The following is a 57,671-nucleotide window of genomic DNA, read 5'->3' on the forward strand; positions in this document are numbered from 1 at the left end:
ATCGTACGCTTGGAGATTTTCGAACGTGTACTTCCAGTTTGTTGCTTCACTTACTTCTTTCGTATCTACCACTTTACCGTTTTGTAGTAAATCGACTTTGATTGAACTTGGGCGATCTTTCGCGTCGTTGTCTTTCCACGTCTTCGTTCCTTCTACTTTTGTTTGGCCTACTTTTGTATTTGTAATGTCATAACCTTTTACTTCTGTTTGGTACCCGTCTACTGGTTGTTCTTTCACTTCATACTTGTATGCTACTCCATTTGCATCGTACGCTTGGAGATTTCCGAACGTGTACTTCCAGTTTGTTGCTTCACTTACTTCTTTCGTATCTACCACTTTACCGTTTTGTAGTAAATCGACTTTGATTGAACTTGGGCGATCTTTCGCATTGTTGTCATTCCAAGTTTTTGTTCCTGTAATAGATGTAGTTTTCACTTTATTCGAAATCGGCAACTTAATTCCGTTTACATCACCTGGTTTAACTTCAAAATCTACTTTTGCCTGAGGATCAAAATCAATATAGTTTGGAGCTGAAACTTCTTGCACATAATATTTTCCTGGTTGTAAATTAGTGATTTCAATCATACCTTGTCCATCTGTTGTATATACATCTCCAACTTGTTCACCCGACTCTTTATACAACTTAAACGAAACGTTTGGTATTACTTTTTCTTCATTTCCTTCAATATGTTTAATAATTCTTAGCGTTCCTTTTGGAACCTTGTTACCTTCTGCGCCACCGCCAGCTGTCATATTTTCGACTTGGTAACTACCCGACTCAGAAACTGGGTCTTTGTATAGAATTTGGTAATCAATTTTATAATCATTCTTAAAATATTCTTGTTTCTTTCCGCTTTCCGTTATAGTAGTTGTATAACCAATCGTAAATGCGGTAGCATGTGCTTTATCCTTATAAATCACAACTTTAAATGAGTTATCACTATTAAACGTAATAGTTCCATAACGTTTAGTTACAAATTCTTGCAGTGATAAGGATGAACGGCCTGTGTAATTATCAATAATTATATAGAAACTACCTTTATTAAGTGTTTGACCTTCTTGTAAGCTATCAGTCACAACAATATCACGACTTAAATATTCTTTGTTTAAGTTTATATTCAAGAACCAACGCACTTCATTGTCCTTACCTGAGAGCATATCACCAGTTTTATAAAAAAACGGTTTCTTTCCAGGATCTGTACCACCACCACCACCGTTTGGACCAGTAATGATTACAGTTTGCTTATCTAAATTTGTACCAAAATTGGTTTCAACCTCTTTCTTTTGATCCTTTCCTACATTAGTAGCTTGCACTTTAAAGTTTAGATACCCTTTAATATTTTGATAGTTATTCACTTTATCATTAAATGTGCATACCACAGTACCTGCAGTAACTGTACAAGTACCATAATCATCTAAATTAAACGTTGTATCTAATCCTTTTAATTCCGGAGGCAGTGTTAATGTTAGTGTGTCTCCAGGTTTCAGCCTAACTCCATTTTTTTCACTGAAGTTTATAGTTACTTTAGTCACTTCTCCGCTCTGTAGATCTGTTTTACCTATCTTAAAACTATCCACAAGTCCTGCTGTATTTAACTCTTGTGCATTTGCTATTATAGGCATCAAACTCTGACCTATAGTAAATATAAAAATCATTATAATTGAGAAAATCGAAGTGATTCTTTTTAAATACATGCTTTATGTTAGCCTCCTTATAAATTACAATACAGATAAATCTTGGAGTAAATAAACTACAACAAAGATTCTATGATTCAATGTCATTGCGCTATTTTACTTACATATTTTCGATAGCCATTATCATCTTTTTCTCTTTCTTTACTCCTTCTATTGCTTAGAAACTTGAAATTTAACTTTTATATAAATTCATCTAATTTTCTCCAATACATCTAAACGGTGAAATTTCTGATCTGTACGATTTAACAAAGACAAATAAGCGAATGAACGAACAATAGAACAAATTCAAAGTCAGGAAAAGACAATTTTAAAAGCCTTCATGACAATCATTCGTCTTATTATGCAAGGGTATTATGTCATAGAGGTTGCAAAACTTCTTCACATTCATCACAAAATGATTGCTAGGTACGTAAAAAAATTTAGTGCGGGCAATATGGACGAGCTATTTCACAACAAATATGCATCTAGTCGGCTTCCATACTTATTCTCCTGAAGATGAACAGGAAATGCAGCGTATGACACAAGCCGAAAAAAATCACAGCTTTAAAACGTGCTAGTATACTCGTATTCTAAAGAATGTTATTGAAGATAAGTTTTCTGTGACCATGAATCGAGGTGAAATCAGTCATATGTTAAAACGTCTTATGTTTAGATACACAACCGACCTACACACTGAAACAAACTGACAAGAAAAACAAGAAGTATTTCAACCTCAGCGTTATAATAAGTATTATTTGTCTATGTGGATGAAAGTCATATTCTCCAAATCTGAATATAGTAGAACAAATTTTGGGGTAATAAAAACAGAGTGTAATTGCCAACCGAGTTCATACGCATCGTACAGAAATACGAAAGTCGGTCTTTTCATTTTTGGAGTATATAAATGAGTGTCGAGAAAATGTGCTTCGCCTAATGGGTTCCATGGCTATGTCGAGGAATTAAACTAAACTTATATATACGTTTCATCTACTTGATAAGAATCGTTAGTTTTTTTAAAAAGACTATAAATCCAAATGTCTAGATATTGACATATCCATATAACAGATGGTAATATTGAATTAGAGAGATTTATATTCTTTCATTATTCTTATCAAATCACGAAAAATTAAATTGTACCGCATGTACTATATAAATTCATTTTGAGTTTTCAACACATAAGTCGCTGCTATGCAGAACAAAGCATGACCTGCACCCTGCGTTTTCTCTCTTCGTTTTCACCCTTGCATGTGGCAGAAAAAGGTCTTGATCGCCCTCTATGCATGGCCAAATGCTCTCGCCTACCTAAAAAAAACGAGGGTTTTTATGTCATTTTTTAATTTATATTTTAGACATGTAACCCCTAGTTTCTTGACTAGGTTGGAAGTTTTCAAGGTTACTTACTAATAGTTTAGACTCTTGGTTAGATGAAGTGTTATTTTAAATATTTGGTGTAGCTATAGCAACATTGTTTACAACAATTGAACCATTTCCTAATCATATCCCCTCTCAAACAAGAAATCGTTCCCACAATCTATTATTCTAAAATCATTACAAAAAAGCAACAATCAAGTACTATTTCCCATTTTTTCCTTATCAATATAACACATTTTGACAAATATATTTAGAGCAGAAAACTGAAAACGATTTCTTAAAGATGACTTTTCCATCGTTTTTCTGCTTAAGCTTTCCCAAGTTCTTATTTCTTTAATATCTGATCAGTCTATAGACTGATCAGATATTTTTATGTCAACTTGTAAATCACTTCTAAATAAAATAGGTACTTTCCCTGTTATTCCTTACATCTTCTCTGGTGCAGATACCCCAACTAATGCTAATGCATTTTGAAGTGTAATGCGTACTGCACGCATTAAATCGTAACGAGCTTTACTTAATTCTAAATTATCTTGGTTTAATACTTTTTCTGCATTGTAGAAGCTATGAAGCGCTGCTGCTAAGTCAAATGCATAGCTTGTAATGCGGTGCGGCAGACGTTTTTGCGCTGCTTCTGCAACTGCTGCTGGGAATTCACCAAGTTTCTTTAATAAGTCTACTTCTTTCTCAGAAGCAACTAGTTTGTAGTTCACATCGCCGCCTGCAGTTAATCCAAGCTCTTCACCTTGGCGAAGGATACTGCATACGCGTGCATGTGCATATTGTGCATAGTATACAGGGTTTTCATTTGATTTTGATACGGCTAAGTCCATATCAAAGTCTAAATGAGAGTCACCGCTGCGCATCGCAAAGAAGTAACGCATTGCGTCCACGCCCACTTCTTCCATAAGCTCACGAAGTGTAACAGCTTTACCTGTACGTTTACTCATTTTTACTTTTTCACCGTTTTGGTATAGTTGTACCATTTGGATGATTTCTACTTCTAATGTATCTTTGTCGTATCCAAGCGCTTGAATTGCTGCTTTCATACGAGGAATGTAACCGTGGTGGTCAGCACCCCAGATGTTAATTAATTTATCAAAACCACGCTCTAATTTATCGCGGTGATACGCAATATCTGGTGTTAAGTATGTGTAAGAACCATCGTTTTTAATTAATACACGGTCTTTATCGTCGCCGTAAGTTGTAGAGCGGAACCATGTTGCGCCCCCTTCTTCAAACACTTCACCGCGCTCTTTTAATACTGCAAGAGCTTCGTCAATTTTACCGTTTTTATATAATGATGTTTCAGAATACCAAACGTCAAAGTTAACGTGGAAGCTTGCTAAGTCTTTTTGAAGCTTTTCTAATTCATATTTTAAACCGTACTGACGATAGAACTCATAGCTTTCCTCTGCATCTGCATGCACGTAACGATCGCCGAATTCTTCTGCAAGTCGCTTACCAATACCGATAATATCAGCACCGTGGTAACCGTCTTCTGGCATTTCTTTTTCTAAACCTAACGCTTGCATGTAACGTGCTTCAACAGAAAGCGCTAAGTTATGAATTTGGTTACCCGCATCGTTAATGTAATACTCACGAGATACATGGTAACCTGCTTTTGCTAATACGTTACATAACGTATCACCAACCGCTGCGCCGCGTGCATGTCCTAAGTGAAGGTCACCTGTTGGGTTTGCAGATACAAACTCAACTTGTACTTTTTCACCTTTACCTGCGTTTGTTTCACCATAAGCTTCACCAGCTGTGATAATTGTTGGAATTAAATCTGTTAAATAGCTGTTATCCATGTAAAAGTTAATAAAACCAGGGCCAGCAATTTCGATTTTTTCAATAGAAGCTTTTGCTTTATCAAAGTTTGCAATTAATTCTTCTGCAATCATACGAGGTGCTTTTTTCGCTACACGTGCCAGTTGCATCGCCATGTTTGTCGAGAAATCACCGTGTGTTTTATCTTTTGGTGTTTCTAATACAACGTTTGTAATTTGTTCTTCTGTCGCTAATTCTGCTTTTACTACAGCAGCTTTAACTTCCTCTTTAATGAGTTCTTTTACTTGTTCTAAAGAGTTCATTATTTTGCCTCCTTAAGATTAATGGTAATTGTATATCGGCCTGCTTCTTGTTCACTTAGAAGCAATGCATACGTTAGAAAGAGTTGTCCCTTTTTCTTTTCTTCCGACCATTTAAAAAGGACGTTATCCGTTTTCGTTTGCAACGCAAACGTTCCAAGTTCACTCGTATACGTTCCTGTTGTCCACTCACCTTTTTTATGAGTTTGGCGCATCGAAACAGCACCCGAACGCATAATAAGAACTTGATCATCTTGGATTTTAATAATTGTCTTCACTTCGCCTTGTTCGTTCGGCTCTTGAAACGTTACATATGTACTTTGACCTTTTACATAGTATAGACCATTTGCATCAAAAGCAATAGTTTCCTTTCGAACTCCCTCACGAACTTCCGTTACAAATTGAACTTGTACTGGTAAGCCTGCAAGTTGCTTCTCCACGTCCTGCACACCTTTCAAAATGTTATAGATATTAAATAAAGTTTATAATAAATCACTTTTCCTATCATATCAAAAAAGTGCAGTTTCTGTCTGCTGAAATATTAGGAAACCTAACAAAAGCTGTATTTCAAAAAACAATTTATAACCATTATCCTTGTAAAACATTAAACCCCAAGTTTATTATAAACTTGGAGTTTTCGTTATTTCTTCAGCTTTTCTAGCACTTTCACTGGTACTTCATTCTCCCGCGCTTCTGCCCAACCTTTTGCTTGGCTACCTTTTGCATAGATTTTCAAATATTCTCCACGTCGCAGCTCACGATTTATCATCTTTTTCACAACTTGCTTATTTCCTTCTCTATCATAAGCAGTAAAGGCATACAAATACTGATCCCCTTTTTTCTCACCTTGATTTGTGACAGCATAACATTCCTTTACTTCCTTACTTGAAAAAAAGTTATCTACAAAGGCTTGCACACCTTCTGTTTTTGATTGTAAATAAAAGGATCCCGCCCCGCATAAAATAACAAATACCGTTACAACTTTTAACATCATACGCATACAGCTTTTCACCTCTTACATAATACTTCCTTATATTATCTTCAGTATAAAATGTACAAAAGATAGTCTCTATCGATTTTCCTTACACTTTCCTTACATCATTGTAAGGAAAGTTAACTATATAAATCGAAATTTTAAAAACGACATAAAACCATTCTTTTTCAGTGGGCAAGAGCATCTGGCCATGCATAGGATCGGTCAGGTCCTTTTTCTGCCACATGCGAAGTTTAAACAAAGGGAGAGAGCAAGTGCAGGATCCTTTTTTTCTACATAGCAGCAATCCATATGTCGAAAAATCAAAATGGATTTATATAAAAACAACACAAAAAAGGCTATTTCGAATTCATTCGAAATAGCCTTTTTAGAAAGCTTACTTTTCATCTAATTTTAGTAACTAGAATACTCGGTAGCTTCGCTTTTATCCCGCATTAACGGGCAGTAAGCCCCCCCTCAAGATTGAAAGGAAAGCGAAGAAGATAGGTAGGGGATAACTGCCCGTAAAAGCCCGATTGGTTCAACTAACCATCAGAGGGGGATGAAGCCCCCCTCTGATGGAAGTTTCACTTTATTTCTGCACCCATCCAAGTAACATTTCGCGCACAAATTTACTTGCTGCGATTGGTGTTTGATCACTGTGATCATATACAGGAGCTACTTCTACTAAGTCTGCTCCAACTACGTTTATATTTGAATTTGCAATTGCAACAATGGAATCTAATAGTTCTTTTGATGTAATACCGCCAGCTTCTAACGTTCCTGTACCAGGAGCATGAGCTGGGTCTAATACGTCAATGTCAATTGTGACATAGACTGGGCGTCCTGCAAGTGTTGGCAATACTTTCTTTAGTGGTTCTAATACATCAAATTTGTATAGGTTCATACCAACTTCTTTTGCCCACTCGAATTCTTCTTTCATACCAGAACGAATTCCGAAAGAATATACGTTTTCTGGGCCAATTAAATCACACACTTTACGAATTGGTGTAGAGTGAGATAAAGGCTCACCTTCATAAGATTCACGTAAATCTGTATGAGCATCCATATGGATGATCGCTAAATCTGGGTGTTTTTTGGCCATCGCCTTAAAAATTGGCCAAGACACTAAGTGCTCACCACCAAGACCTAGCGGAAACTTACCAGCATCTAATAGTTTTGTTACATATTCTTCTATCATGTCTAAGCTACGCTGTGCATTACCGAAAGGAAGCGGAATATCACCCGCATCAAAATATTTAACTTCCTCTAGTTCACGATCTAAATATGGACTATATTCTTCTAATCCAATTGATACTTCACGAATACGTGCTGGGCCGAAACGAGAACCTGGACGATAACTTACTGTCCAATCCATTGGCATCCCGTAAATAACTGCTTCAGCATCTTCAAAACTTGGATGACTTTTAATAAATACTTTACCTGAATAAGCTTCATCAAAACGCATATTCTTTTCCTCCTATCTGGAACTTAAGGTATCCCAACCTTTCATTTTGTCTCAAATTTGGAGCCATTTGCTCCTCTTTATCGATTTACCATATTCTTCTCCGTTCAATGTTTCGAGAAGAAATTTGCTTACTTTCCTTATTATGTAGCTCCGCCTCCTAAACCCTCCCGTCTAAGAACCTTCCCCACGAGAAGGAAAAAAGCTCCTTCTGTGGGAAAGAACCTTAGCCGTCAGACCTGAACAGTCGGCTCCGCTTTTCTTACTTAATTAAATCCCCAACAAATTTCGGTAATGCAAACGCTGCTTTGTGAAGTTCTTTTGTGTAATATTTCGTTTCGATTTCGTGGAAACGCTCTTCACTTACTTCTAATGGATCATGCTTCTTAGATCCAATTGTGAATGTCCAAAGTCCGCTTGGATATGTTGGAATGTTTGCTGTGTATAAACGTGTAATTGGAAAAATTTCTTTTACGTCTTTAAACACGGTTGAAATTAATTCTGGTGTGAACCAAGGATTGTCCGTTTGCGCTACGAAAATACCATCTTCTTTTAACGCTTTAGAGATTCCAGCATAGAATCCTTTTGTAAACAAGTTTACAGCTGGACCTACTGGCTCTGTAGAATCAACCATAATTACATCATACTCATTTTCACTTTCAGCAATGTGCAGAAAGCCATCGCCCACTTTTACATCTACGCGCGGGTTTTCTAATTCACCAGCAATTTCTGGTAAGTACTTTTTAGAGTACTCGATTACTTTTCCATCGATTTCAACAAGTGTCGCTTTTTTCACGCTTGGGTGTTTTAATACTTCACGAATAACACCGCCATCACCGCCGCCAACAACTAGAACGTTTTCAGGGTTTGGATGTGTAAATAATGGTACGTGCGCCACCATTTCGTGATATACGAACTCATCCTTTTGTGTTGTCATAACCATGCCATCTAAAATAAGCATATTACCGAATTCTTCAGTTTCAACCATATCAAGCTTTTGAAATTCTGTTTGCTCCGTATGTAAAGTGCGGTTAATACGTGCTGTAATTCCAAAATGCTTTGTTTGTTTTTCCGTGAACCATAGTTCCATTGTGCGATCACGCCTTTCGTTGCAAATTATAAGGTAGACACCATTAATGTCCCCTAACAAAAATAAAACAAAACCTATAAAATGTATAGTTAAAAATATAACAATACCGTAAATATATTTGAAACAAATTGTTTTTGTTCGTATATTTGGTCAATTATGTATAAAACAGTAAGAAAACCCCTTCCTAGGAAAGGGTTTTTCTCTCATTTTCTCGAATCGGTAGACAAATCATCACACATCCAACTAGTGCAACAATTCCTCCTACTAAAAACGGACTTTGCGGTGAAATTACGTGACCGAGAATTCCAGATAAAATCGGTGCAATTGCTCCGCCTAACCAACGAACAAAGTTATATACACCAGATGTGATAGATCTTTCATAAGGCGAGATATCCATTACGTAACTTGTAAATAATGCATTATTAAGACCAGATGCTAGTCCTGATAAAACGATAAGTGCAATTTGTAACCACATTACTTGTACGAAGAATAATAAGATTAAAAAGCCAGCAAACACAAGCAGGCTATAACGCAGTAACATTTTCGGTTCATATTTCTCTTCTAATCGATGAGCAAGTTTAGCAGAACCATACGCTAATGCAAGACCCCACCCGCAAAAGACGAACCCAAGCTGAATAGCAGATAAATGTAAAATAAGCGGTGAATACGCCAAAACAACAAAGAAAGCATAGTAATATAACATCCCGGAAATGGCACCTTGTATGAAAGGTTTATATTTCACTAAGTTAAGTAATTCTTTCAATCCAGCTGACTGACGTTTCGCTTTGCGCTCTGGTTCTTTTACAAAAAAGAAAACGAGAATAAATGCTAAACCAATTAAAACACTTGTCGCAAAAAACGGATAACGCCAAGAATACCCACCTAATAAACCACCTAACAACGGCCCTCCCGCCATACCTAAACCAATCGCTGCCTCATACAATCCAACGGCTTCATGCACTTCTTTGCTGAGCGCAATTAATAATGTCATCGCCGTTGCAAAAAACATCGCATTCCCTAAGCCCCAGCCAGCACGAAAAATAGATAACTGCGCAATTGTTTGTGATAACCCGCAAATACACGCAAATACGGTTACAATCGCAAGACCGATTGTCATCATACGCTTATCACCAAACCTTGCTGCAAGAAGCCCAGCTGGCAGCATCATAATGGCCATCGTTAAAATATAAGCTGTAAATAACATTTCTACTTGCCAATGCGTTGCACCAATTTTCTCTGCAATGATTGGCAAAATGGGATCGACTACTCCAATGCCCGAAAAGGCAAGAAACGTAGCGACTACTGTAATAAGTCTTCCCATTCGTTGTTTACTCTCCATATGAATCATTCTCCTCTTTCTAAAAACTTCGCTGCTCTTTCCAAGCTATGTTCTAATTCTTCTTTCACACGCTTCATTTGTAACATTTTCTTGTCTAGCGTCTCGATTTGACCTGTCAGCATATTTGCTATTTCTTGAATGACTTCCCGATCGTGCGGATTATCGCTATTTCTTCTTTGCTCCATACGTTCTTTAAGTGATAAGAAATACTGCATTTCTTGAAGCGTAATACCTAACACCTCTTTCGCTTCTACAATTTTTTTAATTCTCTCCACATCTTCGTCTGTATATAAGCGAATATTTCCTTCGCTGCGCTCTGGCGGATGAATTAAACCAACTTCCTCATAATAACGAAGAGTCCGCTTTGTTAAACCAGTTTGTTTTGTAACTTCCTCAATTTTATACACGTCTATTCCTCCTCCCTAACATTATTACATTTTACGTTAACGTTAACTTTTGTGCAACTATTACACCTTTGTAAATTTTTCCTACAAATGTTGTCTTTTGAATCGCTCAGTTTCATAATTGAATTAAAACAAATGAGAAGGGGAAATCATTATATATGAAACAACCACTTATTTTTGCGCATCGCGGTGTGAGAAGTACCCACCCCGAAAATACAATGATTGCTTTTCAAGAAGCAGAGCGCGTTGGTGCTCACGGCATTGAGCTTGATGTACATGTATCAAAAGATGGAGAAATTGTTGTTATTCACGATGAAACTGTGGACCGAACAACAAACGGAACGGGTCTTGTCTGTGAACAAACCGCTGAGCAATTACAAGCACTTGATGCTGGTAGTTACAAGGATTCTTCTTTTCATGAAGCAAAAATTCCAACGCTCCGTGAAGTGCTGATTTGGCTTTCTACAACAACACTGCAATTAAATATTGAATTAAAAACAGATGTCATTCGTTACCCTGGTATAGAAGAAAAAGTCGTAGATCTTGTTCGTGAATTTCATCTTTCGAATCGAATTGCATTTTCTTCATTTAACCATGAATCCGTTGCGCTACTTGCAGATTTAGCACCGGAAATTCCCCGTGCAATTTTATACGATGAACCACTTGCGGATCCAATTGCCGAAGCAAAGAAAAGACAGGCTAATGGCCTCCATCCAAACTTTGAATTACTTACAAAAGAATTTGTACAAACAGCCCAGCAACAAGGATTCATATTCCGCCCTTATACAATTAATGAATATGAGGACTTACAAAAGATGATAAATTACGGCGTTGATGTCATCATTACCGACTGGCCAACACGTGCCTTTGAGCTTCTTTCTTAATAAGAAGCTCTTTTTTATATAAATACAAATGAAAAAACGACATGAAAATACTTCCTTTTGAGGTGGGCGAGAGCATCTGGCCAGGCATAGGAGCGGTCAGATCCTTTTCCTGCCACTTACAAGGTTAAAACAAAGGGAGAAAGTAAGTAGCGGTCATGTTTTATTCTGCATAGCAGCGCCTTATATTTCGAAAAATCAAAATGGATTTATATAGTTTAAAAACACCCAAAAACCTCAATACTAGTAAAAGTATGTTATGAGGGGTGACAAAAGAAATGGAAGTTACGGCAAATGAAAAACAAGCGAAATATATGCGCCTTTTCCTTACTGCACTGCTATCATGTGTCCTTTTCTTTGTTTTTACTATTTTCATTTTGTTACTCGTTGCAAAAATTTTAGGACCACCACCTGTTGCGGTTCCACAAACAACTATCTTTTATGCAAATGACGACTCGGTTATGGGGCAAAGTCACGGGGCGCAGGAACGCTATAACGTATCACTCGATCATATTTCACCCTACGTAAGGGAGGCAACACTTTCTATTGAAGATCAGCGCTTTTATAAACATCATGGCTTTGATTTAAAGCGCATAGGCGGGGCAGTGATTGCCGACATTAAAGCGATGGGAAAAGTGCAGGGTGCAAGTACAATTACGCAGCAATATGCACGTAATTTATATTTGGATCACGATAAAACATGGAAACGAAAGCTGTTAGAAGCAATGTACACCATTCGCCTCGAAGTGAATTACAATAAAAATGATATTTTACAAGGGTATTTAAACACAATTTACTATGGACACGGTGCCTATGGAATCGAGGCAGCGGCACGTCTCTACTTTAATAAAAATGCGAAAGATTTAAATTTAGCAGAAGCAAGTATGCTTGCAGGTATTCCAAAGGGACCAAGTTTGTATTCTCCCTATTTGCATAAAAGCCGAGCGCAAGAAAGACAAGCTCTCATTTTAAATGAAATGGTAGAACAAGGATATATCACAAAAAAAGAAGCGGCAGTGGCAAAACAAGAACAACTTAGCTTCGCTCCACTTGAAAAAGAAGAAGTAGCAGAAATAGCACCTTATTTTCAAGATGCCGTGCAAGCTTCTCTCATCAATGATGCTGGTCTCGATGAGCAAACGGTATCTCGCGGCGGCCTGCGTGTATACACGACGCTAGATCCGAAGCTACAAACAATTGCTGAAAGTACAGTAAACGAAACCATTCCAAGTACAACAGATATAGAAACAGCTATTGTATCGATGAATCCAAAAACGGGTGAAGTCATGTCCCTTGTCGGCGGACGTGATTATAAAAAAAGCCAATTCAACCGGGCAACGCAGGCATATCGACAACCAGGTTCGACGTTTAAACCTTTTTTATATTACGCCGCTCTTGAGCAAGGCTTTACACCAGCAACGCGCCTAAAAAGTGAACATACTGTGTTCACTTTAGGTGACGGTGTTTCAAAATATAATCCGACTAATTATAAAAACTATTACGCCGATGACTTCATTACAATGATGCAAGCAATAGCTGTTTCCGACAATGTATACGCTGTAAAAACACATCTTTTCTTAGGAGAAGAATCACTCGTAAAAACGGCGAAGCAATTTGGGATTACAAGTTCATTAAAAGATGTCCCATCGCTCGCGCTCGGAACATCTCCTGTAAAGCCTCTTGAAATGGTAAACGCTTATAGCATGCTTGCTAACGGCGGCAAACAAGTAAAGCCAACATTTATTCGGCGCGTTGTCGATCATGACGGCAACATTTTGTATGATGCTCATTTAGAAAATAAACAAATTCTTGATGAGAACAATGCTTTTGTAATGGAAGAAATGATGACGGGCATGTTTAATAAAAAGCTAAGCAGCTACGCCTCCGTCACGGGGCAAAACCTTATTCCAAAGTTATCCCGCACGTACGCTGGAAAGTCCGGTTCAACCGAGACAGATAGCTGGATGATTGGCTTTACACCAGAGCTCGTAACAAGTGTCTGGGTCGGCTATGATAAACAAAAAACAATCTCTAATCCAGCTGAGCAAGTCTATGCGAAAAATATGTGGGCAGCGATTATGGAGCAAGGGTTAGAAGAAACCCCAAAACAAGACTTTAAAAAACCAGCCAATGTGGTCGCATTAAACATTAACCCTGAAAACGGGAAAATCGCCACGAAAGGGTGCCCTGTTTCTGTCAAAATGTATTTTGTAAAAGGGACCGAACCAACGGAATACTGCATGGATCATATTGATGAGAAGGATGAATTTCAGGCAGTGCTAAAAGAGAAAGAAAAAAATAAACCAAGCTGGTGGAAGAAGTATTTTCCGTGGTAAAGAAAATCGAATCAATAAGGGAGCGTATGCTATCGCTCCCTTTACTTTCTTTCTATTCATCATTATCATTTACGATTGCCAATACTTGATGGTCTGTCCATCTTCCATTTATCTTTACATTTTCCCTTGCAATTCCCTCTTTATGAAACCCTGATTTCTCTAAGACTTTTATTGATCCTATATTATGCGGCATAACGCCCGCCTCAATCCGATGAAGCTTTAACTCATCAAATGCGTAAGACACGACGAGCTTAACAGCCTCTGTCATATATCCTTTCCCATTATGGTGTTTGCCTAAGTTATATCCAATAAAACAGCTTTGCAAAGGGCCGCGTAGTACCCCAGACAATGTAACAGACCCGATTAATTCTCCTGTTTCATTTAGATAAATGCCAAATGAATACTGCTCATCAAGCTCCTGCTTTTCATTCCCTTTTCTAATACGCTCCTTTTGACCCTCTAACGTATAAAAATCATCCTCTCGTAATGCTGTATACAGTTGAAAAAAATCTCGGTTTTTCGATTCCAAATGCATCACATTCTTCTAAACTTTTTACAAAAATAGACTTCCCGCGCATTCTCATTTATCCATCTCCCCCTTTCATTCCCCATTTGCATACATATTTCTGACAAATATCGGCATTTCCTGCTCTCTTCAATTAAAAACATGTTTTCAAACAAACCCCAAAAGGCACATAACACCTTTTGAAATCAGTTCTTTTTCCGTTATCGACCGTTCTTTGCAATATATCGGCGCTTTTCACGATATATCGACCAATTTTTAGAATATATCGGCGCTTCGACACGATTTAAAGATTCCTCGACGACATTCGACGCAAAAGTAATCGATTCGCTGAGCTGAATCATATCGAAAAGTGAAAGGAGCTGACTTTTAGTCAGCTCCTTATATATAAGAATAAGAGGCTACCTAAAAGTTTCCCTTTTGAGCAGCCTCACCTATTACTCTCCTAACAATTCACTACATAATTTCTCACTAGAAGAATTCCATAGCTCTTCATTATGCTCTTTTAAGAATGTTCCAAGCACTTTTTTAGAAGGTTCATCCATATGATCAACCATAATGTGACGCTTTAATGATTTATCCATTTTATTTACGTGCTCTGGAAGTGATTTATAACCGCGGCGAATTTCACGGTCTACGGTCATTTCACATGCAGTTACACCTGCATAATACGCGCCGTTTGCTGTGCGCTCAATTGTTACCCAAACGAGCCAGTACGGTTTTGCATTTGGTACTTCTTCTTTATTGATTAAAAATTTAATACCTTTTTCAACGGCACTGCGGGCATGCATTGCTCCAATATCTACAACTGCCGTTCCTTCTGTTACATCAATAATAACAGGAGAAATATTTTCAAGACTTAATGCGCCGACTCCAAAGCCGCCGTGTCCATCTGTAGAGTCATTTTTAATAATATTAAAACCAATTTGTTTCTTTTTCTCTGCCATAGAAAAGCCTCCCCTTCTAATACAATCCAAATAATGGTCCAATTATAGTATGCAGCATACCTAAAACTTGTGGAATGACAACTTGAAATATTGGTTGAATCGTATAGCGATCTAACGGTGTAATGACAAGAATCAATAAAAGGATTGCACCGTATTTTTCATATTGCGTCATTTTCGCACGTATATTAGTTGGCGCTAAGTCTTCCAAAACACGGTAGCCATCTAATGGCGGGATTGGTATCAAGTTAAAAACAAACAGAACGATATTAATCCCGATAAAAATTTGAAAGAACTGGAATAGCGTCTCTCCTACTGCTACTGGGACTGCTTCAATCACTCCAAATTTTAGTAAGCTATACCAGGCAGCAAGTCCGAAAGCACCCAATAATAAATTACTGATTGGCCCCGCAATCGAAACGCAAACCCCCGCAAGGCGCGGACGTTTAAAGTTATATGGGTTTACCGGCACAGGGCGCGCCCATCCAAAACCGATAAACAAGAATGCGATTGCACCAATCGGATCGATATGAGAAAGGGGCGATATTGTTAAACGCCCTTGATTCTTCGCCGTTAAATCTCCAAATTTATAAGCAACATATGCATGTGCAAACTCATGTACAGAGAGTGCGATTGCAACTGCAAGAGCTAACAACGGTAACTCGTGCAATGGGTATCTAAAGAAATTATCCATACTTCATCTCCTTCTTAATAATCCAAATAAAAAATCTTTTATTTTCTAATTGCGCTCTTCAAGAATCCGTTATAATAGTACTGTAATCTACATAAAAGGAGCGATACATATGCCATACGTAACAGTGAAAATGTTAGAAGGTCGCACAGAAGAGCAAAAGAAAGCCCTTGCTGAAAAAGTAACAGCTGCAGTAAGCGAAACTACTGGTGCACCAGAAGAAAAAATCGTTGTATTCATTGAAGAAATGTCTAAAAATCATTACGCAATTGGCGGAAAGCGCTTAAGCGACCAATAGTAATCATTCATATAAGAGAAGCAGCTGTGCTGCTTCTCTTACTCTTTTCCTTCTAATAAACGAATAATTTTTTCTTTTATTTTCCCTTTTCGTCCATCTTCATACAGTAAATCATGCGGATAGAATAGCTTTTGATCTGTTCTCTTTTTACCTGTAATTGCTTCCACAATGTCCGACTCACGAGACAATTCACGCAGTTCTCCATTTGGCATAAGCAGTAAAATCGGCAAGCGTTCTTCCTCTTCACCTGCACGGTAAAAGTCATACGGCAGATCCGACGTAGAATCTACTACTAAATAATATTCTGGATCAAGCCCAATCTTCTTAAATAAACTATTTAATTCTACCCAATTGTTTAACCCATGCTTTTCCGTAAAATCAACACATTTGAACAAGTTACGGTTCATAAAACGGCGGCATAAATCACTTAAAATAGCATCCTCTTCTTCCTGCCATACTTGGAAGTAGTAATACATGACATTCTCGTCTAACTTTAAATAATCCTCTACCGTTACTTCTCCTTCAAATAAAGAATAGAAATGAACGGGATAATATTTAAATGTATAATACTGTTCATGCAACGCCTTCGCCCGGTGCAAAATTTTCGTTAAAATCACTTCAGCACTGCGCGTGACTGGGTGAAAATATACTTGCCAGTACATTTGATAGCGGCTCATAATATAATGCTCAACAGCATGCATTCCGCTATATTTAATCACAACTTGATTATTAAATGGACGCATTACCCGTAATATCCGTTCCATATCAAAGTTTCCATATTTTACACCTGTGAAATACGCATCTCGTAATAAATAGTCCATGCGATCCGCGTCAATTTGGCTAGAAATCATACTGATCGCTAATTTATTAGTAGAAGTTTTCGCAATGACATCCGCTACCTTTTGCGGAAACTCACGATCAACGCGGCTTAACACCTCTTGAATCTCTGTATCGCCGACAATAATTGCTTGTGTAAATTTTTCATGGTTCAATTCAAAGACTTTTTCAAATGAATGGGAAAAAGGACCGTGCCCTACATCATGCAAAAGTGCTGCACATAAGCACAACAAACGATCTTCAGCATTCCAATCCGGCCTTCCATCAAACACATCATCAATCATGCGGCGAATAATTTCATAGACACCTAGTGAATGAGTAAAGCGACTATGCTCCGCACCGTGAAATGTAAAAAATGTCGTCCCTAGCTGCTTAATGCGACGCAGACGTTGAAACTCTTTTGTTCCGATTAAATCCCAAATTACGCGATCGCGTACATGCACATACTTATGCACTGGGTCTTTAAACACTTTCGTTTCATTTAATTTATCACTTACATATGCCATTACAATTCACCGCCCTCCATTATACGTTCTTACCCCTATTATAAACGAAAGGCGAAACAGAAAGAAATGAAAGACTGTATATTACTGCATGAAAATAAAATCACCTTCCAAAAACGAAGGTGATTTTCTCTATCATTATTATTTCCCTAAAATAAACATAGATAGTTCGTCTAATAACATCTCTTTACCAAGTGGGAAATATCCTTTATTTAAATCTTCATTTTTAATCATATACACGCGGTTGTTTTTTACAGCATTCATATTTTTCCAAATTGTTTCTTCTTGAAATTCTTTTAGACGCTGGGCACCGTCACCTGTTGTGAATACAAATAAGAAGTCTGGATTGTAATCAATTAATGCTTCTTTTTGTAATTGTACTAACGACTTGTCTGTTGGTGTACCGCTAACTGCTGGTAATTTTAAATCTTTAAATAAAATACTGCCGTAACCGTAGTCACCGTATACACGGAATGCATTCGGATATGCAGCCATTACCATGAATTTTGCATCGCCAGTTTTTGCAATGATTTTATCATGTAAATTACTTGCTTTTTCATCGTATTTCTTTAGCCATGCAGCTGTTTCTTGTTCTTTACCGAAGGTTTTCCCTACTTCTTCAAACTTCGGGCGCCATTGATCTAATGGCGCACTTAACATGACCGTTGGTGCAATTTTAGATAACTGATCATAAATTTTTTCTTGACGGTTGTTCACTAAAATTAAATCTGGTTTGGCAGCAGCTACTGCTTCAATGTTAATTTTATCTCCCCAAGCAGAACCAACTGGTTGTACGCCTTTTAATTTATCTGCAATATGCGCATCAATTTTTTCTTGCGTCGTATTTGCCGTAATAACCGGCTTCATACCTAAAATGAACAACTCTTCTGTTGACCCACTTAAGTCCGCAATTTTCTTTGGATTTGCAGGAATTTTAATTTCTCCTTTTGCATGTTTTACAACACGCTCTTCACTTTTTGCGTCTGCTTTCTTTTCTTCTTTCTTATCAGAAGAACATGCAGCAAATAATACAGAAGTAATCGCTAATACGAAAACTAATAAAGTAACTTTGAATTTCTTCATATTTCCCTCTCCTTATCTCGTTGTAATAAAGTGAAACTTTAATCAGTGGGGGTTTTCTTCATCCCCCACTGATTATCAGCCCTCACCAATCGGGCTTTTACAGGCAGTATACCTTAGGCCCTATCGTCAGCAATTTACCGCCCACTAGAACAACCTTACACCTGCTTACGCACTTGTCATTAAATCGTAAGTAAGACAAATTGGTTTGCCATTAACAGGACACGGAACGATTTGTGCTTCAATTTCAAACACTTCGCGAAGTGTTTCAGATGTCATGACTTCATCTGGCGTTCCTTGTTTCATTAAATCTCCATCTTTTAACGCAATCATATGATCAGAGAAACGAGAAGCGTGATTTAGATCATGAATAACCATCACGATTGTTCTTCCTTCTTCTTCATTCAACTTTTTTAATAAGTTCAGCACTTCAAGTTGATGTGCCATATCAAGGTATGTTGTTGGCTCATCTAGTACAAGTAAATCCGTTCCCTGCGCTAATGCCATTGCGATCCAAACGCGTTGACGTTGTCCTCCTGACAGCGCCTCTGCTGGACGATTAGCAAATTCCTTCATACCAGTCACATCAAGCGCCCAGCGAATGTAACGATAGTCTTCTTCCGATAACGTACCGAACCCTTTTTGATGTGGGAAACGCCCATATGAAACAAGTTCAAATACGGTAAGACCTGTTGGCACTTCTGCTGTTTGCGGCAAAATTGCCATCCTTTTCGCAATTTCCTTCGTCGGCTGTTTCTCAATCGCTTTTCCGTCCAAATAAACTGTACCCCGTTTCGCTTTTAAAATACGCGATGCTGTTTTCAGAAGCGTAGATTTCCCGCATCCATTTGGACCAATGATGGTCGTAATTTTCCCTTCAGGTATTTCAACAGACAACCCATCAATAATTAAATTTTCACTATATCCAACAGATATTGACTCAACTGATAAAGATGGCATACAGATCGTCTCCCTTATCTTGTTTTTATCCCGCTATTTGCGGGCAGTTTATCTCCCACCTCAAAATTCGGCAAAAGCATTGTCTAGCTCTAGCGGCTAGAATCAGTGGGGGCTGAAGCCCCCGCTGATTAAAGTTTCACTTTATAAGTAAATAAATGAAATACGGCGCGCCAATTACTGAAATAACAAGACCGACCGGTATTTCTGATGTTGTAAGTAAGCTGCGCGAAAGAAGATCAGAAAACAAGAGCAATAATGTTCCGAGTAACGCAGCCGTCGGCAGCATAATTTGATATTTTCCGCCTACTAAGCGGCGGGCAAGATGCGGTGCCATTAATCCAATAAAACTGATTCCCCCCGCAACTGCAACAGATGCACCAGCTAAGCAAACAGCGATAAATAATAGCTTACGGCGTTCTTTCTCAACGTTCAGACCGAGACCCGTTGCCGCCTCATCTCCTAAATTCATTACATTTAAAACATGTGCTTTCATAAAAGCAATTGGTAAGAAAATAAGCATCCATGGCAGCGCACTTAATACGAACTTCCAATCTGTCCCCCATAGGCTCCCCGATAACCAAATCGTAGCAAAACGAAAATCATTCGCTGTCATTTTCATCGAGAATACTAAGCTCACAGCACTGAACCCAGCTGCTACCGCAATCCCAACGAGAACTAAACGAACCGGCGAAACACCGTCTTTCCAAGCAAGTGCATAAATAATAACCGCCGCTAATATTGCACCAACTAAAGCAAAGAACGGTAGAATGAATACAGATAAAAACGAAGTCATCGTTACTTTTCCAAAGAAAAAATAAACAAAGATTACAACTGACAATCCCGATCCAGCATTAATACCAATAATCCCTGGGTCGGCAAGTGGATTTCGTGATAATCCTTGCATAATTGCACCGGATACCGCTAAAGCGGATCCTACTAAAAAAGCAACAATCATTCGCGGCATCCGAAAATCAAATAAAATCGTTGTTTGATCTTCTGTTCCAAGCCCAACGAGCGTTTTCAACACTTCAACTGGCGAAATTTTGAATGTACCTGTATGTAAGCTAATGAAAAATACGATGCAAATGAACATACCAATACTGGATAAAATTAAGATGTTTTTTCTCGTTAACATTCCTTGCCTCACATTTTCCCTCTCCCTTCTTTACGTGCTAAGTAGAGGAAGAATGGTACACCAAGTATCGCTGTTACAGCGCCAATTGGCGTTTCAAACGGCGGATTAATAATACGTGAGATCATATCAGCACACTCAATAAGTAATCCACCTAAAACAGCAGAACATGGGATGATCCAGCGATAATCTGATCCCACAAGAAAACGTGTTAAATGTGGAATAACAAGACCAACAAACCCAACAGACCCAGCTATAGAAACAGCGCTACCTGTTAGTACAAGTACAAGCATTGTTCCAATAAACTTAATGAGCTTCGTATTTTGTCCAAGACCAATGGCAATTTCTTCACCAAAACTTAAAATCGTAATATACCCTGCGACCATAATCGCAATCATAAGACAAACAAGACCAACTGGAAGTAACATGTTTAAACTCGTCCATTTCACACCAGCAACGCCGCCTGCATGCCACATACTAACTTCTTGCGCTAGATTAAAATACAAGGCAATCCCAGATGAAATTGCGCCGAGTAAGGCACTAATTGCTGCTCCAGATAACGCTAACTTAATTGGTGTTAGTCCGCCTGGAGATGCTGCACCAATTCCGTATACAATACTTGCACCAAATGCTGCTCCGATAAAAGAAGCAATTACAAACATTAAATATGGCGAGTTTGGGAAGAATGCAAACATGATTGCAATGCCAAATACCGCTCCATCTGTAATCCCCATAAGTGACGGAGACGCAAGTGGATTTCTCGTCATCCCTTGCATAATTGCACCAGATACTGCTAAAAATGCCCCTACAGCCGCTCCCCCAATTGCCCTTGGAAGGCGCAATTCTTGAATTACACTATGATATGTAGTAGATGCATCAAACTGAAATACAGCTTGCCATACTGTTTTCAAACTAATATCAGCAGCACCAAATGAAATAGCAGCAGCCATACTGAAAGCTAATAAAGCAGTTCCAACGATTAAAATGATCAAAGCAATAAGCGGACGGCTTTTTACCTCTTTTGTGTCTACCAATTCTTCTTCGTAAACCTTTCTCATACTCACTTCCATCTACAACATCCTAACTTTCAATATGTATAACACGAAAATGAAATTCATTCTCATTTATGAACAAAAAAAGAAAACCAAGAGCATCACTTGATTTTGATAATGATTTTCAATATCATTGATTTTTATTCTACAAATTCAAACTAAAATTTGTCAACTGTTAATTTTGTTATATAAAACTTTTTTACATTTCACAAAACAAAAAAAGATACGACATCGTATCTTTTTACTTGTTTAACTTTGCTTCAATTTTTTCAATTAACTCATCTTCATTTGGGGCTGCAACTGGACGATTATTTACAAATGCAAATGATTTTTTACGACCAGGACCGCAATATGATTGACAACCGATTTTAATATCTGCACATTCATCTATTTTCTTTAAACGCGGTACTAACGTCTTAATATTCGTTGCCTGACAATCATCACACACACGAAATTCGTTTCCCATTTTATATAACACTTCCTCTATTTGAAACTTTTCTCAAGTACATATAACAATAAACACTAAATGGTATTTTACCTTTCTTTTCGATGTGATGCAAGTTTTCTTCCTGTAAGAAACAAATGGTATACAAACATATTTCCGCTCAAAATCTACCATAATTTTAACAGCTTTGTATAAAAGCGATTCATTTTGTCCATTCTAAAAATAAGATATTGATAAAAAGAAAGGGAGATGAATCTATGAAAGTAAGACAAGATGCTTGGACTGAAGAAGATGATTTACTTCTTGCTGAAACTGTTTTACGTCACGTTCGCGAAGGAAGTACACAATTAAATGCCTTTGAAGAAGTTGGTGATAAATTAAATCGCACCTCAGCGGCTTGCGGGTTTCGCTGGAATGCTGTCGTACGCTATAGTTACGATCACGCATTACAACTTGCGAAAAAACATCGTAAAGATAAAATGCGTGCAAATGGGGGCGAGCAAGCGAAAAAACGCCTTTTATATACACCGCCAATTTCATCTACTGTAACAGTGGATGAAAATACTAGTATTGATATTGAACAACCTGTTCAACCTGTTCAGCCTATACAAACTACGCAAGCAATACCAACAAATTCTTCCATTGCTATGCATGATGTTATCCATTTTCTACAATCTCTCGGAACTTCTAATGTAAAAGTATCCGCACTCGAAAGAGAGAATGAGAGATTGAAACAAGACATTGCTGAATATATGCGAAAAAATGCTGAACTAGAAAAGAAAGTTGAAAAATTAGAACAGCAATCAACAACCGTTCAAGAAGATTACGAGACGCTCATGAAAATTATGAACCGTGCACGTAAACTGGCATTAATGGACGATGAAGAACGTACACAAACATCATTTCGCATGGATCGAAACGGAAATTTAGAAAAAATTGCAGAGTAAAAAGAGAGGCTGACCCAAAAGGCACATAAACGCCTTTTGGGTCAGCCTTTTTTCCGTCATCGACCATTCTTTGCAATATATCGGCGCTTTTCACAATATATCGACCACTTTTTAAAATATATCGGCGCTTCGACACAATATAAAGACCTCTCGATGATATTCGACATACAAATCACCGCTAACTAATACAAAAAGTGACCCCCTCTCTGTTTTAAACATCGTACGTGGCAGAAAAAGGCCCTGACCACTTTACGCATGGCCAGTCCCTCTCAACCTCCTAAAGAAAAGGGGCCTTTATGTCCGTTTTCAACTTATATTTATAATCACTCTTTTTTGCTATAATAAATATTGTCATTTTATAGATAAGGGGTTAGTTACATGACCGATTCTCGTTCGATTTTATCTCAACCAGAATGGCGCATTGTTGACCAATCAAGCTTAGGTCCACAATTTCATGCGCTGCAGTCTTTCGCAATGGATGATACGTTATGTACCACAGTCGGAAATGGTACCTCCGCTGCAACAATGCGCTCTTGGGTTCATCACAATACAATTGTTCTTGGCATTCAAGATACACGATTACCTTATTTAAAGCAGGGAACTGAATTTTTGAAAAGAAAAGACTTCCATGTTATCGTCCGTAATTCAGGCGGACTTGCTGTTGTATTAGATGAGGGGGTTCTAAACGTCTCACTTCTTTTCCAGGAAACAGATAAAGGTATCGATATCGATCTTGGCTATGATACAATGTGGCATTTAATTAAAGAAATGCTGAAAGATTATCCTGTTAATATCGAGGCTAAAGAAATCGTTGGTTCTTACTGTCCTGGCAGCTATGACTTAAGTATTAACGATAAAAAATTTGCTGGTATTTCGCAGCGCCGTATTCGCGGCGGTGTCGCAGTACAAATTTATTTATGCGCTACCGAAAGTGGCTCTGCACGTGCGGCGCTTGTTCGTGATTTTTACAACCTAGCAATTCAAGGTGAAGAAACTAGATTTACGTACCCTGAAATTGTCCCAAGTACAATGGCTTCACTATCTGAACTACTTGGTGAAACAATTACCGTTCAAGACTTAATGATGCGCCTTTTACAAACATTACAGCGCTTTGCGCCGCAATTAATGCCGTCGCAGCTGACAGTAGATGAAATACCGCTATATGAGCATCACTTACAGCGTATGATTGATCGCAATAATAAAGCACTTGTATTAGAAAAGTAAAAAAGCCCCGCGTTTGCGGGGCCTTTTTTTCATAATTATAGCGCTTGCGCTGCTGTAATTAAAGCAAGCTTGTACACTTCTTCTTCGTTGCAACCGCGAGATAAATCATTTACCGGCATGTTTAAGCCTTGTAAGATTGGTCCCACTGCTTCGAAGTTACCTAAGCGTTGTGCAATTTTGTAGCCAATATTACCAGCTTCTAAGCTTGGGAATACGAATACGTTAGCGTCACCTTTAATAACAGAACCTGGTGCTTTCTTTTCTGCTACAGATGGTACGAATGCAGCGTCAAATTGGAACTCACCGTCTAATGTTAATTCAGGAGCCATTTCTTTCGCGATGCGAGTTGCTTCTACAACTTTCTCTGTTTCTGGAGATTTCGCAGAACCTTTTGTAGAGAAGCTTAACATTGCAACGCGTGGATCGATGCCGAATAATCCAGCGGTTTTTGCACTTTCAATACCAATTTCAGCTAAATCTTGGCTGTTTGGTGCAATGTTGATTGCGCAATCAGCAAATACATACTTCTCATCACCACGTACCATGATAAATACGCCAGAAGTTTTTGTAACGCCTGGTTTTGTTTTAATGATTTGAAGTGCTGGACGAACTGTATCAGCTGTAGAATGAGCTGCACCGCTTACTAAACCGTGTGCTTTACCCATGTACACAAGCATAGTACCGAAATAGTTTTCGTCTTTTAAGATTTCACGAGCAGCTTCTTCTGTTGCTTTCCCTTTACGACGTTCAACGAAAGATGCTACCATTGCATCCATTTCTTCGTATGTAGCTGGGTCATAAATATCAACACCCGCTAATGTTAAGTTCATGCTAGCAGCTTTCGCGCTAATTTCTTCTTTATTACCAACTAAGATTGGTTTTACTAATTCTTCTTTTGCTAAACGCTCTGCTGCGCCTAAAATTCTTTCATCAGTACCTTCAGGAAGTACGATAGAAATGCCTTTACCTTGAACTTTTTCTTTTACTGTTGTAAATAAATCGCTCACCAATAACCCTCCTACGAATTCAAATCCATATTTAAGAATACCTCTATTTTAAACTTATTGCTTCTAAAAAATTGATAAAATAAAAATGATTATATTTTCTCAAAATTCCGCCATGAAATGTGACAATTTTGTGCGCCCAAGACTCCGATACATGCTTTTTCATCTTTATATGATATAGTTAACGTGTAAAACTTGACTATTCGAGGTGAACCTAATGAGTGAAGCAGCAAAAACGTTAGATGGTTGGTATTGTTTACACGATTTCCGTTCTATGGACTGGGCGGCATGGAAAACATTATCTAGTGACGAGCGTCAGCAAGCAATGTTCGAATTTTTAAATATCATTGAAAAATGGAACAAAACAGAAACTGCAAAACAAGGTAGCCATGCAATGTATACAATTGTTGGACAAAAAGCTGATATTATGTTCATGATTTTACGCCCAACAATGGAAGAATTAAATGAAATTGAAGCAGAATTCAATAAAACAACATTAGCAGAGTACATGCTTCCTACATACTCTTACGTGTCTGTTGTGGAGCTAAGTAACTATCTTCCTGCTGAAGAAGATCCATATCAAAACCCACAAATTCTTGCGCGTCTATACCCTACATTGCCAAAAGCAAACCACGTTTGTTTCTATCCAATGGACAAACGTCGTCAAGGCGAAGACAACTGGTACATGTTACCGATGGAAGAGCGCAAAAAATTAATGTATAGCCACGGAAAAATCGGCCGTCAATATGCAGGAAAAGTACGCCAAATCATTACTGGTTCTGTAGGCTTTGACGATTACGAATGGGGCGTAACATTATTTGCCGATGATGTTCTTCAATTTAAGAAACTTGTATACGAAATGCGCTTTGATGAAGTAAGTGCACGTTACGGTGAGTTTGGAACATTCTTTATTGGAAACATTTTACCAAGCGAAAAAGTCGCTAAATTTTTACACGTATAAAAGAAAAAAGGGCAAATATTGCCCTTTTTCTTTTATATAAGTAAGAACCTGAAAAATGGATATTTTTCCCAAAATACTTACAAAATTGTAATCTTTCCATATTCAAACTCATGTTAGAATGGTACAAGCTACATGCTAATAACGATGCGAAGGTGATAATTTATTATGAGGAAAATGTTATCTATTTTATTAGGGCTTACACTCATGTTTTCTTTCATAGGAGCAACTCCCTCTTATGCGAAAGAAGACATACATATTGAAGCCGCTGCTGCCATTCTGTTTGATGCAGATACAGGAAAAATACTACACGAGCAAAACCCCGACGAATTACTTGCAATTGCTAGTATGTCAAAACTCATAGTTGTGTACTCCGTTTTAGAAGCCATTAAAGAAGGGAAAATCACCTGGGATACAAAAGTAAATATCTCTGATTATGCTTACGAGATTTCCCGTAACAACGAATTTTCCAATGTCCAATTTGAAAAAGGACGACAATATACAGTTAAAGAATTATATCATTCTATTCTTGTCTTCTCAGCAAATGGATCAAGTGTTGCACTTGCTGAACTTCTTGCAGGAAGTGAAAAGAACTTCTTAAATATCGCAAATGAACATGCAAAAAAACTAGGGTTAAAGAAATATAAATTTGTAAATGCTACAGGATTAAATAACGCTGATTTAAAAGGAAAACACCCGGAAGGAACAGATCCAAACGGTGAAAACTCTTTATCAGCTAGAGACATGGCAATCTTATCTAGAACAATTATGACAAAATATCCAGAAATATTGGAAGATACAAAACAAAGATTTAGAAATTTTCCAGATAATCATCCGCGCCCAATTCGTATGGAAAATTGGAACTGGATGTTACCAGGCGCTGCATTTGCATATGAGGGGACAGACGGCTTAAAAACAGGAAGTTCTGATTCAGCTGGATATTGCTTTACCATTACAGCCAAACGCGGTGATTTACGCCTAATCTCCGTTATTATTAAAACAAAATCAATGGATGAGCGTTTCATAGAATCCCGTACATTAATGGATTACGGCTTCAAAAGCTTTGAAAAACAGAAATTGAAAATAGATAAAAACAATACGATTTCTGTCGTAAAAGGAAAAGAAGATACTGTAACTGTGACACCTGAAAAAGAAATAACGGTAATCACAAAAAAAGGTAGTAAACCTCCTTACAAAATTTCCTATGAAGCAAACAAATCAATCTCCGAAGATGGAAGTTTAGTTGCACCTGTGAAAAAGGATGCCAAAGTAGGCTCACTTGTTTTAGAATCTACTGATCAATATGGTTTCCTTGATGGAAATAAACAAACGAAATTCGATGTAAAAACAACGCAGGAAGTAGAAAAAGCGAATTGGTTCGTATTGACGATGCGATCCATTGGAGACTTCTTCTCTAATACGTGGTCAAAATTATTCGGATGATAAAAGGCTAGCAAATTGCTAGCTTTTTATTATCTCTAAGGAGAATAATTGAGACTTTCGTCAGCATATCTACGAATAGCAAGATAAATATTAAAACATGGTTTGGTTGTCATATCTGCCCCTTTTTTTTCATACCTATGAATTAGTAATTATTCTACACTTTCTTTTCTCTAGCGGAGTAATAAGAGAGGTGAAACAGATGGGTGTTATTGCATATACAGAAGAACATGTAAAACTACTTGCCCGATTAATGCGGGCAGAAGCAGAAGGAGAAGGACCTAAAGGAATGCTTATGGTTGGAAATGTCGGCGTCAATCGCGTAAAGGGGAATTGCTTAGACTTTAAAAAGATTCGAAACCTTCGTCAAATGGTATTTCAAAGTCCTGGTGGATTTGAGGCTACGCAAAAAGGTTACTTCTATCAGCGTGCCCGTGAAAGTGATATCGCTCTGGCAAGACGTACGATTCAAGGGGAACGATTTTGGCCCGCTAATTTTTCGTTATGGTTTTTCCGCCCAGTAGGCGAATGTCCACCAACTTGGTTTAATCAAGAAAGTTCTGGTCGTTTTAAAAACCATTGCTTTTTCCAACCAAGTGCTGAAGACTGTCCAAGTGTGTATTAGTGAACTGAAAAGAGGAGGGATTTCGTATGGCACAGCAACAAAACCCATACTATGGGGGAGGATTTTATCAACCATCTGGCGGGTATATGCAACCGCAGCCAGGACAACAAGCACAACAAATGCCATCGCCGCAAGCTGCTCAAGCACAACTTGCCGCTTCTCAAGGCATGCTTCCACTTGAGCAATCATATATTGAAAATATCCTTCGTTTAAACAAAGGAAAACCAGCGACTTTTTTCATGACATATGAGCGTGGCAGCACACTTGGTACCCAATCCTATACAGGTATCATTGAGGCTGCAGGACGCGATCATATCATTGTAAGTGAACCTAAGTCCGGAAAACGTTATTTACTGCTTATGATTTATCTTGATTATGTAGAATTTCCAGGAGAAATCATCTACTTCCCAACACAACAACCAGCAACTTACCCTCCAAGATGATAAGAAAAAGCTGGCAAATGCCAGCTTTTGTTTTATTTCTATCCCGCCCAAACAGCTGATAAGAGGTTAAACAAGGAAATAAAGTACAAACCATCTGTAAGAGCCCGATTGGTTCAACTAACCTCTTGGGAAGAAGTTTCACTTTATAGCCCTTTTACAACCGCAGTCCCCAGTAAAATCCAACCTACAATAAATGCTACGCCGCCAAGCGGAGTAATTGGACCAAAAAATTTTATACCAGTTGTACTTAATGCATATAAGCTTCCGGAAAACATAATAATACCCGCTACCATACACCAGCCTGCTGCACTTACAAGAGAAGATTGAATCTTATCCATTAATAAAGCAACAATAAATAATCCACCTGCATGAAACATTTGATATGTAACACCTGTTTTCCAAACCTCTAACATTTTCGCTGAGATTTTCCCTTCAAGTCCATGTGCTCCAAATGCACCAAGTGCAACAGATAATGCTGCTGCCATACAACCTAATAAGAAGAAAATTTTCATTGGAATTCCCCTTTTTATTTTTATATTAAAAAATTTTCACACACAATCCAACTATTTAGCATCTAAAAATCTAAAAGAGAGTTTCCGTTTGCATCCTCCTCTTTCACATATACAGGCTCTCCTGAAAATGAAGCAATTGGTTGAACAGGCATTTGCGACGCTATAACATGTGCTTGTAATTTTGGTTCAACATATACAGAAGCTTCTGTCTGTTCTTCGAGTAATAGGTCACATAATGCACGAACAACTAAAAGATGCTCTTTCGCTTTATGTGATTCACTCCCTTTCGCCTTTGCAATTTCACTTGCCATTTTATTTAAAATCTTATCGCTAGATATTTGCATGTTTTCTCACCTCATGTATTGTAATTCTTTCTCAAATTGCTCCAATTTCTCTACTGGACCAAATACTATTATCATATCACGTTCTGCTAATTTTTCCGCTCCTGTTGGATTATGAATAATATGCCCATCTCGCAAAATCGCTAAAATCGTAACATCAAAACGATTTCTTATATCTTCTTCCATTAACGTTTTTCCAATTAAGGATGATCCTGCAGCCATTTCAATCTCTTCAATAGCGAAATTCTGTTCTGTTCCATATAACACCGTATCTATGTAATGAACAGTGAAAGGATTCGCAATTCCTTTTGCAATATGAATTCCTGCCATACTAGATGGATTAATAACTTTATTCGCACCCGCACGGCGTAATTTCTCTTCTGACTCTTGTTTTTCTGCCCGAGCTATAATTTTAATATTCGGGTTTAGACCCCTTGCAGTTAAGGTAATAAACACATTTTCTGCATCATTCGCAACAATCGCTACTAAACCAGATGCCCTTGTAATACCAGCTTTATGTAACACTTCATCGTCTGTTGCATCTCCGTGTACATATAAAAGTTTTTGCTCCGTTAATACAGACTCTTCTCTATCGACAACAATAAAAGGCATGTTTTTTTCCCGTAATTCCTGTACAACTTGCAAACCAACTCTGCCACATCCACACACAATAATATGATTTTTCATTTCTGCAATTTGTTTCTCCATATTCTTCCTCCGCATTGCCTGAAATAAATTTCCTTCAATAATCATGGCTGCTACTACCCCAATCGCATACGTCACAATACCAACGCCGATTGGAATGATTAAAAGCGCAAAAATCTTCCCTGCTTTCGTTAATGGAACGGCATCTCCATACCCAACGGTTAATACAGTAATCATCGTCATCCAAAATGATTGAAACAGACTAATCTCTTCTATCATCATAAACCCGATTGTTCCAATCATTACTACAAAACACATACATATAATTGCAATAATCAATTGTTTACGCGCACTCATGATATTCTTTCAGCTCTTTTCTCTCAATTCAATCTTTGCCACAACAAATCAAATACATATATACTAGAAATGGAATACAGGAAAGAGGTTGATATATAATGAAAACATTTCTTTCTGCCTTGCAATGGGCATTATTTATTTTGGCTGGCAGCCTAATCGTTCCAATTAGTGTCGCCGCTAACTATGGATTAGAAGGCGCAGAAGCAATCGCATTCGTCCAACGAACATTATTTGTTCTTGGATTTGCAGGGATTTTACAAACTTTCTTTGGTCATCGCTTGCCAATTCAAGAAGGGCCTGCAGGACTTTGGTGGGGTATCTTTTCCTTGTATGCAAGCTTAGGCGTTGTATTATTTGGCTCAAACAGTGAGACACTTCGGGTACTGCAATATTCCTTCTTATTAAGTGGCATCATTTGCATCCTTCTTAGTACATTTGGACTTATTGATAAACTTGTCCGCTATTTTACACCCACTGTCATTGGAACCTACCTATTTTTACTCGTCGCACAGCTAAGCGGATCATTTTTAAAAGGTATGTTTGGACTTAACGAACAGCATACAGCTGTTCAAGGGAAAGTCTTTATTCTTTCTCTTGTCATTATTGTTTTATCTTTCTTTATTATGAAACTACCTATTATTGGTCAATATTCTGTACTATGCAGTATTGTAATTGGATGGATTTTATTTGCATGTTTCGGTCTATCAAACCCAATTACACCTGTAACAGATATTATCCGTATACCATCTATCTTTGTATTTGGTACACCTCGTTTAGAATGGAATATGGTTATTACTATTTTCTTCGTTACGTTATTACTGCTAACTAATATGTTAGCAAGTATTCGCGTTGTTCAACAAGTAATTTCGAAATACGAAGAAACTGTGCCGCAAAATCGATTTAAACAAGCTGGAATTATAACTGGTATTAATCAGCTTCTTGGCGGTCTATTTTCAGCAATTGGACCTGTTGCGATTTCTGGATCAGCTGGCTTTATTGCGACAACAAACATTTATAAACGATTACCGTTTATTCTTGGATCGTCCTTTATTATTCTTATGAGTCTATTTCCAAAGGTTACTTCATTCATTGCAGCTATTCCAGTAGCTGTTGGCTATGCAGCTATTTATCCAGTATTTGCAAGTATGATTGGGTTAGCTTTTCGAGAATATGAAAATGTAAAAGATAAAGAACGCTTATTCAAAGTCGCGGGCCTTGCCCTCTTTACCGGAATTGGTGTCATGTTCATCCCATCAGGGTCCTTTTCTTCACTGCCGCCATTCCTTGCATCCTTCTTAAGCAATGGCCTTGTACTCGGCTCTGTAATGGCAATTATACTAGAAATATTATTCTCTCGTTCAACAGACAAACAAGTGGGGTAAAGTGAAACTTCCTCTTGGAAAACGCCTTTCTTTCCAAGAGGTTAGTTGAACCAATCGGGCCCTTACAGATGGTTTGCCCCTCACCCCTTGCCTAACCTCTTACCAGCTGTTTGGGCGGGGTAAAGTGAAACTTCCTCTTGGAAAACGCCTTTCTTTCCAAGAGGTTAGTTGAACCAATCGGGCCCTTACAGATGGTTTGCATCTCACTTCCTTGCTTAACCTCTTACCAGCTGTTTGGGCGGGGTAAAGTGAAACTTCCTCAACGAATGGGTTTCTCGTTGAGGATTAGTTGAACTAATCGACACAAAACGTAAACAAAATTGGCAAACTTCAAGCGTTGCAGTCTATTTTAAGAATTGTTACGATAATAGAAACATATATAAGCAAACAAAATATGTTTGCTCATATATACATTCATGTAGAATCGATTCCATCTTCAAAGAGGTTCGATGTCTTACGATTCATTTCACATTATAAATTCATAGTAGGAAGGATTATGCAAATGTCTTATAAAATGATTGTACTAGATTTAGATGATACATTACTTCGCGATGACCATACGATTTCACCGCGTACGAAAGAGGCCCTAATGAACGCCCAAGAGCGTGGTGTAAAAGTTGTACTAGCCTCTGGTCGTCCAACAGTTGCGATATGGCCAATTGCAAAAGAACTGAAGTTAGAAGAATACGGAAGTTTCATTTTATCGTTTAACGGTGCAAAAATTATTAACTGTAAAACAAACGAAGAATTATTTAGCAGTACATTATCACCCGAAATTGTTCATAATTTATATAAAACAAGCCAAAACGAGGATGTTTGGATTCATACGTACATTGGCGATGATATTGTAACAGCAGAAAATAATGAATATACAGAAGTTGAAGCTCATATTACAGGTATGCCAGTTATAGAGGTTAATAATTTTGTAAGTGCAGTGAAAGAACCTGTTGTGAAAGTATTAATGATGAAAGCGCCTGAGCGTCTTGCAGAAGTTGAAAAGAAATTGCAACAAGAATTTGAAGGTCAATTAAGTGTTATGCTTTCAAAGCCATTCTTCTTAGAATTCACAGAATATGGTGTAACAAAAGGAACAAGCTTACACCACCTTATCCAAAAACTTGGTATTACACGTGAAGAAGTGATTGCAATGGGCGATAGCTATAATGACCAGGCTATGATTGAATTTGCTGGTCTTGGCGTTGCAATGGGCAATGCACCTGACGACATTAAAGCCATTGCAAATCATGTAACGGACACAAACATGAATGATGGTGTCGCAAAAGTTGTAGAACAATTTGTTTTGAACAGCGAAGTGCTAGTGTAGAACTGTTTTCACGTTGAAGGGAACCAATCATTCATAAAATCGCGCCCGAGTCAAATACTTAGGCGCGATTTATTTTTTATATGTATTAGCTTGTGAAGATATTTTGAACTTTACACCATTCCCATAGTGTAAAGTTTATTTTTGATTATAATGAAATTAACTATATATATCCATTTCAATTTTCTGACACATGGGTTTCTGTTATGCAAAGTACAACATGACCGCTACTTGCTTTCTCCTTTTGTTTTAAATTTGGCATGTGGCAAAAAAGGGACCTGACCGCTTCTATGCATGGCCAGATGCTCTCGACCACCTAAAAAAGAGGGTTTTTATGTCGATTTTTTGAATTATATTTATATAGGCTATTTTATTTACAAAAAGAATACAAATTTATCATATACAAGCTTACATAACTAAGGAGGCCATTTTATGTTATCAACACCGATTGGGCGTTTAAGAGTCATTGGAGTGCTGGAAGGGATTTCTTTTCTAATCCTTCTATTCATTGCAATGCCGCTGAAGTATTTTGCAGATTTTCCGAAAGCTGTTACTGTGGTAGGTATGGCACACGGTGTCCTGTTTATACTATTCATCTTCGCTGTTATTCAAGTAACGACGATTCATAATAAATCAAAATCATGGGCGTTTGGTGCGCTTGTTGCATCTGTTATTCCATTTGGCACGTTCGTACTAGATGCAAAATTAAAACAAGAAGAAAATAAATAAAAAAACAGACCGCTACATCCGTAGTGGTCTGTTTTTGCACGTATAAATCTCTAAATGAAAGAATCCTCATTCATAGATTCGGAATTTGCCAATCAATCTCCCGCTCGCCATTGTTTGCTAAGAAGTTGTTTATTTTAGAATATGGTTTGCTACCAAAGAATCCTCGGCGTGCTGATAATGGACTTGGATGAACAGATTCAATAATATGATGATTAGGATTTGTAATAAGCTTCTTCTTCGCCTGTGCAGGGCGTCCCCATAATACAAAGATAACTGGTTTTTCCCGTTCATTTAACAACTCAATAATGCGATCCGTGAAAACTTCCCACCCTTTTCCTTTGTGAGAATTGGCCTCTCCTTGACGCACTGTTAATACAGTGTTTAGTAAAAGAACACCTTGCTCTGCCCATTTTACTAAATAACCGTTATTCGGGATTGGATAGTCAAGATCATCCTGCAGTTCTTTGTACATATTTTGCAGTGACGGCGGCGTGCGTACACCAGGTTGCACCGAAAAACTTAAACCATGCGCTTGATTTGGTCCATGATATGGATCTTGTCCTAAAATAAGTACCTTCGTATCTTGATAGCTTGTATAACGCAAAGCATTAAAAACATCCTCCTGCTTTGGATACACAACATGCGTGCGATACTCTTCTGTTAAAAATGATTGTAATTGTTGATAGTATGTTTTTTCAAATTCAGGTGCTAGTAATGGTGCCCAATCATTCTTTAATATTTGTTCCATTCTTTCACTTCCTATCGTATTAATTCACCATGTCTTGTTTTGTAAATACCGCAAAAGCGATCATGAGCGATACAACTGCCCATACTGTTAAATTAAGCAACGAGAAACTCATCGACAATCCTTGCAACGCTGGTAACTGTCCTGATAAATAATCCGTTAACGATAAATTGACACTAAAAATATATTTTGCACCTTCCCAGGACGTTGCAAAATTATTTAAGATGCCTCCAGCAATTAATGCTGCCAACATAATTCCCATACCAGCTGGTGTATTGCGAATCAGTACAGAAATCATAAATGAGATTGTGCCAACAACAATTGCTACAAACCAAGCAAGTCCATAAGCCATCACAATGTATTGCCACTGCGGAATAAGATGAACAAAACTTGTATTTAACGTATCTCTCTCAGTAATAAACCCTGTCAGCACCGGCAAATTCCACCCAGCATAACCAAATACAATGCCTGATAACACATAAGAAAGAACCAGGACAAGCAACAAAATAAATGAAATAAACAGCACCATCGTCACATATTTACTTAAAAGAATTTTCCAGCGCCGAATCGGCCGCGTAAGGAGCATTTTCATCGTGCCATCGCTCCGTTCTCCCGATACAATATCAATTGCTACAATCATGATAAGGAGCGGGATAAATAGCGTAATTCCTTGTTCAATAAACATACGTACAAATGTCGGTGCTCCTGGCGCACTTGGATTAATATTATGATCTAAATAATATTGTTGCTGCTGCACTCTTACCTTTAACCACGCTTTCCATTCTTCGGGAAGACGCGAATTATTTAAACGGTTTTGTGAATCAACGATTTGCTGCTGTAATGATACTTTCCAATCACTTGTCCCAAGACGCTTTACAGTCGTCTGCACTTCTCGGTACTGGGCATAAACAAAAATCGGAATTAAAATCGCCAAAATAAGCATGACTACTACAATACGTTTCTTTCGATATATTTTCTCCGCCTCATTATAGACGAGGTTCGCAAATTCACGCATGTTGCTCCCCCTTTGTCAGTTCCATAAATAGATCTTCCAATGTAAATACAACTTGTTTTACACTATGAACATCTACAGCGTGCTCAACTAACTGCTTATTATAAAAACTTACACGCTCTTGATTCATGCGGCATAATAGTCGTCCTTCTTCTACGACAAGTTCCGTTACTTCACCCGACTCTTCAAGCAATGCTTTCGCTTTATCTAGTGGCGTCACAACCCACTCCACGCGGTCGCTTGCTTGTTTCACTAACTCTTCAACTCTTGCTACCGTAATTACTTTTCCTTTATTAATAATCGCAACGCGGTCACAAATCATTTGTACTTCGCTTAATAAGTGACTGGAAATGAATACGCTCATGTTTTCTTCTTTCACAAGTGTATGCACAAATTCACGAAGCTCTCGAATACCAGCCGGATCGAGGCCATTTGTCGGTTCATCTAATATAAGGAGTTTCGGACTGCCAAGAAGAGCTTGTGCAATCCCAAGACGTTGCTTCATCCCAAGTGAATATGTTTTCACTTTATCGTGAATACGTTCATCAAGATGTACCATTTTGGCAATTTCCATAATCCGTTCATCGGAAATTCCACCTAGCATACGGGCAAATTGCTTTAAATTTTCAAATCCCGTTAAATATGTATACAATTCAGGGTTTTCAACGATGCTTCCAATTTGCCTCATCGCACCGCGAAAATTTTCTTTTATGTCATAACCACCAATCGAAATGGTTCCCTCTGTTGCCGCAATAAGACCAACAAGCATTCGAATCGTCGTTGTCTTCCCTGCTCCGTTTGGTCCTAAAAATCCAAATACTTCTCCTTGCTGTATATCAAATGATACATCTTCAACGAGCGTTTTTTTCTTAATAGCCTTCTTTAAATTCCGAACAGATAGAACTGTCGTCATTTTTTCTCACCTCCAGCTAGCTTTAGCTGACTAACAACGTTTTGTAATAAACGATCTGCTATCAATGTATAACCGGTTTCATTCGGGTGGAAGTGATCAGAATATAATAAATCCTTACCGCGATTTTGGAACATATCAAACGTCGGGACAACGTATACGTTTGGATAACTAAGCGCAAGCTTTTCTAATGACCCATTCCAGTCGACAACAATTGGAGACGAGCCTTTTAACTCTTCTACATCCTCAAATGGATTATACAAGCCAATCCAAAAAATCGGACTATTTTGGTTTAAACTCCTTAATTGCTCCAAAATTTTCTTTGCATTAGCCTGAAATGTTGCTGTATCAGGACGGTATGTCGTTAAATCCAGATTTCCAAGTGATTCCCATCCTGGAAATAAATCATTTCCGCCAATCGTCAAAACAAGCACATCAGCTTGCTTAATTGCATATTGAGTGCCGCTGCTTTCCACTTGTTTCAATAAATCTGGCATTTTCGCACCGCTCACCGCCAAGTTTGTGAGCGCTACCTTTTGTTTGTATTCTGTTTTCAATTCATTCTTCATCCGTCCAATATATCCAATACCTTCTTTATCTCCAACACCGCGTGTTAACGAATCACCTAAGCTAACGACTTGCAAGATTTCCTTTTGTTGTTTCCCTTTTGTTTCTTTTTGCACGGCAGGAGTTAGCTTAGAAGTTTTCGGATTTAGAACATCATTTACACTGGTAATAAATCCGTATGCAAATAAACAAAAAGACGCTAGTGCAACGATTAAAATAACCTTCACAAATTTCGGTCTCATGCTAAACCCCCCTTATAAATTGACTACATTATACAAAAAAAGGAATTTAAAAAGCGATTTTCATTCTCTTATAAAGTAAAACTTTAATCAGTGGGGTTTTCTTCATCCCCCACTGATGGTTAGTTGAACCAATCGGGCTCTTACGGGCAGTTATCTCCCACCTATCTTCTTTAGAAAAGAGGAAGCGGCTCGCTCAGAATCGCAGGACGTTGGAGCTCCCGACAGAGAGGTGCTTTTTGCCTCGTCCGAGGGGGCGAAACGACCGGAGATTCTAGCCGCTAGAGCTGGACAACGTTTTCTCAGAATCTTGAGGTGGGAGTCTTACTGCCTGTTAGTGCGGGATAAAAATGGCAATGCACCTTGCTGCCTTTCTTTGTTTTAAAACGTTGCGCGTGGCAGGAAAGGGCCCTGACCGCTTCTATGCATGGCCAGTCCCTCTTGACCATTTCAAAAAACTTTTCTGCTTTTTTTCACAGAGTGACTGAGTAGTTACGTCAGTCTTTCCGTTAACTTCGCAAATAACTCAATTCTTTTTACTTCTGCTTCCTTATTCATAATTTGTTCATGTAAAATTGTAAATGCACCTGCACCAACTTCCACACTCGAATGAGCAATGGTTGTAATATCTAATATCTCTGCAACCTGTTGATCATCGCACCCAATAATTGTAATATCCTCTGGAATCGAAAGACCGCTTTTTTGGGCAGCTGTTACAATACCAGCTGCAATATGATTACAAGATACAAGAAGAGCTGTTGGACGCTCTCTCATATGAAGGAACGATTGAACAATATGAGTCCCATCCTCTACCGTGAAACAGTCTACAAATTGCCACTCTTCTCGCGGGTTAACATGAATAGATGATAAAGCATCTGCGTAAGCCCTTTTTCGATTTTGACTATTAAAACTATTATTTCGTCCAATGCAGTAACCGATTCGTTTATGTCCCTTTTCTATTAAATACTCCATTCCTAACGCAAACGTTTTGTAGTGATCAATATGAATACTAGAAATTGTATGAGATACCGTATCTTCACACGTCACAACCGGGCCAAATGTGGCGTATTTTTCAATCTCCTCACAAGCATTTATTTTCGAACATATAATAACCCCGTCCAACTTTTTCATTTTTAACATATTCAAAATTTCTATTTCTTTATCCGCACTATAACCCGTTTGACAGAGCATCATATTGTAATTATGTTTGGCAGCCTCTCTTGAAATACCTTCTATAATAGCGCTGTAATACTGATTATTTACAAATGGGAGAAGCACACCAATCGCATTGGTTCTTCCCCGTACTAAATGAATCGCATTCGAATTTTGCGTGTAATTTAACTCTTCTATAATGGCTAATATCTCTTTTCTTTTCTGTTCATTTACATACGGATGATTATTTAAAACGCGAGAAACAGTAGAAATCGAGACCCCTGCCATTTCGGCGATTTTTTTTATATTTGACATCGTACACGCTCCCTTCTCCCTACATATTACCCTATACAAAAAAAAATTAGAAATGCCCCCTTGACCTGGTAAGCTTTCCACATTATATCCTGTGCAAGCAGACTAAATATCCATTTTAATTTTTCGACAGCTAGCACTGCCAAATGCAACATGGCCACGACTTGCTTTCTTCTTTTGTTTGAAAACATTGCATGTGGTAGAAAAAGGCCCTGACCGCTCCCGTGCGCGGCCAGATGCTCTCACCCACCTAAAAAGAAAAGGGTTTTGATGTCGTTTTTAACTTATGGATATAAATAAGAAAGGATTGATGTTTTATTATGACCTTAAAATTAGAACATATCTTTTTCATAGGTGGATTACTCTTGCTTTCCCTCGGAATCAATATGATGACAACGATTACTTCATTTGGCCTTAGCCCATATGATTCCCTTTTCATTGCTTTATATCAAAACTTTGGTTTAAGCATTGGCTCTTGGATGTTTATTATTAATTTGATTTTTACTCTTATCGTACTGTGTATGAGTCGAAAGCGTATTACAATTGGGACAATCGTGACGATGGTGCTAATTTCGGTTTTTGTTGATTTGATTGGCTCAGTTACAGTTATAATGGATGGCATTCGCTCTCTTCCAAAGTATATAACACTCATATTCGGAAATGTATCTGTCGGCGCAGGTATTGGTATCTATGTTTCATCACAGCTTGGGACTGCACCGCAAGAAGCATTTGTGTTAACAATCTCGGAAAAAACAAAATGGTCCTTTCAAAGAACAGAAATTTCTCTAGCTTGTCTATTTCTAACTGCTAGTTTCATACTAGATGGTCCTATTTATTTCGGCACCATTATTCTATCTTTTACGACAGGTTGGCTCATTCAAACATTTATTCAAGTTGGTACAAAAGTATTACAAAGTTGTCGTACGCAAGAAGCCCATTGAAAGCTATATACTTTCAATGGGCTTTTGTTTTTCAGATATAATATGAACCCCTTCGTTTACAACTTGAAGCGTTTCTACCACGCAATGGCTGAAAATCGATTGCAGCCATATCTTTACTTCTTCAGCGCTTCCTTTTTTCACATAACAAAGCACAGTTGGGCCAGCACCGCTTAAAGAAACACCATATAAATATTGATGTTCTAATTCTTGAAGCTTTTGTAATTCAGGTACGAGCTCTTTCCGGTATGGTTCATGAAACATATCCTGTCTCATCATTTCTCCAGCAAGCACCCAGTCCTCCTTACATAGGGCCGCGACAAGTACATTGGCAACACCGCTGCCGCGAATGCCGTCTATATACGGTAACGTACTCGGAAGCACGTCCCTCGAATGAACTGTTTTTAGTTCATATGAAGGAATGACCGCTACAAGCTCTATATCATGAATAGGTTGAGACAAAAATGAAATATCTTTTCCATCATATGTTCCTATCATAAGGCCGCCATATAACGCTGCCCCAACATTATCGATATGCCCTTCCATTTCCGTTGCAATCAACAGCTTCTCTCTTCTAGATAGATATAATTCGCAAAGCTGATCAGCAAGTTCAATTCCCGCAATAATTGCCGAAGCGCTGCTTCCAAGTCCGCGCGCTAATGGAATATCACTGTCTAGATGAAGATGACAATAAGGAAGCTCCTTATTATAACGAGTAGCTGTCATGCGCGCTGTCTGAATGAGTAAATTCTTCTCATCTTTTGGAATCCCTTGAAGAATCGTTGTTTTTGCCGTGCACTCCCAACTAGAATGCGAAAATACATCTACCGTTAAATATTTACTTACCGCAAGACCTATTGAATCAAAGCCCGGCCCAAGATTTGCTGTACTAGCCGGCACACGAATTGTAAACATAGGAACCGCCTTCATCGAAGGACAGCTCCTTGAATATGTTCAAACACAACCTTTTCATCATTTGGCAACACAAGCGGCTGAATTTTTTTCGTATCGATCGCAATGTTAGGGTCCTTTAAACCGTTTCCTGTTAAAACAGCGACGATTCTACTTCCTTTTGCTATTTCTCCTGTTTGTACTTGCTTGTAAATACCAGTAAGCGATGCACAAGAAGCAGGCTCCGCAAAAATCCCTTCATACTTCGCAAGCCATTCATATGCTTGAAGAATTTCTGCATCTGTTACCTCATCAATTTTTCCATTTGAATCATGAGCAGCAGCGACGGCTTTATCCCAGCTTGCAGGGTTCCCAATACGTATTGCCGTAGCAACTGTCTCCGGTTTCTCAATTTTATATCCACGCACAATCGCCGCCGACCCTTCCGCCTCGAAACCACGCATTTCTGGTAATCCTGTTCCACGCTTATCGTTATATTCTATAAAACCTTTCCAGTACGCTGTAATATTCCCCGCATTTCCAACTGGAATGGCTAAAATATCAGGTGCTTTCCCAAGTGCATCACAAACTTCAAATGCTGCTGTTTTTTGCCCTTCAATACGATATGGATTCACTGAATTCACAAGCGTAATCGGCGATGAATCGCTAAGCTTTCGTACCATTTGCAAAGCATGGTCAAAGTTCCCATCAATACTAATAATTTCAGCACCGTACATGACTGCCTGCGCTAACTTTCCATGGGCGATTTTTCCATTTGGAATCATAACAATGCAAGATAAACCTGCGCGCGCTGCATAAGCAGCTGCCGACGCAGATGTATTTCCTGTTGAAGCACAAATAACCGTTTTGCTGCCAGCTTCCTTTGCCTTTGCTACAGCCATAACCATCCCGCGATCTTTAAAAGAACCAGTCGGATTTGCACCTTCTACTTTCGCGTAAACAGAAACACCCCATTTTTCTGAAAGATTTTCTAATAAAATCAACGGTGTATTTCCCTCTGATAGTGAAAGTGACGGTGTTTGCTCAGTAATTGGTAAGTATTCTTTATAAGCGGCAAGTAGTCCGTTCCACATTAGCGAGCATCTCCTTCAATACGGTAGTTTGCTTTCACACAATCTACTTCTTCATATGTCGCTAACGTTTCGAGAATATGTGCATAATCTGCAAGGGATGCACGGTGTGTAACAATAACGATTTCTGCTGCTCCTTTCTTTTGTAATGGCATTTGAATAATCTTTTCAAAGCTTACGCCGCGTTCAGAGAATAGCGATGTAATTTTCGCAAACACCCCTACTTCATCCTTTACATGAAGGCGTAGAAACTTCTTCACATAAGTTTCGTCTTCCGCTTTCAATACTTTCTCATATTGCGGCGTTACTGCACTATTTCCTGTTACACCAAGGCGTACATTTTTCATAACCGCTACTAAATCAGATACAACAGCTGTTGCTGTTGGTAAACTTCCCGCGCCTGGTCCGTAAAACATTGTTTCTCCTACCGCTTCACCATATACATATACTGCATTATATTCGTTTTGAACAGCCGCAAGCGGGTGTGTATTTGGTAACAATGTTGGTTCTACCGTTACCTCTAATTTTTCACCATCACGCTTAGCTACACCGATTAACTTAATTGTATAGCCTAGACTCTTACTATACGCAATGTCCTCCTCCGTAATAGATGTAATTCCTTTTACATTCACATCATGAAGTTCTACATTTGTAGAAAATCCCAGTGTTGCTAAGATTGTCATCTTTCGTGCGGCATCTAAACCTTCAACATCTGATGTTGGATCTGCTTCTGCAAATCCAAGCTGCTGCGCTTCATTTAACACGTCTTCGTATGCTCTCCCTTCGTCAGACATTTTTGTCAAAATAAAATTCGTTGTTCCGTTCACAATGCCCATCATTTTCGTAATCCGATCAGAAGAAAGGCCTTCTACAATGCTTCGTAGAATCGGAATACCACCGGCTACACTTGCTTCATAAAACAAATCTGCTTGATTTGCCTTTGCTACAGTAAGAAGTTCTGCACCGTGAAGTGCCATTAAATCTTTATTCGCTGTGACAACGTGCTTACCGTTTTGGAGCGATTGTAAAATATATGCTTTTGCATCTTCTATACCGCCCATCACTTCAATCACAACATCAACATCTGGATTATTTATAATTTCATCTGGATTTTTCGTTAATAATGTAGGGGTTACTTGGACCTCTCGTTCTTTTTCTAAATTTTGTACTAATACTTTTGTCACTTTGACAGGACAACCGATTTGGTGTGCTAAACGATCTTGATGATCTTCAATAATGCGCACCACACCGCTTCCTACAGTTCCAAGACCTAATAGGCCAACTTGAATTTCGTTCATAGTACTGTCCACCCCTCTAAAAATTGTATTTAGGTGCCATTATATAAGGTAAAAACACAAAAAACAATATATTTAGAACATTCCGAATAATAAAGGCCGTTCTTTACAAAGAAAACGTTACCAAGTGTTATGCACACCTTCCTTTACAAAACATAAGGGGTTTCCTGATACACATAATAATTCAACCAATTTGAGAATAGTAAATTCCCATGGCTACGCCACTTTACTATTGGTTTTTCTAAAGGATTGTCATGTTTAAAATAATTTTTTGGAATAGTAATATCCAATCCTCTTCGCTGATCACGCTCGTATTCTTGCTTTAATGTCTCACAGCTGTATTCACTATGACCAAGAACAAAAATATGCTTTCCATCTTTATTCATAACGAGATGAACACCGGCTTCTTCAGATGTCGCTAACACATTAAGCTCCTGTACGCTTTGAATATCAGATGCACGAACTTCTGTATGACGAGAATGCGGTGCAAAAAAGCTTTCATCAAAACCGCGTAATAATTTCACATGCTCCTGCTTCACTTCATGCTCAAACACACCAAACATCTTTTGCTCTAGCGGATATTTCGGAATATTATAGTGATAATACAACCCTGCTTGCGCTCCCCAACAAATATGCAGCGTTGATGTGACATGTGTATTCGAATACTCCATGATTCGCTTCAGTTCTTCCCAATAATCTACCTCTTCGAAAGGAATTGTTTCAACCGGAGCACCGGTAATGATGAGCCCGTCAAATTTTTCTCCTTCAATATCACGAAATGTCTTATAAAAACTTGTTAAATGCTCCTGCGTTACATTTCTTGCTGTATGGGACTCCATATGAAGTAAATGCACATCGAGTTGAAGCGGCGTATTTCCAATTAAGCGAAGCAACTGCGTTTCTGTTTCTTGTTTTGTTGGCATTAAATTTAAAATTGCAAGCTTCAAAGCACGAATATCTTGCGTTTCTGCTCGTTCTTTCGTCATTACAAAAATATTTTCACTTTGCAATACTTTACGAGCGGGTAAATTTTTATCAATGATGATCGGCATACTGTTTTCCTCCAGAAAGTGCTGCCCCTAAATCAGCAATAATATCCGCAGCATCTTCAATACCAATCGATAATCGAATTAAATCAGGTGTTACACCTGCTAAACGCTGCTGCTCTTCTGTAAGCTGACGATGCGTTGTGCTTGCAGGATGAATGACACAAGTTCTTGCATCTGCAACATGCGTGACCAACGTGGCAAGCTTCACATCTTTAATAAACTGTTTGGCAGATTCAATACCTCCTTTTACTCCAAATGTTAAAACACCACTCGCACCTTTCGGCAAATATTTTTGTGCTAATGCATAATTTTCATTACTTTGAAGTCCAGGATAATTAACCCACTCAACGCGTTCATGCTGCAATAACCACCGTGCAACAGCTAGTGCATTTTGACTATGACGCTCCATGCGAAGATGCAACGTTTCTAAACCAATATTGCTCATGTAGGCATTGAATGGACTCATACAATTCCCATAGTCTCTTAATAACTGTACACGAGCTTTCACAATGTATGCCGCTTGCCCGAACTTTTCTACATAACTCACACCATGATAGCTCGGATCTGGTTCAACAAATTCAGGAAATTTACTCCAATCAAAACTCCCCCCATCAATAACAATGCCGCCAAGTGAACTTGCATGACCATCAATATATTTCGTTGTAGAATGAACAACAATGTTTGCACCATGTTCAAATGCATGACATAAATACGGTGTTGCTAATGTATTATCCACAATAAACGGTATTCCAAGCTCTTTTGCCGCATCAGAAAACTCTTTAAAATCCAGTACATTCATCGCAGGATTTCCAAGCGATTCCGCATACACAAGCTTTGTTTTCCCATTTGCGAGGGCAACAATTTCATCAGCAGATAGGCTTGGATTAAAGAACGTAACCTCAATCCCAAGCTTCTTAAGACTAACTGCAAATAAATTAAATGTACCGCCATATACCGTTGATGAGCAGAGCAAATGATCGCCGCTGTTACAAATATTTAATACCGCTAGCATAATCGCAGCTTGCCCTGATGCCGTTGCAACCGCACCAACACCGCCCTCTAACTCTGTCAGCTTCTGCTCAAATGCCGCAAGTGTCGGGTTGCCGATACGCGTATAAATATATCCTTCTGCCTCCAAATTAAAGAGAGCCGCTAAATCGTCAGAAGTGTCATATTTATACGTCGTACTTTGATAAAGCGGCAAAACACGCGGTTCACCATTTTTCGGCGTATAGCCACCTTGCACGCAAATCGTTCCTTTTCCCCATGATTCTCCCATTTCTCAAACTCCTTTCTTTTATATAAAATAAAAAACTGCTTCTTTCCTAAATAAGAAAGAAGCAGTTTAGATAAACGCTCGCCATTTAGCCTTTCTTATCTTTCAGGAAATACCTGCAGGATTTAGCACAATTCCGATTTACGGCTGTTGCCAAGGTTTCATAGGGCCCGTTCCCTCCACCTATTCTTGATAAGACTTATACAATTACCGATGATTTTATAGAAATTATTTCCTCTTGTCAATACATTTTTCAGAATGTTCCAAAAATATTTCACCTACCGCCGAGCTTTACCAAATAAAGAATATTCTGTAAAATTGAAGGTATGAATGATAACTCATTCATAAACCAAGAGGAGGCGATAAATAAAATGAGAGTCGGGGAAATTTTAGTTTTTGAAAAATCGTTTACGAGAGAAGATGTAGAGCTATTCAGTAAAATTTCTGGTGATGCTGGTGAACATCATGTTGTTCCAGATGAACATGGACGCGTAATGGTACAGGGATTACTCGTTGCAACATTACCTACAAAAATTGGCGGTGATTTAAATTTTATTGCAAGAGATGTGGAGCTTACTTTCTTACGCCCAGTCTTTACCGGAGATACTGTTCGATGTGAAGTCACACTTACTCATCATGAAAAACAAGCAGATCGAATCATTGCTGTTTCAAAGGCAGAATGCTTTAACCAAAATGGTAAAAAAGTGTTAGAAGGATCTTTCAAAGGGATCATTCGTCAATAATATAAGATGAAACCTCCATCAGTGAGGGATTCTTCATCCCTCACTGATAGAAAACCTGTCCAATCAAACTTTTGACTCTCCGCCTATCTTCTTTACTTTTCTCTAAACCTTAAAATGAGGTTTTACCACCCGCCACTGGCAAGATACGCAAATAATATAGATATCAAAATTAAAATAATTCTATTCACATGCATGAATTTATTATATGAATAGAATGAAATAGGGATTTAAATTTGAAAAATCCAAGGAAATGTTCTATTTAAAGACAAAAAATACATGTTAAAAACTTTACTTACTATGTAAAATTAAAGAGTTATATTTAATTCATTATGGTAACCATAAAAATACTATTTTTAACAACGCTACACTTTATAAAAATGTTGCCACATCACTTATTATAAAGTGATATTTTTTCTTTATGGGGATGCTTTCAAAACTTAACTTGATAGGTATGTTACTGTGCTCCTACACATTTTTCATATGGATTTCAAATAAAATTCATATAAACCCTTTAATATTAAACACTATAAGTAACTCTCTATCTTTTATATACATTACTCTTCAATAAGTTTTTCATAAAAGTGTAAAAGAGGACATGCGTTAAACCATTGCCTTTGAGTAATATAGATATCTTAAAAAAGGCATATATCCTATAAAATAAAGTGAAACTTTAATCAGTAGGGGTTTTCTTCATCCCCGACTGATTATCAGCCCTCACCAATCGGGCTTTTACGGGCAGTTTATCTCCCACCTAACTTCTTAAGAAAGACGGAAGCGGCTCGCTCAGAATCGCAGGGCGCCCACGCACAGGGCGGAGAGGCGCTTTTTGCCTCGTCCGAGGGGGCAGAAACGACCGAAGATTCTAGCCGCTAGAGCTGGACAACAAAGAAATGTGGAAGTGGCTCGTCCAGAATGTGAGGTGGGATGGAGCTTCTGACGTAGAGGTGTTTTTTACCTCGCAGGAAGAAGCGAAGCCACCGAACATTCTAGCCACTGGAACTGGACAATGCTTTCACCGAATTTTGAGGTGGGAGTATTACTGCCTGTTAATGCGGGATAAAAAGTTTTGGTACAAATAGTAAATGTTAAAAAGAGTTATCATGACACCATATAACATAAAGGAGGCATAAAGAATGACGATTAGGAGAGGCATGCATTCTTTACTTATCATGTACGGTATGTTTCTAGGTTCTATAGTTGGTGCTACAGTCTGGTTATTTTTAGTTACCACAAATGCTGGAATTCATTTTATTTGGGGGTATTTACCTAAAGAATTTTCATTACCTCCTTATTACACAATTTGTGTAACAATGATTGGCGGTGTTCTTGTCGGACTGTCACAGAAGTACTTTGGTACATACCCGCGTTTAATGCCAGAAGTAATGGGTGAATATAAGAAAACAGGTAGAATTGAGTATCACTTTGTACATAAATCTACGTTAACAGCTATTATTGTTTTAATATTTGGTGCAAGCTTAGGACCGGAAGCAGCACTTGTTGGAATTATCGGTGGACTTTGTACGTGGGTTGGTGATCGTTTTCATTTCGCTTTAAAGGGAGTGAAAGGGCTAACGGAGATTGGGATTGGTGCTACTTTAAGTGTTATTTTTAATGCACCATTATTCGGTTATTTAGCTCCAAGTGAAAATGAGAATAAACCAATTGACGAAATTTCCAAAGGAAAAAAGACGATTGTATATCTCGCTACTACTTTTGCTGGTTTTTCTGTTTATTTATTGCTTAGTAAGTTTGATAATCGTGGATCTTTTATTGTTAATTTTGGGAAAGGGTCTTTTTCGCTCCATGAATGGCTTGCCTTTTTACCTCTTATTTGTATAGGAGCTGGTGTAGGCTATTTTTATTTCAAGATAGAATATATATTGGAAAAAATCGTTCATCCTTTTCAAGAATATAAAGTCACATTAGGAATTATAGGTGGCATTCTTTTAGGAATTGCAGGAACTTTACTGCCCTATACAATGTTTTCAGGAGAACATCAATTAAAAGAATTAGTCAATGAATGGACAGCATTATCATTTGGGATGCTGCTTCTTTCAGGAGTTTTAAAATTATGTGTAACGGCAGTCTGTTTAAGTACAGGTTGGCGTGGCGGACATATTTTTCCAATCATATTTGCTGGTGCAAGTATTGGATATGCTTTAGCTACTGTCATACCATTAGATCCAGTTGCCTGTGTAGCCATTGTCACGACAGCCATTTCAAGCTATGCAGTACGAAAACCAATCGCTATTACATTATTATTACTTATGTTCTTCCCAATTAATTTATTGTTACCAATGATTGGAGCTGCAATGATTGGTAATCTATTTCCACTTCCTAATCATAATGGGCAGGAACAAGCGGAAATGATATAGAGATGAAATAGGAAAATAACCAAACAGTACTACCGCTATACAAGTGTTGGTACTGTTTGATTTGTTAATTAGAACATATTTAACTACTTTCTTTTTTCGCTTTGTACTTCTTCATAACATTGATATAATAATTAAAAATGTAGTTTTCATTATATTACCCGAGGGGGCTTTCACAATGTCATTAAATAAAGCACTTACAATTGCTGGATCGGATACAAGCGGCGGCGCTGGTATGCAAGCAGACTTAAAAACATTCCAAGAGCTTGGTGTATACGGTATGACGGCTCTTACAACAATCGTAACAATGGACCCGCATAACGGTTGGGCACATAACGTGTTCCCAATTCCAGCGTCTACATTAAAACCACAATTAGAAACAACAATTGAAGGCGTTGGCGTTGATGCATTAAAAACAGGTATGCTTGGCTCTGTTGAAATTATTGAGCTTGTTGCTGAAACAATTGAGAAGCATAATCTACAAAACGTAGTAGTAGACCCAGTTATGGTATGCAAAGGCGCAGATGAAGCACTTCATCCAGAAACAAATGACTGCTTACGTGACAAACTCGTTCCAAAAGCTTTAATTGTAACACCAAACTTATTTGAAGCGTATCAACTGAGCGGGGTCAAAATTAATTCACTTGAAGATATGAAGCAAGCTGCTGAAAAAATCCATGCTTTAGGAACTAAATATGTACTTATTAAAGGGGGCAGCAAGCTAGGAACAGAAAAAGCAATTGATTTATTATACGATGGAGAAACATTTGATATTTTAGAATCTGAAAAAATTGAAACAACATATACACATGGCGCAGGTTGTACATATGCTGCTGCAATTACAGCAGAGCTAGCAAAAGGAAAATCTGTAAAAGAAGCCGTTCAAGTGGCAAAAGAATTTATTACAGCTGCCATCCTTCATTCTTTCAAATTAAATGAATATGTAGGACCAACACATCACGGTGCATATCGTAAATTTGGCGCCGGAAAAGAACTTGTATAAAAAATAAAGTCGTCATACATGACGACTTTATTTTTTTAGAGTTGACCCCAAGCACTTTTTCTAGATGTTTCACGTGAAACTTTCAAATAAAAAAAGGGCGAAATCTCGCCCTTTTTTCACTATAACCTCGCTAACAACATCTCGAAACTTTACCACCCTTCGCATTAAATCTTGCTTCTTGCGCTTCAGCAAAAAATTGTTTTCGAGATAATACATGCTCATTTGGATGGTATTGTTTCATATGCGCAACATACTTTTCATAGCTTGGTACACCAACAAGCAAACTAATAAATTGTTTTCGATATTTCCACATACTAATTACTGTTTTAAGCATAATGCTGTGCCTCACTTCCATCACGCGGAACATACGCTGCTTCTTTTAAAGGCGTCGCTTTATTATTCAATACTTGTATCCATATTCTAATAGCCGATATCAGTACCGCGATGACGACAAGCATGAAAATTCCACAAAGCGCCGCATCAATATAATCATTAAGAATAATTTGTTTCATTTGTCCTACATTTTTTGCCGGTGCTAATAGTTTCCCTTTATCTAGTGCACCTTGGAATACTTTTGCATGAGAGAGGAATCCAATTTTCGGATTTTCATGGAACAACTTTTGATAACCAGCTGTCATTGTAACAATCAGTAGCCATGTTGTCGGAACGAGCGTTACCCAGACGTATGCCTTTTTCCCCATTTTAAACAAAACAGTCGTTCCAAGTAATAATGCAATCCCAGCTAACATTTGATTTGCAATTCCAAAGAGCGGCCATAACGTATTAATACCGCCAAGTGGGTCAATTACCCCTTGATATAAAAAATATCCCCATCCTAGTACACAAAGCGTTGTTGCAACAATATTAGAAAGCATTGAATCTGTTTTTGCAAATGGTTTATAAACGTGCCCTAAAATATCTTGAATCATAAACCGACCAACACGCGTTCCTGCATCAATTGTTGTTAAGATAAAGAGTGCCTCAAATAAAATTGCAAAGTGATACCAAAATGCCATTAAAGCTTTTCCGCCAATGACTTGAGAAAAAATATGAGCCATCCCAATCGCGAACGACGGTGCTCCGCCTGTACGAGATAATATCGTTTGTTCTCCGACGCTTACAGCCAGTTCCTTCAACTCATTTGGCGTCACAGTAAAACCCCAAGAACTAATTACTTGCGCTGCCTGTGTTACATCCGTTCCAATGACTGCCGGTGGACTATTAATTGCAAAGTATGTACCTGGCGTTAGTACACAAGCTGCAATCATTGCCATTGCTGCGACGAATGATTCCATAAGCATAGCGCCGTAACCAATTGGCCGTGCATGTCCTTCTCGTTCTATCATCTTTGGAGTTGTACCAGAAGAAACAAGCGCATGGAAACCAGATACAGCTCCGCAAGCGATTGTAATAAATAAAAATGGGAATAAATTTCCTGCGAATACCGGGCCCGTTCCATCAATAAACTTTGAAACTGCCGGCATTTGTAAATTTGGTGCAACAATTATGATGCCGATCGCTAAACCAGCAATTGTTCCAATCTTTAAAAACGTACTTAAATAATCACGCGGTGCAAGTAATAACCAAACAGGCAATGCAGAGGCGATAAATCCATAAATGACTAGCATAATAGCAATTGTTTCACCTTTAAATGTAAACATAGTAGCAAGCGCTGGATTTTCCGCTACATATTGACCCGCTACAATCGATAAAAGAAGTAAAATAATACCGATAACTGAACCTTCTCCAACATGCCCTGGGCGAATGTAACGCATATATACACCCATTAAAATCGCAATTGGAATGGTTGCTGCAATTGTAAACATTCCCCACGGACTCCCTACAAGCGCTTTTACCACAACAAGAGCTAATACCGCTAATAAAATAATCATAATGCCCAAGATCCCAATCATTGCAATAAAACCTGTTACAGGACCAATCTCTTCCTTAATCATTTCACCAAGTGACTTCCCGTTGCGGCGCATAGATGCGAACAAAATCACAAAATCTTGGACAGCTCCCGCTAACACAACTCCAACGATAATCCAAAGTGTTCCTGGTAAATACCCCATCTGTGCAGCCAAAATAGGACCAACTAACGGACCAGCTCCAGCAATTGCAGCAAAATGGTGTCCAAATAAAACCCATTTATTTGTCGGAACATAATCTTTCCCATCATTCAAAAGCTCTGCGGGTGTTTTTCGGTTGTCGTCCAATTCAAAGACTTTTCTTGCAATAAATTTACTATAAAACCGATACGCAATGGCATATACAGAAACAGCAGCAACAAGCAGCCAAACCGCATTAATTGTTTCACCGCGAGATAACGCTAACACAGCAAATCCCACTGCTCCTAAAGCCGTAATCACACCCCATAGTAAAATAGATTTCCATGCTTTCAAACATAATCCCCTCCCATGTTATGTCTTAGAGGGAATTGTACTAAATTTTCAGAATAATTAAAAATAATATTCCTTATGATGAATATTTCCTAATTCAACATGTCCAAAATCTTCCACAACCTGCTACAATTCAATTTTATTTCGAAGTCGTTTTACATAATTTCGGCTGACAGGAATTGGCTGATTATCATACTTTTCCAAATATAGATTATACGTTCCGTTATAATAAGGCTTTAATTCTTTCACATAAATAACATTAATAAGATAACTTTTATGCACACGTAAAAAATCATATGCCGCTAACTTACCTTCTAATTCTTGTAATGTATATGTGGAAATATATTGATTATTATTTGTATAAATAGAAACCGTTTTATTTTCTTTATTCTTGCTTATATATACAATATTATCTGGAAAAATATATGTAATTCCTTCATGACTCTCAATAGGAAGCTTTTGCAATCGATTCTTCCCTTTTTTTATTTTTTCTTGCTCAATACTATGCAATAAAAATTGCAAATCCTCCTGTTCAAATGGTTGCAACAAATAATAAAAAGCATGGAAACGAAATGATATAATCGCATCTTTTATATCATTTCCTGTGAATACAAATTTTGTGTTTAATGTTAATTGGCGCAGCAATCCTGCAACTTCAAATCCAGTTCCATCTGGTAAATATGTATCTAGAAAAATAAAATCTGGCGTATGCTTTTTCGCTAGTTGCAATGATTCCATTCCTGTTTTCGCTTCAAAGCATTCCAAATTGTTTACATGTTCTGTGAAAAAGTCTATTAATTGACCTCTATTTTCTTCTCTTTCATTTACAATTAAAATTTTCATGTCTGCCCAACCACCTAATCCTTTTGTCCATACGCCTTGTTGTATACATTCGCTTTTTTAGAAATAATCCCTTTTTACAAGCCATTTTTCTATCAAATATACCATGTTTTTGTCAGGAAACAATGAAAAGGAAGCTATATACAGCTTCCTTTTCATTATACTAATTCTCGTTGTTTTGTTTCCTTACCAAGCACCAGTACAGCAAAAACACCTACTACAATGGCCGCACAAAAGATTGTAAAAATATAAGAGAGAGAAGCATGTATAGCTACGAGATAACCCACTAATAATGGTCCTAAAATACCACCAATGCGTCCAAATGCTGCTGCCATCCCAGCTCCTGTGCCACGAATAACTGTTGGATACTGCTCTGGTGTATATGCATATAATGCTCCCCAAGCTCCTAAATTAAAGAATGAAAGCAACATACCTGCAATCATTAGGGCAATTACTGAATCTGCAGCTCCAAATAAATATGCACTACATGCCGTTCCAAGTAAGTATGTGATTAACACAAACTTCCGGCCAAGGCGTTCAATACACCAAGCGGCTGTAAAATAACCTGGAAGCTGTGCAAATGTCATAATCAACACATATTGAAAGCTTTTAATTAAACTAAATCCTTTTAGCACTAATACGCTTGGAAGCCAAAGAAACATCCCATAATATGAAAATACAACACAAAACCATAAAATCCAAAGCATAATAGTCGCTCGTCTGTGCTCCCCTGACCAAACGGCCTTTATATTTGCAAATACAGATTGTTTTTGTTTTACTTTTTGAAATTGCGGTGAATCTGGTAAACTCCATCGTAAATATAGAGCATAAAAAGCTGGAAGTGCACTTAAAACCATCGCTGTTTGCCAACCATATGTTGGAATAATAAAATATGAAATGAGAGCAGCAATTAGCCAACCACCAGCCCAAAAGCTTTCTAATAAAACAACGATTTTACCACGTTCATGCGCTGCAACACTTTCGGATACAAGTGTCGATGCAACAGGCAGCTCTCCTCCAAGCCCCATTCCAATACAAAAACGAAGTATAAGAAATACAGTTAATGTTGTTGATAAAGCCGTTAACCCGCTTCCAACGGAAAATAACAATAATGTAATAATAAAAACAGATTTGCGACCGACTTTATCTGCTAATATCCCAAATACGAGCGCTCCAACTGCCATTCCGATGGAGTTAATACTACCAATCCACCCCATCTGCTGTGCACTAAGTTGCCATTCTTTTTGCAAAGCAGCAATAATAAATGAAAGAATCCCAACATCCATTGCATCAAATAGCCAACCAAGCCCAGCAATTCCGAGAAGCTTTCGATTCGAGATTTCTTTAAATTTTCCCACTATAGGCCCTCCTCAATACAGGTGTCTTTACATCACATTTTACATATGTATATCATATAAGTAAAACAATTTATCCCGCATTAACGGGCAGTAATACTCCCACCTCAGAATTCAGCGAAAGCAAAGAAGTTAGGTGGGAGATAAACTGCCCGTAAAAACCCGATTGGTTCAACTAATAATCAGTGGGGGATGAAGAAAACCCCCACTGATTAAAGTTTCACTTTATATGTGAGGATCGTCCATACTCATATGACTCTTATCATTTCCACAAAAAAACACCTCATACATAGACGAACCAATGAATATAGTTCATACCCCTGTAAAAAGGTAACCTTACAAATAGATGTAAAAAAAGAAAAAAGTAGCAATATTTCGCTACTTTTTCGACCGAACAACCTCTTTTAAAAATTCAACTAATACAAGTTGACGACGCCAACGCGTTGGATTACTGCACAAACGGTAAAACCACTCTAAATGAATAGCTTGAATCCATTTTGGAGCACGCTTTACTTCTCCGGCCCAAACATCAAAGCTACCACCAACGCCAACAGCTATTTTTGCATGTAAACGATGTTTATTATTTTGAATAAAGTTTTCCTGTCTCGGAAACCCAAGTGCAACCAATAAGATGTCTGGCTTCACTCCTTGAATACGTGCAATAATTTCTTCTTCTTTCTCTTGCTTAAAATATCCGTCTTGTGTTCCAACAATAGATACGGCTGAATATCTTTCTGTTAAAGTTCGAGCAGCTCTTTCTATAACATGCGGCTTTGCTCCAAGTAAAAAGACAGATACAGCTTTCTTTTCTTGTGATAATGTTTCAAATAAATTACACATTAAATCAAAACCTGCCACACGTTCTTTTAACGGTGTTCCAAGCATACCACTTGCCTTTACAACACCAATCCCGTCTGGTGTAATGAGATCTACTTGAAGAAGTGTTTGATGAAATGCATCATCCCTTTTGGCACACATCACAATTTCAGGATTGGCCGTTACAACTTGAAATGTATTCTCTTGTTGCTTTTCCAGCTGCTGCACTACATACCGAACTGTTTCTTCCATTGTCATCGTTGAAAAGGGCACGCCTAAAATATCAACTGTTTGCACTGCCATATTTACAATCCTCTCTATTTCAAATATCTTTTTCCCATTAATAATTAGCCTAACTTCTTAATTTTGTATATTCATTACTGCCGGACAAAACCTTCTCATACGCTGCATACGTATTTTCATATAACTTCCGTAACGAAAAATGAAAAGACGCATGGGTATACAAACGCTCACCCATCTCTACTAATTCACCATTTTTCCACTTTTCATATGCCTCGTCTAACGCACGAGTAAGCGCCGCAGCATCACCAATTGGAATAATCCATCCATATGTTTCATCAACCATAAGCTGTGACATATCACCAACATCTGTAGCAATAGAAGTTAAACGTTGATTCGCCCCTTCTAGTAAAACAAGGGGGAAACTTTCACTATACGATGTTAATAAATTTATATGCGCTGCGGCATATAAATTCTTTGCATCTTCACGATGTCCTAAAAATAGAACTTTATCTTCTAATCCTTTTTGTTTTACTATTTCTTTTAACTCATTCTCAATCGGCCCGTCACCAAGTAACAGAACTTTTATTTTTGGAATTGTTATGTTTTGCAACGCTTCAAATAATATTTCATGTCCTTTAACAGGATGTAAACGGGCTACTTGAATCGCTGTAAATACATCTTCTTGTATACCGAAATGCCCCTTTAAATCATAAGGCTTTGCCGGCGTACGATCATATTCAATTCCGTTATAGATTGTACAAATTTTCTCTTCTGGTACACCTAATGTTACCGTATTTATCTTAAAACGTTCTGTAATAGCAAAAAATAAATCCACTCTCTTAAATGAACGTAAATTTAACTTTGTAAAAATCCACCCTTTTAAACCATGTTTCATGAAATCCAACGTTGGATCACTGTGAATGGTTGTAACCCATTTGGCACTTATCTTTCTTCTTAATAAAGAAAGATAAAAGTTGGCTCTTGCACCGTGTGTATGAACAATATCAAAACCTTCTTCATTAATAAAAGAACGTATTTTTGAAAGAATAGATATATCATAACGAGATGATTGTGAAAAAACGTGTACTTTTATCCCTAATGCTCTCGCTTCGCTTGCCATTGCACCTTCTTCAAATACCGCTAATTCTACTGCATCTTTCGGGAATTGCGACAAAAGTGAAATAATATGCGTTTTTCCGCCACCTGTTTCTGCTCCAGCATTCATATGTAACACTTTCATCTTTTTTCCTCCACTAATATATTTTCTTATTTTTTACTATAGCAAAAAATAAAAGCTAACATAATGCTAGCTTTTATTTTTCCATTATTCTATTTCTAAATCAACGATTAAATATGCTAATAATACAACGAAGTAAATACTTACTCCTGGTGCCGTCAGCACATGTCCTGCTGTATAAGCGATTCCTAATGCTAACATAAGACCCGCAACTAACAATGCATACCTGACCGTAAACACTTCACGAAATCTTGTTACTAATGCTACTAGGATTCTCAAACCATAATACACAAACGGAATCATAAGGAAAATGAAACCTATAACCCCAAATGTGTAAAACCAATCATGGAAATCTCTTTCAATTAATTTTGGGGGCTCTTTAAAGTTACCACCATACCCCATACCAAGTAATTTCTGAGACATAGGTGCTTGTTTATAAAAGTCTTCATACGTTTTTGTAAATAATTCACGTCCACTAAAAATGAGAGCTTGTGTCTCAGCCTGTTTCTCTTTTTCTTTCTCTTTTGCATTATCCCCTGGTTTATCGTGTTGTTTTTGTTCCCGCTGTACTTTTTCAAACACTTTAACATGAATACTCGTATTTTTATATATCGGGGAGAACGGAAAATATCCTACTACTCCTGCAAATATAACTGTTGCAATTAAACTATTTAATAAATAGGGCTTTTTATTACGCTCTTTCCGCTGTAAAAATGCTTGTATAAAGCACATAAAAATAGCAATAACAAATGTACAGACAATAGCTCCAGCTCCTACCTTTGTACCAATTGCAAACAGTGAAAATATGATTAAAAGAGACGGAATCCAAAAATAACTTTTTGCTAAGCTTGTTGTTTTTTCAATAGAATACAAAACAACAACTGGACATATTATCGCTAAAATGGATCCAAGTTCATTTCCTGCAAAAAACCAGCCGCGTGAACCTTCTTTAAAATAATCATAACTATTATAATCTGTTCTAGTTACAATCGCTGCAACCATAGTTACATTTATAATTAAAGCTGCATATGCTATAGAATTTCTCATCTTTGTATGCATTGTTTCTTTCATCTTTAATGACTTGAATACGAGAATATAACAACTTATCATTACAAATGGATATAATGCCTTTGCAATAAACTTAAGATCTTCCATTTGTAACATCGG

Annotated in this window: 54 protein-coding genes and 1 riboswitch (1 of these 55 running past the window's edge); of the genes, 16 read left to right on the forward strand and 38 right to left on the reverse strand. The window is 37.9% G+C overall.

Annotation, left to right across the window (positions count from 1 at the left end; genetic code table 11):
- The 8 genes from MR076_RS14720 to MR076_RS14755 all read right to left on the reverse strand — a co-directional run.
- A partial coding sequence (locus MR076_RS14720; protein ID WP_472927087.1) for a Cna B-type domain-containing protein occupies positions 1-1,623 on the reverse strand: 1,623 nt, incomplete at its 3' end.
- A gap of 1,847 nt (positions 1,624-3,470) precedes the next feature.
- Positions 3,471-5,141: an arginine--tRNA ligase gene (gene argS, locus MR076_RS14725; protein WP_242221825.1), complete on the reverse strand. Its 1,671-nt coding sequence runs from the start codon at positions 5,139-5,141 to the stop codon at positions 3,471-3,473.
- Positions 5,141-5,578: a YwiB family protein gene (locus MR076_RS14730; protein WP_090916147.1), complete on the reverse strand. Its 438-nt coding sequence runs from the start codon at positions 5,576-5,578 to the stop codon at positions 5,141-5,143. Before MR076_RS14730 ends, argS begins: the two co-directional genes overlap by 1 nt.
- A gap of 200 nt (positions 5,579-5,778) precedes the next feature.
- The gene (locus MR076_RS14735) at positions 5,779-6,138 is read right to left on the reverse strand and encodes a YxeA family protein (protein WP_242221828.1); all 360 of its coding nucleotides are present in this window, start codon (positions 6,136-6,138) and stop codon (positions 5,779-5,781) included.
- Positions 6,139-6,703: 565 nt separating this feature from the next.
- Complete coding sequence (gene speB / locus MR076_RS14740) at positions 6,704-7,579, reverse strand: agmatinase (protein ID WP_242221830.1); 876 nt, start codon at positions 7,577-7,579, stop codon at positions 6,704-6,706.
- A 259-nt stretch (positions 7,580-7,838) separates the two neighbouring features.
- Complete coding sequence (gene speE / locus MR076_RS14745) at positions 7,839-8,666, reverse strand: polyamine aminopropyltransferase (protein WP_098914502.1); 828 nt, start codon at positions 8,664-8,666, stop codon at positions 7,839-7,841.
- A gap of 184 nt (positions 8,667-8,850) precedes the next feature.
- Positions 8,851-10,005 carry an MFS transporter gene (locus MR076_RS14750; RefSeq protein WP_242221832.1) on the reverse strand — a complete coding sequence of 385 codons (1,155 nt, stop codon included), beginning with the start codon at positions 10,003-10,005 and terminating at the stop codon, positions 8,851-8,853.
- A gap of 5 nt (positions 10,006-10,010) precedes the next feature.
- The gene (locus MR076_RS14755) at positions 10,011-10,412 is read right to left on the reverse strand and encodes a MerR family transcriptional regulator (protein ID WP_242221836.1); all 402 of its coding nucleotides are present in this window, start codon (positions 10,410-10,412) and stop codon (positions 10,011-10,013) included.
- Between the two features lie 155 nt (positions 10,413-10,567).
- On the opposite strand from MR076_RS14755, the gene MR076_RS14760 reads away from it, so the two are divergent.
- Positions 10,568-11,293, forward strand: a complete 726-nt coding sequence (locus MR076_RS14760) for a glycerophosphodiester phosphodiesterase (RefSeq protein ID WP_242221838.1) — start codon at positions 10,568-10,570, stop codon at positions 11,291-11,293.
- A gap of 275 nt (positions 11,294-11,568) precedes the next feature.
- Positions 11,569-13,626 carry a transglycosylase domain-containing protein gene (locus MR076_RS14765; RefSeq protein ID WP_242221840.1) on the forward strand — a complete coding sequence of 686 codons (2,058 nt, stop codon included), beginning with the start codon at positions 11,569-11,571 and terminating at the stop codon, positions 13,624-13,626.
- Between the two features lie 52 nt (positions 13,627-13,678).
- Here the strand turns inward: MR076_RS14765 and MR076_RS14770 are convergent, their stop codons facing one another.
- The 3 genes from MR076_RS14770 to MR076_RS14780 all read right to left on the reverse strand — a co-directional run bounded on the left by MR076_RS14770 (position 13,679) and on the right by MR076_RS14780 (position 15,787).
- Positions 13,679-14,161 carry a GNAT family N-acetyltransferase gene (locus MR076_RS14770; RefSeq protein ID WP_396021703.1) on the reverse strand — a complete coding sequence of 161 codons (483 nt, stop codon included), beginning with the start codon at positions 14,159-14,161 and terminating at the stop codon, positions 13,679-13,681.
- A 425-nt stretch (positions 14,162-14,586) separates the two neighbouring features.
- Entirely contained in the window at positions 14,587-15,096 is a 510-nt protein-coding gene (locus tag MR076_RS14775) for a YwhD family protein (protein WP_242221842.1), read from the reverse strand.
- Positions 15,097-15,112: 16 nt separating this feature from the next.
- Positions 15,113-15,787 (reverse strand): site-2 protease family protein, encoded by a 675-nt coding sequence (locus tag MR076_RS14780; RefSeq protein ID WP_242221844.1) that lies wholly within the window; start codon positions 15,785-15,787, stop codon positions 15,113-15,115.
- A 109-nt stretch (positions 15,788-15,896) separates the two neighbouring features.
- Here MR076_RS14780 and MR076_RS14785 point away from each other — a divergent pair, with 109 nt between their 5' ends.
- Positions 15,897-16,082: a 2-hydroxymuconate tautomerase gene (locus MR076_RS14785; RefSeq protein WP_242221846.1), complete on the forward strand. Its 186-nt coding sequence runs from the start codon at positions 15,897-15,899 to the stop codon at positions 16,080-16,082.
- Between the two features lie 38 nt (positions 16,083-16,120).
- Here MR076_RS14785 and MR076_RS14790 read toward each other — a convergent pair whose 3' ends face one another.
- From MR076_RS14790 to MR076_RS14815, 6 genes are all read right to left on the reverse strand, one after another.
- Positions 16,121-17,425: an HD domain-containing protein gene (locus tag MR076_RS14790; protein ID WP_242221848.1), complete on the reverse strand. Its 1,305-nt coding sequence runs from the start codon at positions 17,423-17,425 to the stop codon at positions 16,121-16,123.
- 138 nt (positions 17,426-17,563) lie between these two features.
- Positions 17,564-18,505, reverse strand: coding sequence for an ABC transporter substrate-binding protein (locus tag MR076_RS14795; protein ID WP_242221850.1), 942 nt, complete (start codon positions 18,503-18,505; stop codon positions 17,564-17,566).
- Between the two features lie 165 nt (positions 18,506-18,670).
- Positions 18,671-19,462 carry an ABC transporter ATP-binding protein gene (locus MR076_RS14800; protein WP_242221852.1) on the reverse strand — a complete coding sequence of 264 codons (792 nt, stop codon included), beginning with the start codon at positions 19,460-19,462 and terminating at the stop codon, positions 18,671-18,673.
- Between the two features lie 136 nt (positions 19,463-19,598).
- Positions 19,599-20,609, reverse strand: a complete 1,011-nt coding sequence (locus MR076_RS14805) for a FecCD family ABC transporter permease (RefSeq protein WP_242221854.1) — start codon at positions 20,607-20,609, stop codon at positions 19,599-19,601.
- A complete protein-coding gene (locus MR076_RS14810) occupies positions 20,606-21,652 on the reverse strand; it encodes a FecCD family ABC transporter permease (protein ID WP_396021704.1) in 1,047 nt (348 codons plus the stop codon). The genes MR076_RS14805 and MR076_RS14810 overlap by 4 nt, the downstream gene beginning before the upstream one ends.
- Positions 21,653-21,887: 235 nt before the next feature.
- Positions 21,888-22,112 carry a YuzB family protein gene (locus MR076_RS14815; protein ID WP_242221858.1) on the reverse strand — a complete coding sequence of 75 codons (225 nt, stop codon included), beginning with the start codon at positions 22,110-22,112 and terminating at the stop codon, positions 21,888-21,890.
- Between the two features lie 236 nt (positions 22,113-22,348).
- On the opposite strand from MR076_RS14815, the gene MR076_RS14820 reads away from it, so the two are divergent.
- Positions 22,349-23,038 (forward strand): RsfA family transcriptional regulator, encoded by a 690-nt coding sequence (locus MR076_RS14820; RefSeq protein ID WP_242221860.1) that lies wholly within the window; start codon positions 22,349-22,351, stop codon positions 23,036-23,038.
- A gap of 378 nt (positions 23,039-23,416) precedes the next feature.
- The gene (gene lipL / locus MR076_RS14825) at positions 23,417-24,262 is read left to right on the forward strand and encodes an octanoyl-[GcvH]:protein N-octanoyltransferase (protein WP_242221862.1); all 846 of its coding nucleotides are present in this window, start codon (positions 23,417-23,419) and stop codon (positions 24,260-24,262) included.
- Between the two features lie 35 nt (positions 24,263-24,297).
- On the opposite strand, the gene pta is transcribed toward lipL, so the two are convergent.
- Positions 24,298-25,269, reverse strand: a complete 972-nt coding sequence (gene pta, locus MR076_RS14830; protein ID WP_242221864.1) for a phosphate acetyltransferase — start codon at positions 25,267-25,269, stop codon at positions 24,298-24,300.
- Positions 25,270-25,483: 214 nt separating this feature from the next.
- On the opposite strand from pta, the gene hemQ reads away from it, so the two are divergent.
- The 4 genes from hemQ to gerQ all read left to right on the forward strand — a co-directional run bounded on the left by hemQ (position 25,484) and on the right by gerQ (position 28,732).
- On the forward strand, positions 25,484-26,227 hold the full coding sequence (hemQ, locus tag MR076_RS14835; protein ID WP_242221866.1) for a hydrogen peroxide-dependent heme synthase: 744 nt from the start codon (positions 25,484-25,486) through the stop codon (positions 26,225-26,227).
- Positions 26,228-26,392: 165 nt separating this feature from the next.
- Positions 26,393-27,667, forward strand: a complete 1,275-nt coding sequence (locus tag MR076_RS14840) for a serine hydrolase (RefSeq protein WP_242221868.1) — start codon at positions 26,393-26,395, stop codon at positions 27,665-27,667.
- Between the two features lie 199 nt (positions 27,668-27,866).
- Positions 27,867-28,289, forward strand: coding sequence for a cell wall hydrolase (locus tag MR076_RS14845; protein ID WP_242221870.1), 423 nt, complete (start codon positions 27,867-27,869; stop codon positions 28,287-28,289).
- A gap of 26 nt (positions 28,290-28,315) precedes the next feature.
- Complete coding sequence (gene gerQ / locus MR076_RS14850) at positions 28,316-28,732, forward strand: spore coat protein GerQ (protein WP_242221872.1); 417 nt, start codon at positions 28,316-28,318, stop codon at positions 28,730-28,732.
- Between the two features lie 143 nt (positions 28,733-28,875).
- Here gerQ and MR076_RS14855 read toward each other — a convergent pair whose 3' ends face one another.
- The 3 genes from MR076_RS14855 to MR076_RS14865 form a co-directional block, all read right to left on the reverse strand.
- Positions 28,876-29,244: a DUF423 domain-containing protein gene (locus tag MR076_RS14855; protein ID WP_242221874.1), complete on the reverse strand. Its 369-nt coding sequence runs from the start codon at positions 29,242-29,244 to the stop codon at positions 28,876-28,878.
- 62 nt (positions 29,245-29,306) lie between these two features.
- Positions 29,307-29,588 carry a YwdI family protein gene (locus MR076_RS14860; RefSeq protein ID WP_242221876.1) on the reverse strand — a complete coding sequence of 94 codons (282 nt, stop codon included), beginning with the start codon at positions 29,586-29,588 and terminating at the stop codon, positions 29,307-29,309.
- 6 nt (positions 29,589-29,594) lie between these two features.
- On the reverse strand, positions 29,595-30,587 hold the full coding sequence (locus MR076_RS14865; RefSeq protein ID WP_242221878.1) for a potassium channel family protein: 993 nt from the start codon (positions 30,585-30,587) through the stop codon (positions 29,595-29,597).
- 98 nt (positions 30,588-30,685) lie between these two features.
- Here MR076_RS14865 and MR076_RS14870 point away from each other — a divergent pair, with 98 nt between their 5' ends.
- The 3 genes from MR076_RS14870 (at position 30,686) to MR076_RS14880 (ending at position 34,019) form a co-directional block, all read left to right on the forward strand.
- The gene (locus MR076_RS14870) at positions 30,686-31,969 is read left to right on the forward strand and encodes a purine/pyrimidine permease (RefSeq protein WP_242221880.1); all 1,284 of its coding nucleotides are present in this window, start codon (positions 30,686-30,688) and stop codon (positions 31,967-31,969) included.
- Positions 31,970-32,471: 502 nt separating this feature from the next.
- Positions 32,472-33,293, forward strand: a complete 822-nt coding sequence (locus MR076_RS14875; RefSeq protein ID WP_242222020.1) for a Cof-type HAD-IIB family hydrolase — start codon at positions 32,472-32,474, stop codon at positions 33,291-33,293.
- A 429-nt stretch (positions 33,294-33,722) separates the two neighbouring features.
- Entirely contained in the window at positions 33,723-34,019 is a 297-nt protein-coding gene (locus MR076_RS14880; protein WP_242221881.1) for a DUF3817 domain-containing protein, read from the forward strand.
- A 70-nt stretch (positions 34,020-34,089) separates the two neighbouring features.
- On the opposite strand, the gene MR076_RS14885 is transcribed toward MR076_RS14880, so the two are convergent.
- The 5 genes from MR076_RS14885 to MR076_RS14905 form a co-directional block, all read right to left on the reverse strand.
- A complete protein-coding gene (locus MR076_RS14885) occupies positions 34,090-34,767 on the reverse strand; it encodes a uracil-DNA glycosylase (protein WP_242221883.1) in 678 nt (225 codons plus the stop codon).
- 19 nt (positions 34,768-34,786) lie between these two features.
- Entirely contained in the window at positions 34,787-35,779 is a 993-nt protein-coding gene (locus MR076_RS14890) for an ABC transporter permease (protein ID WP_242221885.1), read from the reverse strand.
- Entirely contained in the window at positions 35,772-36,689 is a 918-nt protein-coding gene (locus MR076_RS14895; protein ID WP_242221887.1) for an ABC transporter ATP-binding protein, read from the reverse strand. Before MR076_RS14895 ends, MR076_RS14890 begins: the two co-directional genes overlap by 8 nt.
- Positions 36,686-37,495 (reverse strand): SGNH/GDSL hydrolase family protein, encoded by an 810-nt coding sequence (locus MR076_RS14900; protein WP_242221889.1) that lies wholly within the window; start codon positions 37,493-37,495, stop codon positions 36,686-36,688. The genes MR076_RS14895 and MR076_RS14900 overlap by 4 nt, the downstream gene beginning before the upstream one ends.
- A 489-nt stretch (positions 37,496-37,984) precedes the next feature.
- Positions 37,985-38,959 (reverse strand): LacI family DNA-binding transcriptional regulator, encoded by a 975-nt coding sequence (locus MR076_RS14905; protein WP_242221892.1) that lies wholly within the window; start codon positions 38,957-38,959, stop codon positions 37,985-37,987.
- Between the two features lie 314 nt (positions 38,960-39,273).
- Between MR076_RS14905 and MR076_RS14910 the strand changes: the two genes are divergently transcribed.
- A complete protein-coding gene (locus tag MR076_RS14910) occupies positions 39,274-39,897 on the forward strand; it encodes a YczE/YyaS/YitT family protein (protein WP_242222025.1) in 624 nt (207 codons plus the stop codon).
- 3 nt (positions 39,898-39,900) lie between these two features.
- Here the strand turns inward: MR076_RS14910 and thrB are convergent, their stop codons facing one another.
- The 5 genes from thrB to MR076_RS14935 all read right to left on the reverse strand — a co-directional run bounded on the left by thrB (position 39,901) and on the right by MR076_RS14935 (position 45,499).
- On the reverse strand, positions 39,901-40,824 hold the full coding sequence (gene thrB / locus MR076_RS14915) for a homoserine kinase (RefSeq protein ID WP_242221894.1): 924 nt from the start codon (positions 40,822-40,824) through the stop codon (positions 39,901-39,903).
- On the reverse strand, positions 40,821-41,879 hold the full coding sequence (gene thrC / locus MR076_RS14920; RefSeq protein WP_242221896.1) for a threonine synthase: 1,059 nt from the start codon (positions 41,877-41,879) through the stop codon (positions 40,821-40,823). Before thrC ends, thrB begins: the two co-directional genes overlap by 4 nt.
- Positions 41,879-43,174: a homoserine dehydrogenase gene (locus tag MR076_RS14925; RefSeq protein WP_242221898.1), complete on the reverse strand. Its 1,296-nt coding sequence runs from the start codon at positions 43,172-43,174 to the stop codon at positions 41,879-41,881. The genes thrC and MR076_RS14925 overlap by 1 nt, the downstream gene beginning before the upstream one ends.
- Positions 43,175-43,317: 143 nt before the next feature.
- Complete coding sequence (metA, locus tag MR076_RS14930) at positions 43,318-44,223, reverse strand: homoserine O-acetyltransferase MetA (RefSeq protein ID WP_242221900.1); 906 nt, start codon at positions 44,221-44,223, stop codon at positions 43,318-43,320.
- Positions 44,207-45,499 carry a bifunctional O-acetylhomoserine aminocarboxypropyltransferase/cysteine synthase gene (locus MR076_RS14935; protein ID WP_242221902.1) on the reverse strand — a complete coding sequence of 431 codons (1,293 nt, stop codon included), beginning with the start codon at positions 45,497-45,499 and terminating at the stop codon, positions 44,207-44,209. The genes metA and MR076_RS14935 overlap by 17 nt, the downstream gene beginning before the upstream one ends.
- Positions 45,500-45,591: 92 nt before the next feature.
- A riboswitch (SAM riboswitch) is annotated at positions 45,592-45,695 on the reverse strand.
- A 172-nt stretch (positions 45,696-45,867) separates the two neighbouring features.
- Between MR076_RS14935 and MR076_RS14940 the strand changes: the two genes are divergently transcribed.
- The 3 genes from MR076_RS14940 to pdxK all read left to right on the forward strand — a co-directional run bounded on the left by MR076_RS14940 (position 45,868) and on the right by pdxK (position 49,614).
- A complete protein-coding gene (locus MR076_RS14940) occupies positions 45,868-46,239 on the forward strand; it encodes a hotdog family protein (RefSeq protein ID WP_242221904.1) in 372 nt (123 codons plus the stop codon).
- A gap of 1,133 nt (positions 46,240-47,372) precedes the next feature.
- Positions 47,373-48,614, forward strand: coding sequence for a chloride channel protein (locus MR076_RS14945; protein ID WP_242221906.1), 1,242 nt, complete (start codon positions 47,373-47,375; stop codon positions 48,612-48,614).
- A 175-nt stretch (positions 48,615-48,789) separates the two neighbouring features.
- The gene (gene pdxK / locus MR076_RS14950) at positions 48,790-49,614 is read left to right on the forward strand and encodes a pyridoxine/pyridoxal/pyridoxamine kinase (protein WP_242221908.1); all 825 of its coding nucleotides are present in this window, start codon (positions 48,790-48,792) and stop codon (positions 49,612-49,614) included.
- Positions 49,615-49,744: 130 nt separating this feature from the next.
- On the opposite strand, the gene MR076_RS14955 is transcribed toward pdxK, so the two are convergent.
- The 7 genes from MR076_RS14955 to MR076_RS14985 form a co-directional block, all read right to left on the reverse strand.
- Positions 49,745-49,948: a YbdD/YjiX family protein gene (locus tag MR076_RS14955; RefSeq protein WP_242221910.1), complete on the reverse strand. Its 204-nt coding sequence runs from the start codon at positions 49,946-49,948 to the stop codon at positions 49,745-49,747.
- Positions 49,941-52,016 carry a carbon starvation CstA family protein gene (locus tag MR076_RS14960; protein WP_242221912.1) on the reverse strand — a complete coding sequence of 692 codons (2,076 nt, stop codon included), beginning with the start codon at positions 52,014-52,016 and terminating at the stop codon, positions 49,941-49,943. The genes MR076_RS14955 and MR076_RS14960 overlap by 8 nt, the downstream gene beginning before the upstream one ends.
- 123 nt (positions 52,017-52,139) lie before the next feature.
- Entirely contained in the window at positions 52,140-52,856 is a 717-nt protein-coding gene (locus MR076_RS14965; RefSeq protein ID WP_242221916.1) for a LytR/AlgR family response regulator transcription factor, read from the reverse strand.
- A gap of 155 nt (positions 52,857-53,011) precedes the next feature.
- Positions 53,012-54,211, reverse strand: coding sequence for an MFS transporter (locus MR076_RS14970; RefSeq protein WP_242221918.1), 1,200 nt, complete (start codon positions 54,209-54,211; stop codon positions 53,012-53,014).
- A 375-nt stretch (positions 54,212-54,586) separates the two neighbouring features.
- Positions 54,587-55,327: a WecB/TagA/CpsF family glycosyltransferase gene (locus tag MR076_RS14975; RefSeq protein WP_242221920.1), complete on the reverse strand. Its 741-nt coding sequence runs from the start codon at positions 55,325-55,327 to the stop codon at positions 54,587-54,589.
- A gap of 49 nt (positions 55,328-55,376) precedes the next feature.
- The gene (locus MR076_RS14980; protein WP_242221921.1) at positions 55,377-56,507 is read right to left on the reverse strand and encodes a glycosyltransferase family 4 protein; all 1,131 of its coding nucleotides are present in this window, start codon (positions 56,505-56,507) and stop codon (positions 55,377-55,379) included.
- Between the two features lie 84 nt (positions 56,508-56,591).
- Positions 56,592-57,671: the 3' portion of an O-antigen ligase family protein gene (locus MR076_RS14985; protein WP_242221923.1), read on the reverse strand. Its footprint extends 279 nt past the window's final position; the window shows 1,080 of its 1,359 coding nt (coding positions 280-1,359); its start codon lies beyond the right edge, outside the window — the gene reads right to left on this strand; its stop codon occupies positions 56,592-56,594.

The organism is Bacillus cereus group sp. BfR-BA-01380 (assembly GCF_022663535.1).
GTDB classification, from domain to species: Bacteria; Bacillota; Bacilli; order Bacillales; family Bacillaceae_G; genus Bacillus_A; species Bacillus_A cereus_BB.

Excerpts from the sequence above, each read along its gene's own strand:
- MR076_RS14875 (WP_242222020.1), top strand. The coding sequence starts at position 32,472 with ATGTCTTATAAAATGATTGTACTAGATTTAGATGATACATTACTTCGC.
- metA (WP_242221900.1), bottom strand. The coding sequence starts at position 44,223 with ATGCCGATCATCATTGATAAAAATTTACCCGCTCGTAAAGTATTGCAA.
- MR076_RS14880 (WP_242221881.1), top strand. The coding sequence starts at position 33,723 with ATGTTATCAACACCGATTGGGCGTTTAAGAGTCATTGGAGTGCTGGAA.
- MR076_RS14780 (WP_242221844.1), bottom strand. The coding sequence starts at position 15,787 with ATGGATAATTTCTTTAGATACCCATTGCACGAGTTACCGTTGTTAGCT.
- MR076_RS14955 (WP_242221910.1), bottom strand. The coding sequence starts at position 49,948 with ATGCTTAAAACAGTAATTAGTATGTGGAAATATCGAAAACAATTTATT.
- MR076_RS14795 (WP_242221850.1), bottom strand. The coding sequence starts at position 18,505 with ATGAAGAAATTCAAAGTTACTTTATTAGTTTTCGTATTAGCGATTACT.
- MR076_RS14785 (WP_242221846.1), top strand. The coding sequence starts at position 15,897 with ATGCCATACGTAACAGTGAAAATGTTAGAAGGTCGCACAGAAGAGCAA.
- thrB (WP_242221894.1), bottom strand. The coding sequence starts at position 40,824 with ATGAAGGCGGTTCCTATGTTTACAATTCGTGTGCCGGCTAGTACAGCA.
- MR076_RS14865 (WP_242221878.1), bottom strand. The coding sequence starts at position 30,587 with ATGAGTGCGCGTAAACAATTGATTATTGCAATTATATGTATGTGTTTT.
- MR076_RS14860 (WP_242221876.1), bottom strand. The coding sequence starts at position 29,588 with ATGCAAATATCTAGCGATAAGATTTTAAATAAAATGGCAAGTGAAATT.
- hemQ (WP_242221866.1), top strand. The coding sequence starts at position 25,484 with ATGAGTGAAGCAGCAAAAACGTTAGATGGTTGGTATTGTTTACACGAT.
- MR076_RS14760 (WP_242221838.1), top strand. The coding sequence starts at position 10,568 with ATGAAACAACCACTTATTTTTGCGCATCGCGGTGTGAGAAGTACCCAC.
- lipL (WP_242221862.1), top strand. The coding sequence starts at position 23,417 with ATGACCGATTCTCGTTCGATTTTATCTCAACCAGAATGGCGCATTGTT.
- MR076_RS14980 (WP_242221921.1), bottom strand. The coding sequence starts at position 56,507 with ATGAAAGTGTTACATATGAATGCTGGAGCAGAAACAGGTGGCGGAAAA.
- MR076_RS14885 (WP_242221883.1), bottom strand. The coding sequence starts at position 34,767 with ATGGAACAAATATTAAAGAATGATTGGGCACCATTACTAGCACCTGAA.
- MR076_RS14775 (WP_242221842.1), bottom strand. The coding sequence starts at position 15,096 with ATGGCAGAGAAAAAGAAACAAATTGGTTTTAATATTATTAAAAATGAC.
- gerQ (WP_242221872.1), top strand. The coding sequence starts at position 28,316 with ATGGCACAGCAACAAAACCCATACTATGGGGGAGGATTTTATCAACCA.
- MR076_RS14905 (WP_242221892.1), bottom strand. The coding sequence starts at position 38,959 with ATGTCAAATATAAAAAAAATCGCCGAAATGGCAGGGGTCTCGATTTCT.
- MR076_RS14890 (WP_242221885.1), bottom strand. The coding sequence starts at position 35,779 with ATGCGTGAATTTGCGAACCTCGTCTATAATGAGGCGGAGAAAATATAT.
- MR076_RS14770 (WP_396021703.1), bottom strand. The coding sequence starts at position 14,161 with ATGCATTTGGAATCGAAAAACCGAGATTTTTTTCAACTGTATACAGCA.
- MR076_RS14935 (WP_242221902.1), bottom strand. The coding sequence starts at position 45,499 with ATGGGAGAATCATGGGGAAAAGGAACGATTTGCGTGCAAGGTGGCTAT.
- MR076_RS14765 (WP_242221840.1), top strand. The coding sequence starts at position 11,569 with ATGGAAGTTACGGCAAATGAAAAACAAGCGAAATATATGCGCCTTTTC.
- thrC (WP_242221896.1), bottom strand. The coding sequence starts at position 41,879 with ATGTGGAACGGACTACTTGCCGCTTATAAAGAATACTTACCAATTACT.
- MR076_RS14940 (WP_242221904.1), top strand. The coding sequence starts at position 45,868 with ATGAGAGTCGGGGAAATTTTAGTTTTTGAAAAATCGTTTACGAGAGAA.
- MR076_RS14840 (WP_242221868.1), top strand. The coding sequence starts at position 26,393 with ATGAGGAAAATGTTATCTATTTTATTAGGGCTTACACTCATGTTTTCT.
- MR076_RS14820 (WP_242221860.1), top strand. The coding sequence starts at position 22,349 with ATGAAAGTAAGACAAGATGCTTGGACTGAAGAAGATGATTTACTTCTT.
- pdxK (WP_242221908.1), top strand. The coding sequence starts at position 48,790 with ATGTCATTAAATAAAGCACTTACAATTGCTGGATCGGATACAAGCGGC.
- MR076_RS14975 (WP_242221920.1), bottom strand. The coding sequence starts at position 55,327 with ATGGCAGTGCAAACAGTTGATATTTTAGGCGTGCCCTTTTCAACGATG.
- MR076_RS14900 (WP_242221889.1), bottom strand. The coding sequence starts at position 37,495 with ATGAGACCGAAATTTGTGAAGGTTATTTTAATCGTTGCACTAGCGTCT.
- MR076_RS14750 (WP_242221832.1), bottom strand. The coding sequence starts at position 10,005 with ATGGAGAGTAAACAACGAATGGGAAGACTTATTACAGTAGTCGCTACG.
- speB (WP_242221830.1), bottom strand. The coding sequence starts at position 7,579 with ATGCGTTTTGATGAAGCTTATTCAGGTAAAGTATTTATTAAAAGTCAT.
- argS (WP_242221825.1), bottom strand. The coding sequence starts at position 5,141 with ATGAACTCTTTAGAACAAGTAAAAGAACTCATTAAAGAGGAAGTTAAA.
- MR076_RS14925 (WP_242221898.1), bottom strand. The coding sequence starts at position 43,174 with ATGAACGAAATTCAAGTTGGCCTATTAGGTCTTGGAACTGTAGGAAGC.
- MR076_RS14965 (WP_242221916.1), bottom strand. The coding sequence starts at position 52,856 with ATGAAAATTTTAATTGTAAATGAAAGAGAAGAAAATAGAGGTCAATTA.
- MR076_RS14790 (WP_242221848.1), bottom strand. The coding sequence starts at position 17,425 with ATGGCATATGTAAGTGATAAATTAAATGAAACGAAAGTGTTTAAAGAC.
- MR076_RS14800 (WP_242221852.1), bottom strand. The coding sequence starts at position 19,462 with ATGCCATCTTTATCAGTTGAGTCAATATCTGTTGGATATAGTGAAAAT.
- MR076_RS14945 (WP_242221906.1), top strand. The coding sequence starts at position 47,373 with ATGACGATTAGGAGAGGCATGCATTCTTTACTTATCATGTACGGTATG.
- MR076_RS14845 (WP_242221870.1), top strand. The coding sequence starts at position 27,867 with ATGGGTGTTATTGCATATACAGAAGAACATGTAAAACTACTTGCCCGA.
- MR076_RS14735 (WP_242221828.1), bottom strand. The coding sequence starts at position 6,138 with ATGCGTATGATGTTAAAAGTTGTAACGGTATTTGTTATTTTATGCGGG.
- MR076_RS14895 (WP_242221887.1), bottom strand. The coding sequence starts at position 36,689 with ATGACGACAGTTCTATCTGTTCGGAATTTAAAGAAGGCTATTAAGAAA.
- speE (WP_098914502.1), bottom strand. The coding sequence starts at position 8,666 with ATGGAACTATGGTTCACGGAAAAACAAACAAAGCATTTTGGAATTACA.
- MR076_RS14810 (WP_396021704.1), bottom strand. The coding sequence starts at position 21,652 with ATGAGAAAGGTTTACGAAGAAGAATTGGTAGACACAAAAGAGGTAAAA.
- MR076_RS14855 (WP_242221874.1), bottom strand. The coding sequence starts at position 29,244 with ATGAAAATTTTCTTCTTATTAGGTTGTATGGCAGCAGCATTATCTGTT.
- MR076_RS14815 (WP_242221858.1), bottom strand. The coding sequence starts at position 22,112 with ATGGGAAACGAATTTCGTGTGTGTGATGATTGTCAGGCAACGAATATT.
- MR076_RS14870 (WP_242221880.1), top strand. The coding sequence starts at position 30,686 with ATGAAAACATTTCTTTCTGCCTTGCAATGGGCATTATTTATTTTGGCT.